At 48.0% G+C, this 57,671-nt stretch carries 57 protein-coding genes and 1 pseudogene (2 of these 58 only partly in view); 30 read left to right on the top strand and 28 right to left on the bottom strand.

What is annotated here, in order from left to right; translation table 11 throughout:
• The 12 genes from ACJJI4_RS03875 to ACJJI4_RS03820 form a co-directional block, all read right to left on the bottom strand.
• Positions 1–502 carry the 5' portion of a peptidoglycan DD-metalloendopeptidase family protein gene (locus ACJJI4_RS03875; RefSeq protein ID WP_444927129.1) on the bottom strand. It extends 341 nt beyond the left edge of the window, so only the first 502 of its 843 coding nucleotides appear in the window; it begins with the start codon at positions 500–502; the stop codon falls past the left edge of the window.
• Positions 503–615: 113 nt separating this feature from the next.
• Entirely contained in the window at positions 616–1,578 is a 963-nt protein-coding gene (locus ACJJI4_RS03870) for a DUF368 domain-containing protein (protein ID WP_444927128.1), read from the bottom strand.
• A complete protein-coding gene (locus tag ACJJI4_RS03865; RefSeq protein ID WP_444927127.1) occupies positions 1,575–2,246 on the bottom strand; it encodes a protein-L-isoaspartate(D-aspartate) O-methyltransferase in 672 nt (223 codons plus the stop codon). Before ACJJI4_RS03865 ends, ACJJI4_RS03870 begins: the two co-directional genes overlap by 4 nt.
• Positions 2,247–2,300: 54 nt before the next feature.
• Positions 2,301–3,263 carry a tRNA pseudouridine(13) synthase TruD gene (gene truD, locus ACJJI4_RS03860; RefSeq protein WP_444927126.1) on the bottom strand — a complete coding sequence of 321 codons (963 nt, stop codon included), beginning with the start codon at positions 3,261–3,263 and terminating at the stop codon, positions 2,301–2,303.
• Positions 3,256–3,741 carry a 2-C-methyl-D-erythritol 2,4-cyclodiphosphate synthase gene (ispF, locus tag ACJJI4_RS03855; RefSeq protein ID WP_444927125.1) on the bottom strand — a complete coding sequence of 162 codons (486 nt, stop codon included), beginning with the start codon at positions 3,739–3,741 and terminating at the stop codon, positions 3,256–3,258. Before ispF ends, truD begins: the two co-directional genes overlap by 8 nt.
• Positions 3,741–4,460: a 2-C-methyl-D-erythritol 4-phosphate cytidylyltransferase gene (ispD, locus tag ACJJI4_RS03850; protein WP_444927124.1), complete on the bottom strand. Its 720-nt coding sequence runs from the start codon at positions 4,458–4,460 to the stop codon at positions 3,741–3,743. The genes ispF and ispD overlap by 1 nt, the downstream gene beginning before the upstream one ends.
• Positions 4,457–4,744, bottom strand: coding sequence for a septum formation initiator family protein (locus ACJJI4_RS03845; protein ID WP_282931806.1), 288 nt, complete (start codon positions 4,742–4,744; stop codon positions 4,457–4,459). Before ACJJI4_RS03845 ends, ispD begins: the two co-directional genes overlap by 4 nt.
• A 95-nt stretch (positions 4,745–4,839) precedes the next feature.
• Positions 4,840–6,126, bottom strand: coding sequence for a phosphopyruvate hydratase (eno, locus tag ACJJI4_RS03840; protein ID WP_282931805.1), 1,287 nt, complete (start codon positions 6,124–6,126; stop codon positions 4,840–4,842).
• Between the two features lie 129 nt (positions 6,127–6,255).
• On the bottom strand, positions 6,256–7,101 hold the full coding sequence (gene kdsA / locus ACJJI4_RS03835; RefSeq protein ID WP_413664888.1) for a 3-deoxy-8-phosphooctulonate synthase: 846 nt from the start codon (positions 7,099–7,101) through the stop codon (positions 6,256–6,258).
• A 55-nt stretch (positions 7,102–7,156) separates the two neighbouring features.
• Positions 7,157–8,791 carry a CTP synthase gene (gene pyrG / locus ACJJI4_RS03830; protein ID WP_252085084.1) on the bottom strand — a complete coding sequence of 545 codons (1,635 nt, stop codon included), beginning with the start codon at positions 8,789–8,791 and terminating at the stop codon, positions 7,157–7,159.
• A 125-nt stretch (positions 8,792–8,916) separates the two neighbouring features.
• Positions 8,917–10,227, bottom strand: coding sequence for a tRNA lysidine(34) synthetase TilS (tilS, locus tag ACJJI4_RS03825; protein ID WP_444927123.1), 1,311 nt, complete (start codon positions 10,225–10,227; stop codon positions 8,917–8,919).
• 68 nt (positions 10,228–10,295) lie between these two features.
• Complete coding sequence (locus ACJJI4_RS03820) at positions 10,296–11,525, bottom strand: helix-turn-helix domain-containing protein (RefSeq protein ID WP_444927122.1); 1,230 nt, start codon at positions 11,523–11,525, stop codon at positions 10,296–10,298.
• A 224-nt stretch (positions 11,526–11,749) separates the two neighbouring features.
• On the opposite strand from ACJJI4_RS03820, the gene ACJJI4_RS03815 reads away from it, so the two are divergent.
• The 4 genes from ACJJI4_RS03815 to ACJJI4_RS03800 all read left to right on the top strand — a co-directional run bounded on the left by ACJJI4_RS03815 (position 11,750) and on the right by ACJJI4_RS03800 (position 15,937).
• A complete protein-coding gene (locus ACJJI4_RS03815) occupies positions 11,750–12,343 on the top strand; it encodes a gluconate 2-dehydrogenase subunit 3 family protein (RefSeq protein WP_444927121.1) in 594 nt (197 codons plus the stop codon).
• A gap of 11 nt (positions 12,344–12,354) precedes the next feature.
• Positions 12,355–14,091 (top strand): GMC oxidoreductase, encoded by a 1,737-nt coding sequence (locus ACJJI4_RS03810; protein ID WP_444927120.1) that lies wholly within the window; start codon positions 12,355–12,357, stop codon positions 14,089–14,091.
• Between the two features lie 95 nt (positions 14,092–14,186).
• Positions 14,187–15,269: a sugar phosphate isomerase/epimerase family protein gene (locus ACJJI4_RS03805; RefSeq protein ID WP_444927119.1), complete on the top strand. Its 1,083-nt coding sequence runs from the start codon at positions 14,187–14,189 to the stop codon at positions 15,267–15,269.
• On the top strand, positions 15,266–15,937 hold the full coding sequence (locus ACJJI4_RS03800; RefSeq protein ID WP_444927118.1) for a DUF1349 domain-containing protein: 672 nt from the start codon (positions 15,266–15,268) through the stop codon (positions 15,935–15,937). The genes ACJJI4_RS03805 and ACJJI4_RS03800 overlap by 4 nt, the downstream gene beginning before the upstream one ends.
• Positions 15,938–16,066: 129 nt before the next feature.
• Here the strand turns inward: ACJJI4_RS03800 and ACJJI4_RS03795 are convergent, their stop codons facing one another.
• From ACJJI4_RS03795 to ACJJI4_RS03785, 3 genes are all read right to left on the bottom strand, one after another.
• The gene (locus ACJJI4_RS03795; protein ID WP_444927117.1) at positions 16,067–16,816 is read right to left on the bottom strand and encodes an alpha/beta fold hydrolase; all 750 of its coding nucleotides are present in this window, start codon (positions 16,814–16,816) and stop codon (positions 16,067–16,069) included.
• A gap of 813 nt (positions 16,817–17,629) precedes the next feature.
• Positions 17,630–20,221, bottom strand: a complete 2,592-nt coding sequence (locus tag ACJJI4_RS03790; protein WP_444927116.1) for a glycoside hydrolase family 3 protein — start codon at positions 20,219–20,221, stop codon at positions 17,630–17,632.
• Between the two features lie 385 nt (positions 20,222–20,606).
• Positions 20,607–21,938 (bottom strand): sugar MFS transporter, encoded by a 1,332-nt coding sequence (locus tag ACJJI4_RS03785; RefSeq protein ID WP_413664879.1) that lies wholly within the window; start codon positions 21,936–21,938, stop codon positions 20,607–20,609.
• Between the two features lie 524 nt (positions 21,939–22,462).
• On the opposite strand from ACJJI4_RS03785, the gene ACJJI4_RS03780 reads away from it, so the two are divergent.
• Together ACJJI4_RS03780 and ACJJI4_RS03775 are read left to right on the top strand one after the other, a co-directional pair.
• Positions 22,463–23,635, top strand: coding sequence for a sensor histidine kinase (locus ACJJI4_RS03780; RefSeq protein ID WP_282931795.1), 1,173 nt, complete (start codon positions 22,463–22,465; stop codon positions 23,633–23,635).
• A complete protein-coding gene (locus ACJJI4_RS03775) occupies positions 23,632–24,474 on the top strand; it encodes a LytR/AlgR family response regulator transcription factor (protein ID WP_444927115.1) in 843 nt (280 codons plus the stop codon). The genes ACJJI4_RS03780 and ACJJI4_RS03775 overlap by 4 nt, the downstream gene beginning before the upstream one ends.
• Positions 24,475–24,620: 146 nt before the next feature.
• On the opposite strand, the gene ACJJI4_RS03770 is transcribed toward ACJJI4_RS03775, so the two are convergent.
• From ACJJI4_RS03770 to ACJJI4_RS03740, 7 genes are all read right to left on the bottom strand, one after another.
• Positions 24,621–25,883 carry a sugar MFS transporter gene (locus tag ACJJI4_RS03770; RefSeq protein ID WP_444927114.1) on the bottom strand — a complete coding sequence of 421 codons (1,263 nt, stop codon included), beginning with the start codon at positions 25,881–25,883 and terminating at the stop codon, positions 24,621–24,623.
• 553 nt (positions 25,884–26,436) lie between these two features.
• A complete protein-coding gene (locus tag ACJJI4_RS03765; protein WP_282931792.1) occupies positions 26,437–27,393 on the bottom strand; it encodes an acetyl-CoA carboxylase carboxyltransferase subunit alpha in 957 nt (318 codons plus the stop codon).
• Between the two features lie 93 nt (positions 27,394–27,486).
• Entirely contained in the window at positions 27,487–31,005 is a 3,519-nt protein-coding gene (dnaE, locus tag ACJJI4_RS03760) for a DNA polymerase III subunit alpha (RefSeq protein ID WP_444927113.1), read from the bottom strand.
• A 58-nt stretch (positions 31,006–31,063) separates the two neighbouring features.
• Complete coding sequence (locus ACJJI4_RS03755) at positions 31,064–31,279, bottom strand: DUF1289 domain-containing protein (protein WP_108732299.1); 216 nt, start codon at positions 31,277–31,279, stop codon at positions 31,064–31,066.
• The gene (locus ACJJI4_RS03750) at positions 31,272–31,808 is read right to left on the bottom strand and encodes a gamma carbonic anhydrase family protein (protein WP_252085074.1); all 537 of its coding nucleotides are present in this window, start codon (positions 31,806–31,808) and stop codon (positions 31,272–31,274) included. Before ACJJI4_RS03750 ends, ACJJI4_RS03755 begins: the two co-directional genes overlap by 8 nt.
• A 98-nt stretch (positions 31,809–31,906) precedes the next feature.
• A complete protein-coding gene (locus tag ACJJI4_RS03745) occupies positions 31,907–32,428 on the bottom strand; it encodes a methylated-DNA--[protein]-cysteine S-methyltransferase (protein WP_444916473.1) in 522 nt (173 codons plus the stop codon).
• Positions 32,425–33,891, bottom strand: coding sequence for an AlkA N-terminal domain-containing protein (locus ACJJI4_RS03740; protein WP_444927112.1), 1,467 nt, complete (start codon positions 33,889–33,891; stop codon positions 32,425–32,427). Before ACJJI4_RS03740 ends, ACJJI4_RS03745 begins: the two co-directional genes overlap by 4 nt.
• Before the next feature lie 824 nt (positions 33,892–34,715).
• Here ACJJI4_RS03740 and ACJJI4_RS03735 point away from each other — a divergent pair.
• Positions 34,716–35,159, top strand: coding sequence for a hypothetical protein (locus tag ACJJI4_RS03735; RefSeq protein WP_444927111.1), 444 nt, complete (start codon positions 34,716–34,718; stop codon positions 35,157–35,159).
• A 72-nt stretch (positions 35,160–35,231) separates the two neighbouring features.
• Here ACJJI4_RS03735 and ltrA read toward each other — a convergent pair whose 3' ends face one another.
• Positions 35,232–36,503: a group II intron reverse transcriptase/maturase gene (ltrA, locus tag ACJJI4_RS03730; protein WP_444926033.1), complete on the bottom strand. Its 1,272-nt coding sequence runs from the start codon at positions 36,501–36,503 to the stop codon at positions 35,232–35,234.
• Positions 36,504–37,159: 656 nt separating this feature from the next.
• Here ltrA and ACJJI4_RS03725 point away from each other — a divergent pair.
• Positions 37,160–37,537: a contact-dependent growth inhibition system immunity protein gene (locus ACJJI4_RS03725; RefSeq protein WP_444927110.1), complete on the top strand. Its 378-nt coding sequence runs from the start codon at positions 37,160–37,162 to the stop codon at positions 37,535–37,537.
• Positions 37,538–38,054: 517 nt separating this feature from the next.
• Here ACJJI4_RS03725 and ACJJI4_RS03720 read toward each other — a convergent pair.
• The 3 genes from ACJJI4_RS03720 to ACJJI4_RS03710 all read right to left on the bottom strand — a co-directional run bounded on the left by ACJJI4_RS03720 (position 38,055) and on the right by ACJJI4_RS03710 (position 39,918).
• On the bottom strand, positions 38,055–38,747 hold the full coding sequence (locus ACJJI4_RS03720; protein WP_444927109.1) for an ArsR/SmtB family transcription factor: 693 nt from the start codon (positions 38,745–38,747) through the stop codon (positions 38,055–38,057).
• A gap of 147 nt (positions 38,748–38,894) precedes the next feature.
• The gene (locus ACJJI4_RS03715) at positions 38,895–39,278 is read right to left on the bottom strand and encodes a hypothetical protein (protein ID WP_444927108.1); all 384 of its coding nucleotides are present in this window, start codon (positions 39,276–39,278) and stop codon (positions 38,895–38,897) included.
• A 478-nt stretch (positions 39,279–39,756) separates the two neighbouring features.
• Positions 39,757–39,918, bottom strand: a complete 162-nt coding sequence (locus ACJJI4_RS03710) for a transposase (protein WP_444927107.1) — start codon at positions 39,916–39,918, stop codon at positions 39,757–39,759.
• 148 nt (positions 39,919–40,066) lie between these two features.
• Between ACJJI4_RS03710 and ACJJI4_RS03705 the strand changes: the two genes are divergently transcribed.
• From ACJJI4_RS03705 to ACJJI4_RS03690, 4 genes are all read left to right on the top strand, one after another.
• Complete coding sequence (locus ACJJI4_RS03705; RefSeq protein WP_444927106.1) at positions 40,067–40,399, top strand: NIPSNAP family protein; 333 nt, start codon at positions 40,067–40,069, stop codon at positions 40,397–40,399.
• Positions 40,400–40,401: 2 nt separating this feature from the next.
• Positions 40,402–40,701 (top strand): antibiotic biosynthesis monooxygenase family protein, encoded by a 300-nt coding sequence (locus ACJJI4_RS03700; protein ID WP_444927105.1) that lies wholly within the window; start codon positions 40,402–40,404, stop codon positions 40,699–40,701.
• A gap of 28 nt (positions 40,702–40,729) precedes the next feature.
• Entirely contained in the window at positions 40,730–41,362 is a 633-nt protein-coding gene (locus tag ACJJI4_RS03695) for a LysE family translocator (protein ID WP_444927104.1), read from the top strand.
• A gap of 1,064 nt (positions 41,363–42,426) precedes the next feature.
• Positions 42,427–43,488 (top strand): serine hydrolase domain-containing protein, encoded by a 1,062-nt coding sequence (locus tag ACJJI4_RS03690; protein ID WP_444927103.1) that lies wholly within the window; start codon positions 42,427–42,429, stop codon positions 43,486–43,488.
• Between the two features lie 33 nt (positions 43,489–43,521).
• Here the strand turns inward: ACJJI4_RS03690 and ACJJI4_RS03685 are convergent, their stop codons facing one another.
• Both ACJJI4_RS03685 and ACJJI4_RS03680 read right to left on the bottom strand, forming a co-directional pair.
• Positions 43,522–43,770 (bottom strand): hypothetical protein, encoded by a 249-nt coding sequence (locus ACJJI4_RS03685; protein WP_444927102.1) that lies wholly within the window; start codon positions 43,768–43,770, stop codon positions 43,522–43,524.
• A gap of 29 nt (positions 43,771–43,799) precedes the next feature.
• Positions 43,800–44,727 (bottom strand): annotated as a pseudogene (locus ACJJI4_RS03680) (IS110 family RNA-guided transposase).
• A 174-nt stretch (positions 44,728–44,901) separates the two neighbouring features.
• Here ACJJI4_RS03680 and ACJJI4_RS03675 point away from each other — a divergent pair.
• The 18 genes from ACJJI4_RS03675 to ACJJI4_RS03590 all read left to right on the top strand — a co-directional run.
• Complete coding sequence (locus ACJJI4_RS03675) at positions 44,902–45,690, top strand: DUF1294 domain-containing protein (protein WP_444927101.1); 789 nt, start codon at positions 44,902–44,904, stop codon at positions 45,688–45,690.
• 530 nt (positions 45,691–46,220) lie between these two features.
• Positions 46,221–46,586 carry a hypothetical protein gene (locus tag ACJJI4_RS03670; RefSeq protein ID WP_444927100.1) on the top strand — a complete coding sequence of 122 codons (366 nt, stop codon included), beginning with the start codon at positions 46,221–46,223 and terminating at the stop codon, positions 46,584–46,586.
• A gap of 208 nt (positions 46,587–46,794) precedes the next feature.
• Positions 46,795–47,073, top strand: coding sequence for a hypothetical protein (locus ACJJI4_RS03665; protein WP_444927099.1), 279 nt, complete (start codon positions 46,795–46,797; stop codon positions 47,071–47,073).
• 103 nt (positions 47,074–47,176) lie between these two features.
• Positions 47,177–47,476 carry a hypothetical protein gene (locus ACJJI4_RS03660; RefSeq protein ID WP_444927098.1) on the top strand — a complete coding sequence of 100 codons (300 nt, stop codon included), beginning with the start codon at positions 47,177–47,179 and terminating at the stop codon, positions 47,474–47,476.
• A 101-nt stretch (positions 47,477–47,577) separates the two neighbouring features.
• On the top strand, positions 47,578–47,892 hold the full coding sequence (locus ACJJI4_RS03655) for a hypothetical protein (RefSeq protein WP_444927097.1): 315 nt from the start codon (positions 47,578–47,580) through the stop codon (positions 47,890–47,892).
• Between the two features lie 505 nt (positions 47,893–48,397).
• Positions 48,398–48,721 carry a hypothetical protein gene (locus tag ACJJI4_RS03650; RefSeq protein WP_444927096.1) on the top strand — a complete coding sequence of 108 codons (324 nt, stop codon included), beginning with the start codon at positions 48,398–48,400 and terminating at the stop codon, positions 48,719–48,721.
• Between the two features lie 152 nt (positions 48,722–48,873).
• Positions 48,874–49,233 carry a VOC family protein gene (locus tag ACJJI4_RS03645; protein WP_444927095.1) on the top strand — a complete coding sequence of 120 codons (360 nt, stop codon included), beginning with the start codon at positions 48,874–48,876 and terminating at the stop codon, positions 49,231–49,233.
• A gap of 110 nt (positions 49,234–49,343) precedes the next feature.
• The gene (locus ACJJI4_RS03640) at positions 49,344–49,757 is read left to right on the top strand and encodes a hypothetical protein (RefSeq protein ID WP_444927094.1); all 414 of its coding nucleotides are present in this window, start codon (positions 49,344–49,346) and stop codon (positions 49,755–49,757) included.
• Positions 49,758–49,874: 117 nt separating this feature from the next.
• Positions 49,875–50,306: an MAPEG family protein gene (locus tag ACJJI4_RS03635; RefSeq protein ID WP_444927093.1), complete on the top strand. Its 432-nt coding sequence runs from the start codon at positions 49,875–49,877 to the stop codon at positions 50,304–50,306.
• Positions 50,307–50,394: 88 nt separating this feature from the next.
• On the top strand, positions 50,395–50,775 hold the full coding sequence (locus ACJJI4_RS03630) for a hypothetical protein (protein ID WP_444927092.1): 381 nt from the start codon (positions 50,395–50,397) through the stop codon (positions 50,773–50,775).
• A 543-nt stretch (positions 50,776–51,318) separates the two neighbouring features.
• The gene (locus ACJJI4_RS03625) at positions 51,319–51,645 is read left to right on the top strand and encodes a hypothetical protein (protein WP_444927091.1); all 327 of its coding nucleotides are present in this window, start codon (positions 51,319–51,321) and stop codon (positions 51,643–51,645) included.
• A 127-nt stretch (positions 51,646–51,772) separates the two neighbouring features.
• On the top strand, positions 51,773–52,018 hold the full coding sequence (locus ACJJI4_RS03620) for a VF530 family protein (protein WP_444927090.1): 246 nt from the start codon (positions 51,773–51,775) through the stop codon (positions 52,016–52,018).
• Positions 52,019–52,732: 714 nt separating this feature from the next.
• Positions 52,733–53,023 (top strand): hypothetical protein, encoded by a 291-nt coding sequence (locus tag ACJJI4_RS03615; RefSeq protein ID WP_444927089.1) that lies wholly within the window; start codon positions 52,733–52,735, stop codon positions 53,021–53,023.
• Positions 53,020–53,325 carry a hypothetical protein gene (locus tag ACJJI4_RS03610; RefSeq protein ID WP_444927088.1) on the top strand — a complete coding sequence of 102 codons (306 nt, stop codon included), beginning with the start codon at positions 53,020–53,022 and terminating at the stop codon, positions 53,323–53,325. Before ACJJI4_RS03615 ends, ACJJI4_RS03610 begins: the two co-directional genes overlap by 4 nt.
• Before the next feature lie 809 nt (positions 53,326–54,134).
• Positions 54,135–54,905, top strand: a complete 771-nt coding sequence (locus ACJJI4_RS03605; protein ID WP_444927087.1) for an alpha/beta hydrolase — start codon at positions 54,135–54,137, stop codon at positions 54,903–54,905.
• A gap of 1,139 nt (positions 54,906–56,044) precedes the next feature.
• Positions 56,045–56,470, top strand: a complete 426-nt coding sequence (locus ACJJI4_RS03600) for a hypothetical protein (RefSeq protein WP_444927086.1) — start codon at positions 56,045–56,047, stop codon at positions 56,468–56,470.
• A 75-nt stretch (positions 56,471–56,545) separates the two neighbouring features.
• Positions 56,546–57,325, top strand: coding sequence for a hypothetical protein (locus tag ACJJI4_RS03595; RefSeq protein ID WP_444927085.1), 780 nt, complete (start codon positions 56,546–56,548; stop codon positions 57,323–57,325).
• 100 nt (positions 57,326–57,425) lie between these two features.
• Positions 57,426–57,671, top strand: the 5' portion of a protein-coding gene (locus tag ACJJI4_RS03590; RefSeq protein WP_444927084.1) for an FxsA family protein. It continues 177 nt past the right edge of the window; the window shows 246 of its 423 coding nt (coding positions 1–246); the start codon lies at positions 57,426–57,428; its stop codon lies beyond the right edge, outside the window.

The raw sequence follows: 57,671 nt of genomic DNA, 5'->3' as shown, positions 1-57,671 counted from the left end.
TGGCGGGCCAGCGCCAGTTGACCGATCCGCTCCGGCGAGATGCTGTTGATTGGCGCTTTGGGCTTGGTGTTAAAGATTTTTTAGCAGTGGTCGTTTGTGTTGTTTTCGGTTTAGCTTTTGCGGCTGGCGCTTTTTGCTTCTTCTGTGTACTGACAGTGCTCTTGGTTTGCACTGAGCCAGCCAGTCTGATTCTCTGCCCTGGGTATATCTGGTAAGGGGAGCGGATGCCATTTATCGCAGCCAATTGACGAAAATCCTTGCCGTATCGCCAAGCAATTGAGTAAAGGGTATCCCCTTTACTGACCGTGTGATGGGTAATTTTGATACTGGGAGGCTGGCGCAGGGAGCTTGAGGGAGCCTTGTGGCTGGAACAGGAGAAAGTAGCCTGCAGTAGAGCCAGCAAGCCTAATATTTTAAACACCCCCCACAAATAATGACCAATAGTGGGGAGTTTGTTCCGCCAACATCGGCGCTCAAAAGGTTGCAAAAGATGACATTCCATTATTCTCTTTTTACATCAGACCACGGCATTTATGGAAAAAGTGTCTAAAGAAAAGCTCCAAAAATCTCTGGAAAAGCTTGATAAAACGCTGCCATACCGAGATTTTCCAGATCTTATTGCGGAGTGGCGCAAGACTTCACTCCGCGCCCTCTGCCAAAGAAGTCTACAGCGAGAACCAAGAGCATCGCTACTAGGGCCGCGCTGATCGCCCCTCCTAAATGGGCACCGTCGCCAGTTTGTTCGGCATAAGTTAGCGGAGAAGTATTGGATAACAAAGGGGCCAGTTTGCTGGAGGCTTCAATTTCTCCGGACATTGGCAGTTTCCAGGGCCAAATAATCTTCAAACTACCCAACAAAACCCCGGCAAGAAATGCCAGTGTCCTGGCAACGTATTTGTGCATCAGCCAAGACAACAAGCGGCTGAAGAGCATCAGCCCGATTGCTGCTCCTGCGGCAAAGCACAATAGGTTTGCAATTTGGAGTTCATGAACTGCAGCTAAAACCTTGGGGTATATCCCGATTAATAGCAGCAGGAAGGCACCTGAAATTCCCGGCAGTGCCATCGCACATATCGCCAAAGCACCTGATAAAAACAGGGTAAGCGGAGTTACCGGTACCTCCGAAGGCCGCATCTCACTCACTGTTACTGCAAGCGCAATGCCCAGTGCGAGAAAAACCAAAACAGATGGCGACCACCGGGGAATGTTTCTCACAATGGGAACAATTGAGGCGAGAACCAGACCGAAAAAGAAAGACCAAACAATAATTGGATAATTTTGCAGTAAGCCGCTAATGAGGTGGGCCAAGCTAAAAACGCTCAACAATACCCCAAGGAAAAGAGAAAGAAGAAAGCCCCCATTGATATAGCGCCAAGTAGATAGAAACCCCTCCTTCCGCCACACTGTAATACAATGCGGGCCGATTCGACTGAGGGAGTCCAAAAGCTCCTGGTAGATGCCGGTAATAAAGGCAATAGTTCCCCCGGAAACACCGGGCACCACATCGGCAGCCCCCATTGCCATTCCCCGCAGAACCACTCCAGGGTAGCGACTTTTTAGAACCTCAGTAAATCTCATCGAACCACGCCACCGAGTAAAGGCACGAAACGTACCGCTTCCAACTTTTCCACATCAAACTTATTACTATCCTCACGACGAGTCACCATCGTCAGGTATTGCTGCTCAGCCCCCACCGGAATTACCAAAACCCCATTGGGAGCCAACTGTTCTCGCAGCTCATCGGGAATCATTGCAGGTGCTGCTGCAGCCAGGATAGCATCGTAAGGACCCTCTTCTTTCCAACCAAAGCCCCCATTGCTGAGCTTGTACTCTACATTGCTATAACCCAGCTCCCCCAACCGATGGCGAGCAGTTTCCAATAGGGGTTCGACACGCTCGACGGAATAAAGTTGTTCAACCAAGCGAGCAAGAATGGCCGTTTGGTAGCCAGAGCCCGTACCTACTTCCAGAACCCGGTGTAGAGACTTGGCTCTACTCAGCAAGAGTTCAGTCATACGGGCGACAATGTATGGCTGGGAAATAGTTTGGCCATACCCTATCGGCAAAGCAGTATCTTCATAAGCCCGAATAGCCAGGGCCTCATCCAAAAAGAGGTGTCGAGGTGTAGATGCCATTACATCCAGTACCTCCTCGTTGGATATCCCCTCTTCCCGCAATCGCTGGATCAAGCGATTACGGGTTCGCTGGGAAGTCATTCCCAGACCTTCTTGTCTCAAGCGATCCATATTCTTTTCTTGTCCATGATTTGTGCAACAGTGCCAGTCGCCTAAATACAAATTCTATGTGCACTGTTTAACATTGACCAGCTGAGCTATCTCCCGTAGCAAAGCCGTAGCAAAAGTACCCGGTGGCAAGGCGAATTCGACGATTAAATGATCACCTTCCCACTCATAGCGAAATGCCTCCGGGGATAAAATCATGGCCCGACGTTCCTGGCTAAGACCACAGTGCTCCAGCCAGTTGCACCAAGGCTGCCACGGGGACAACACTTGCTCTTCCAACTGCCCCAGGGCATCCGTTGACAGGTTTCTGCCACGCCCCCAAAGAGGCCCGGTTGGGTAATCTTCAGGTTCCCCAACGAGAGGGCTCTGCCAGGTTCCGGCGTTGACTCGCTCAGCCAAAACCTGGTTGAACAGCCAGCTACGGGCAGCAGACATGGCGAAGGCCTTTTCGCTTTTGCGGCAGCGACCGTCCTCTTCAGCTAAGTTTTTTGCCAAACTAAGGTTATTGCCATCAATCCCAAAGCGCTGTTCACCGAAGTAATTGGGCACCCCTTTGGGAATTAGCTGAAGTACTTCTTCTACTTTGTCCCGATCACCTTCGACATTGCGCAGACGAATTTTGAAGCGATTCCCCATATGCTCGCCGCGACGCAACTTGCGTGGTCCCCGGAAGGCCTGGAGCAATGAAATCTCATCGCTGTTAATTTGCGACCAGTCTGCTTCTGGCTTTTGTCCGAGCCATACACTGAACCATTGAGTGGTAACAGCATGTCGGTCTTTCAAGCCATAAAAGCTGACATCCCGGGTTTGTACCCCGGCTAACTTCGCCAATTCCTTGGCAACCCAGGCGGTATTTGCCCCGCGCTTTTTAACCTGCAAGTAAACATGCTCGCCATCTTTATCAGCCGGCGGCATAGCCAGTTCATCGACAATAAAATCTTCTGGTTCTGTGCGAAAATCGCCAGAAATTACCGCACCCCCAAGCGCTCGGGGCCAATCCAGATTCCAAACTTCAGACATCTTTGCGCTCTAATAAAACAGTAGCTTGCGCGGCGATACCCTCACCGCGACCAGTAAATCCAAGCTTTTCTGTAGTGGTTGCTTTGACACTGATCGCATCGCAATCAACACCACAGTCAGCGGCAATATTGACTCGCATTCCATCGATATGCGGAGCCATTTTGGGGGCCTGGGCAATCAACGTCATATCCGCATTAACCAAGCGATACCCTTTACTATCGATTAATCCAACAACATGTCGAAGCAGGTTTCTGCTATCCGCTCCGGCAAATTGTTCATCGTTATCGGGAAAGTGTTTACCGATATCTCCCAGGGCCAGAGCACCCAGTAAGGCATCCGAGAGGGCGTGCAGTAAAACATCCCCGTCAGAATGAGCTACCAATCCATTCCCATAGGGGATTTGTACTCCTCCGAGCACTACATGATCACCGGGGCCAAATGCGTGAACATCAAAGCCCTGGCCTATTCGAAAACTCACTATCGCTTATCCTCAGTCGGGGAGTAGCGCAGACGTAAAATAGTTTCTGCAATTATGATATCGGCGGGGTGCGTCACTTTAATATTGTCACTATCACCCGCAACCAATTGCGGTGAATGGCCAAAAAACTCCAGTGCACTGGCTTCATCGGTTACAGCAACCCCCTGTTCCAGGGCTTTGCCAAGGCATGAGTGCAGAGTACTGAGAGGGGCCCGTTGCGGGGTTTGCGCCAGCCAAATACTTTCGCGCTCAACCGTTTCTTCCACACAGGCTACACCGCCAGTCACATGACTGCGCTTTAATGTGTCGCTTGCAGGGCGCGCCAAAAGTGCCATCGGTGAGACTTCGTCACTGAGTAAAGCGCAAATATCGCGCTCAGACACACAGGGTCGTGCAGCATCGTGGACTAAAACCGGAGTATCGCCGCTTTCTCGCTCCGCCAGGAAATCCAGGGCGGACTGAACAGAGTCTGCTCTCTCAGCTCCACCAATGACGGTGTGTACCAAGGGGTGGTTTGCTTCTTTCAGGTGAGGGAAGTAGGTATCCTGCTCCGATAGCGATACTACAACGCCGGCCAATCCTGGCCACCCAAGAATATTTTTTAAAGTCAGGGATAGCAGTGGTCGCCCGAGCAACGGCAGGTACTGTTTCGGGCGATCGGCCCCCATACGTTTGCCAACGCCGGCAGCGGGTACAATGACCCAATAATCCTTAATCAATTTTCAGCCTCTTCCTTATCCAGGAAGATAAACAGTGTTTCCCCTTCCTTGATCAGTCCCAGGTCATAACGGGCTTTCGCTTCCACACCATCAGTGCCAACTTTCAAACTGCGGACTTCCCTGAACAGTTGACGGTTTTCCCGCACCAGCGCGATATTTTTTTCTTGCTGTTGGGCTAATTGACGCTTGAGACGGGTAACTTCGGCGAGACTACCTTCACCAACCCAAAGTCGGTACTGGGTGGCGAGGAGCATAATGGTGAGTATTGCCAGCAGCCATTTCATACGAGATTACGATATTTCGCTTGTTCGTATTTATAGTACTACAAAGAGGGGCTAGCCCCTCTTTGTAGTACTTGCACGCTAATTCAAATAATGGATTACTTGAATTCAGCGCGGCCGCGATAAGGAGCGGAGCCATTCAGCTCAGCTTCGATGCGCAACAGACGGTTGTACTTGGCTACGCGGTCTGAACGGCAAAGGGAACCGGTCTTGATTTGACCAGCAGCAGTCGCAACCGCCAGATCCGCAATAGTAGTATCTTCGGTCTCACCGGAGCGGTGGGAGATCACAGCGGTGTAGCCCGCATCTTTAGCCATTTTGATCGCATCCAGAGTCTCGGACAGGGAGCCGATCTGGTTGAACTTGATCAAGATAGAGTTACCGACACCTTTCTCGATACCTTCCTTCAGGATCTTGGTGTTGGTTACGAACAGGTCGTCGCCTACCAGCTGTACTTTTTCACCAATTTTATCGGTGAGTACTTTCCAACCGTCCCAATCACTCTCGTCCATACCGTCTTCGATAGACAGGATCGGATAGTTGGCGGACAGATCGGCCAGGTAGCTGGCAAAACCTTCGCTATCGAACTGCTTGCCTTCGCCAGCCAGATCGTACTTGCCATCTTTGTAGAACTCGGAAGAAGCGCAGTCCAGAGCCAGGGTAATGTCATCGCCCAGGGTGTAACCGGCCTTTTCTACTGCTTCAGCAATCACTTTCAGCGCTGCTTCGTTGGAAGGCAGGTTCGGAGCAAAGCCACCTTCATCGCCAACTGCAGTATTCAGGCTGTTGCTGGACAGTACTTTTTTCAGGGAGTGGAAGATCTCAGCACCTTGGCGCAGAGCTTCGGCAAAAGATTCAGCCTTAACCGGCTGAACCATAAATTCCTGAATATCCACATTGTTGTCAGCGTGTTCGCCGCCATTGAGGATATTCATCATCGGTACCGGCATGGAGTACTCGCCCGGGGTGCCGTTTACCTCAGCAATGTGCTGGTACAAGGGGATTTTTTTGGAAGCGGCAGCTGCTTTAGCGGCAGCCAGGGAAACCGCCAAAATAGCGTTGGCGCCGAAGTTCGCCTTATTTTCAGTGCCGTCGGCATCAATCATCGCCTTGTCCAGGGCGCGCTGATCGGAAGCATCCATACCCTTGAGCAGGTCGGCGATAGTAGTGTTGATATTTTCAACCGCTTTCAGGACACCCTTGCCCAAGTAACGGCTTTTATCGCCATCGCGAAGTTCCAGCGCTTCACGGGAGCCAGTGGAGGCACCGGAGGGAGCGCAGGCGGAGCCAATAGAACCATCCTCCAGGATTACATCGGCTTCAACGGTAGGGTTACCGCGAGAATCCATTACTTCAAAGGCTTTAACAGCGACAATCTTGCTCATTTACAATGGGCTCCGTATTGGTACTTACTGAAAATAGGTTTTCGTAAATCAGACTTTACGCACTTTTTGCTAAATAGCAGAGGGGAAAGTGCCGCGCGCCCAATCAGGGCGCGCAAAAGTATCTCTTTTTTATTTCGTATCCAGCGGCTCGAAACCCTTGATCAGGTCATCTACCGCTTTCATCTGCGCCAGGAATGGCTCCAGCTTTTCCAGTGGCAATGCACTGGGGCCATCACACAATGCTTTGTCTGGATTCGGGTGTGCTTCCAGGAACAGGCCGGCAATACCGATAGCCAAACCTGCGCGGCCCAGCTCAGTGACCTGCGCACGGCGACCACCAGAGGCAGCACCGGAAGGATCGCGCATTTGCAGTGAGTGGGTGACGTCAAAAATCAGCGGTGCACCGCCGGAGGCATTGATCATGGTGCTAAAGCCCAGCATATCGACAACCAGATTGTCGTAGCCAAAGCAGGCACCGCGCTCACACAAAAGAATGTTTTCGTTGCCGCACTCAGCAAATTTCTCCACCACATTTTTAACTTGCGGCGGGCTCATAAACTGGGGCTTTTTGACGTTGATCACTGCACCAGTCGCTGCCATAGCGGCGACCAGATCAGTCTGGCGGGCCAGGAAGGCCGGCAGCTGGATAATATCCACGACTTCGGCAACCGGAGCAGCCTGGTGTACTTCGTGGACATCGGTAATCAAGGGAACCTTAAAGGTATCTTTGATTTCCTGAAAAATCTTCAGGCCTTCTTCCATTCCCGGTCCGCGATAGGAATTGATGGAAGAGCGATTGGCCTTGTCAAAAGACGCTTTAAAAACATAGGGAATACCCAGTTTTTCAGTGACTTTTACATAGTGCTCAGCCACCTGCATCGCCAGGTCGCGGGATTCCAGTACATTCATACCGCCGAACAGCGCAAAGGGCTTATCGTTGGCGACCTGAATATTTCCGACTTCAATTGTTTTCACTGTCAGCTCCCTGTCATCTCACCCCCAGTCACAGAGACCGGGGGCGGATTACTGATTAACCCTGGTTTTCACGCTGCTTCATTGCGGCGGCAACAAAGCTTTCGAACAGCGGATGGCCGTCGCGCGGGGTTGAAGTAAATTCCGGGTGGAACTGGCAAGCAACGAACCAGGGATGGTTCGGCAATTCAACCATTTCTACCAGGGTATCGTCTGCAGACCAGCCGCCAATTTTCAAACCAGCTTGCTGCAGGCGATCAACGTAGTTGTTGTTCACTTCATAGCGGTGGCGGTGGCGCTCTACAATGACGTCGGCGCCGTAGATATCGCGAGCCTTGGTGTCTTTAGCCAAGCGACATTCCTGGCCACCCAAGCGCATGGTGCCACCCAGGTCGGACTGCTCGTCGCGCTTCTCGATATTGCCTTCGCTATCGATCCACTCTGTGATCAGGCCAATAACAGGGTGCGGGGTTTTAGTATTGAATTCAGTACTGTTGGCACCTTCGAGGCCGAGCACATTGCGCGCGAACTCGATAACCACAGACTGTAAACCGAGGCAGATGCCCAGGTAAGGAATATTGTTTTCACGAGCGTAGCGAACAGATTCAAGCTTGCCCTCTAAACCGCGCTCACCAAACCCACCTGGAACCAGGATTGCATCGGCATCCTTGATCAGGTCAATGCCGTTCTCACCCTCAACGTCTTCAGCGTTGATAAAGTCGATATCCACTTTGCAGCGATGCTTGATACCCGCATGGGTCAGGGACTCGATCAGGGACTTATAGGCATCCAGCAACTCCATGTATTTGCCAACCATGGCAATTTTCACTTCGTGCTGCGGGTTCAGCTTGCCATCGACCACTTCGTCCCACTCGGAAAGGTCTGGTGCCTGGCATTCCAGCTGCAGTTTTTCCACAACGATATCGTCGAGGCCGTAACTGTGCAGAAGACGCGGTACGCCGTAGATGGTCTTGGCATCGGGCAGCGGTACAACAGCGCGCTCTTCCACATTGGTGAACAGTGCGATCTTGCGGCGGGAGTCCTCATCGATCTCGCGCTCGGAACGGCACAGCAGAATATCCGGCTGCAAGCCGATAGAACGCAACTCTTTAACAGAGTGCTGGGTCGGCTTGGTCTTGGTTTCACCAGCAGTGGCAAGGAAAGGCACATAGCTCAGGTGGATCAACAGGGCGCGATTGGTGCCCATTTCCACACGCAGCTGACGCACAGATTCCAGGAACGGTTGGGATTCGATATCACCTACGGTGCCACCGATTTCAACAATTGCGACATCGACATCGCGGCCACCTTCTACAACGCGGCGCTTGATCTCGTCGGTAATATGGGGGATCACCTGTACGGTGCCACCCAAGTAGTCACCACGGCGCTCTTTGCGCAGTACGGTTTCGTACACGCGGCCGGTGGTGAAGTTGTTACGCTTGGACATCCGGGTACGGATAAAGCGTTCGTAGTGACCCAGGTCCAGGTCAGTCTCGGCACCATCCTCGGTGACATACACCTCGCCGTGCTGGAAGGGACTCATGGTACCCGGGTCTACGTTGATGTAGGGGTCCAGTTTGAGGATGGTAACCTTGAGGCCACGGGCCTCGAGAATGGCGGCCAAAGAGGCGGAGGCGATACCTTTCCCCAACGAGGAAACCACGCCACCAGTTACAAAAATATAGCGCGTCATGCAAAACCTTGGTCAGTTGAGCGCTCGATGAATGTCGAGCTTACAGGGCTGGCCCGGGCGGATAATCCAGCTTCTCCCGGTGCCTTTTAGACGGGGCGCCAGGGTAGCAGAAACCCCCTTAACACTCAATCGAAAAACCGCCAGCCGGGTGGTTCATCCGGGATGGCGCAGCCTGCTTTGCATGAAAAGAGCCCCGCGACAGCCACCAGATCATCCCCCAAAAATACCAATGGGACACGATCCCTGAGCCAGGGCTCAAGGGCCCACTCCTGCAAGAGCTTCTTAAGCGTTTGTGACCTGGAGCGATTTACCGGGTGCGCACGCTCCCCCCCCCTGCGATAACACACTCTATAGTCGTCCACTGGCCAATCCGAAGAGGGCCGAAGAATGCCACCCGCTGGCAGAGCCAGATTAGAGCGGCCATCCCAGTGCCAACCTTTATCGGAGTTATTGGCAATTGGCGCCAGCTCAGGGGTCAGGTAAAGGCGATTCCGAAAACGCCGCACCACTTGCCCACCCAAATTAACTTCAAGCTGTGCATCCTCTGCCGCATGAGTCACCTGGGAAAGCGCCTGATTTAATAGGGCCGACTCTGGCGGCTGCCCCCCTTGGCGCAACACCCAATGCCGCATAAGGTTTTTACGGCGCCCCTCGCTAAGGCTGAAGAAGCGAGGCAGGGCCAGGCTTTCGCCAAATCGCTCCACCTTTAAATCAACCTCCTCCAGGTCAGCAAGTGCCAACTCAGACAGCAAGTCCGCAGACTCCCTCAGGTTCTCCGCTGCCCGAGCGATCTGGCGACTCACTCCCCAACGCTGGTTGAGCAGTGGCACAACTCGATGCCGTAAAAAATTCCGCTCCAGGGCCTCATCCGCATTGCTGTCATCTTCAATCCAGCTCAATCCGTGAGCCTCAGCCCACTGCTCTAGTTCTTTTCGCCCCGCCCTGAGTAGAGGGCGCAGTAAGTACTTATTATCTCCGATCGTTCGACTCTCGGACATGCTGGCCAATCCCAACACGCCCGCGCCCCGCATTAAGCGCAGCAGGAAAGTCTCAGCTTGGTCGTCCGCGTGGTGGCCGAGCAGAATTTGATCACCTTCAGACATCACCTGATTGAAGGCCGCATATCTCGCCCGGCGAGCCCCCTGCTCCAATCCGCCATCTTTGTAATCAACAGTAACCTGGATGGCTGTAAAGGGTACCGCCAGACTTTCAGCAAACTCTTTACAGTGAGCGAGCCAAATGTCCGCATTTGTATTTAGGCCATGGTGAATATGAAGCGCACGCACGGGAATCTGGCAAGTTACCAGAAGGTGCAGGAGAACACTGGAGTCCAGACCACCAGAAAACCCCACCCACAACTGGCCGCTGGCAGGGTGGGATTTTAGTAACCCCTTTATCAGAGTTGGGAGTTTTTCAGGGGGGTCTACGGGTTTCACAAGGGGTCGAGCCAGAATCAAATTTTCAAAAGTATACTGCCAAACCCAGCAAAGGCGACTAGAGCCCTTTAGCTGGGCTCTATAGCACCCTTCTCACTGCCAGCCCTGGCTTCGCAATTAAGCCGGCGGTACTCGGTCGGCGTCATACCAACCATTTTCTTAAAAAACGAGTTAAATGTAGCCTTGGTATTAAAGCCCGAGGACAACATTACCTCCATCACGGTGAACCCCGCTTTTTGCGGCTCCCGCAACATCCGTTTTGCCTCATCTATACGGTAACGGTTTACAAACTCGAAGAAGTTGCACTGAAAATGACGATTAATCGTCTGTGAAAGCAACCTGCGTGATACCTGTAACTGCCCGGACAACTGCTCTAGGGTAAGGGCTGGAACCAAGTAAGGCTTTTCTTCCCGCATATAATTTTCAATTTGGGCTGCCAACTCCAGATCAATCTCAGGCTCCCCATTAGCATCCTGTTCCTGGTCAGAACCTACATCTTCCCCGGACTTCTCCACTTTATGCCCATCGCCCTCAAACATTGAGGAGTAACTGAGACTAAAGAAGATCATGGCACTAACCAAAACAAATACGGCGTAGTTACTAAACAGCCCCATCGCTCCAATATCCAACTGGAGCTGCCACTCCTGCGCCAACCCTACCGCCAGGTTAATCATCAGAGCCCAAATACGAACCAGCAAGAAGCCCCAGATCAACACCAGCAGCCAAGTCAGGTCAATTTTCTCAATACTGGAATGATTATCTCGAATCTGCCTGCGGCATCGACGCACCTCAAAAAGACACAAAACACCGAAAAGTACCCGAAGCGATTCACGAGCCAATCCCAACAAGTGATCGAACATTGAGCCAGTAGTTAAATTCTCCCCACGCAGCATGGCTGTCTTGGTTTCGCTATCAAATTGCCAGTAGGAGAAATATTCAAACACGACTGCCAGAAAAAAAGGCAGCAAGTACCAAAGGTCCCGCCTGGAAATCCTAAACCCCTCGCGAGTTAAGGAGCGGGTATACCAAAGTAACAGGGGGCCTTCTAACCAGTAGGCTGCGCCAAATACAAAAAACAAGTTCGGGGAAGTCTCAATGGACCAACTGCGGAAACCCTCACCAAAATTAATCAGGATATCCAGGGGAATAGCGGCTTGTGAGAACAGAAATAGCGCCAACAAGGTGTTGCTGAAACGCCGCTCACGACGAATCACTAACAACAACAGTGCAAAAAGAGCGCACTGATAACTGGTCATTATCAGAACAATATCGTGGAAATTGAATAGTAAAGCGTCCATTGATACTCAAATAGCCCTTCTACCTTGAAGGATATTACCACTAAACCACCATCGGCCCGCCCAAATAAGGGGTAAAGCTTTAGGTAATACCTGAATTTGTACGTCCAGATTTGGGTATTACCACAAATCAAGACGACGAGTTTAAGCCCCAAAGACAAAATCTCCCTACCAGTATCGATTCACTAGAAAAGAACTAACTCTTCAAGCAACAAGAGGAGACCGGGATGATAAACCGTCGGAAATTTATTCAAGGACTGGCCACTGTGGGCGGGACCTCTCTGGCCCTAACCTGCACAGAGCAGCAAGCTCTTGCGGCAGCAGATAATTTTTTCAAATCGCGAAGAACTGACGCCTACCGGGCACGGCTTTTCTCTATTGAACAACTCACCACCCTGCACAAAATCTGCTCCCACCTGATACCCGCAACGGATACTCCCGGCGCAGCTGAAACAGAGTGCCATTTATTTGTCGATCACTATTTAACCGACTGCATAGAAGAGCAGACCCAGCTAAAAACCAAAAAGCTCTTACATGAGTTGGATGAGCGTGCCACCACCCGGTATGGACACCCCTTTATTCATCTTGCCCCAGAACAATCGGTTGCTCTACTCGAATCACTCGACACCGGAATAGCCCCCTTTAACCCAGACTTACAGCAAGATTTCAGGAATCTTAAATTCCTGGTGTGCCTTGGCTACTACACCAGCTTTACCGGAGCCACCCGTGAGCTTGCTTACCAAGCAATTCCCGGTGGATTCAAAGGTTCAGTTCCATTGGATCAAACCGGGAAGGCCTGGGGTTCACTGCCACGTATTTAAAGGAAAGCACTATGCAAAATGATGAATTATTGATCCAAAAAGAAAGCCAGATATTTGACGCGATTGTTATAGGATCAGGTATTAGCGGCGGCTGGGCAGCAAAAGAACTAACCGAACGGGGATTAAATACCCTGATGATAGATCGGGGCCGGATGGTAAAACACGGTCAGGACTACCCCACAGAAAACAAGGGACCTTGGGAATTCCCGCTCCGTACTAAAATGAACCTGAAAGAGAAAAAAGAAATCTATCCGATACAAAGTCGTAGTATTTTTCTCAATGAAAGCACCAAGCATTTTTTCTGCAATGACAACGAACAACCCTACTCCACAGAGCCCGGCTCAGACTTTACCTGGATTCGCGGCAATCAAGTAGGAGGCAAAAGCCTTCTCTGGTTCCGGCAGTCATATCGATTTAGTAACCACGACTTTCTCGCAAACAAACGTGATGGCGTAGGAGTTGATTGGCCCATTCGCTACAAGGATATTGCACCCTGGTACAGCAAAGTCGAACGCTTTGCCGGAATCAGTGGCAATACGGACAATATTGAGCAACTGCCAGACTCCGAATACCAACCACCATTTGAGATGTACCAGTGTGAACAAGACATCAAGTCCAGGTTTGAAAAGCAGTATCGTGATAAGCATTTCATTATTGGAAGAGCTGCTCACCTGACCAAGCCAAACCGGGAACAGGTTGCCCTAGGCCGATACAACTGCCAGGCTCGTAACCAGTGCCAACGAGGCTGCTCATTCGGCGGCTACTTTTCTACACAAAGCGCCACCATGCCAGCCGCAATGAGAACCGGCAAACTACAAATTGCCAGTAATAGCGTGGTACACAGCCTTATTTACAACTCGCAAAAGAACCGAGTAGCTGGCGTAAGGGTAATCGACAGCGAAACCCTACAACAACGAGAGTATTTTGGCCGAATCGTTTTCCTCTGCGCATCCACATTGGGCTCAACCCAAATACTCCTCAACTCAGCCAACAAGCATTTCCCCAAGGGGCTCGCCAACAGCTCTGGTGTACTGGGCCACTACCTTATGGACCACAATTACAATACCTCAGCCCACGGCTTTATTGATGGTTATGAAGATGAGTACTTCTCCGGGTGGAGACCAACCGGCATCCTGATTCCCAATTTCCAATATCGCCCCGAACTTTACCGAAAGCACTACAAGCGCGGCTACCAGATTTCAGGAAGCGCCTATCGGCAGGACTGGCGAACAATGGCTGCTTCCGAGGGGATTGGAAAATCTTTCAAAGAAAAACTGCAACAACCTGGGCGCTGGGGATTTTGGATCGGTGCACAGGGAGAGATGTTACCGAGGCACGAAAACCAGGTCAGCCTCCACTCCACCAAAAAAGATAAGTGGGGAATCCCGCAACTACATATCAATTGCCAATGGTCTGAAAATGAGCGCCTAATGATGGAGGATGCCTGTGAGACCATGCAAGCTATGCTTAAGAATTTGGGACTAAGTGAAGTTAGTGGACAAGTCACTAGTGATAAATACCCCCCTGGAAGTGCCATCCATGAGGTAGGCACAGCACGAATGGGTAGTGATAAAACCAACTCAGTTTTAAATGGGCACAACCAATCGCACGATATACCCAACCTTTTTGTAACCGATGGCTCCTGCTTCGCCTCTTCAGCAGTTCAAAACCCCTCTCTAACTTTTATGGCATTAACTGCTCGAGCCGCAAACTATGCAGCCAGCGAACTTTCTGCGGGGAGATTATAAAAGTGATAAGCCTACGAAATTTATCTCGCAATCTGTTTACAGCTCTTCTCTTGACAACTTTACCCACCTTAAAATCAGTCGCAATAGAAGTGAATATGACTACTGAGAAAATTGAACCCCAACTCGGGGTTCAACTATGGTCTGTTCGCCATGAGTTAAACCGGGACTTTTCAGGCACCCTAAAAAGACTAAAAGCAGCAGGTTTTAATGCGATAGAACTGGCTACGGAACTAGGTCCGTACAAGGAAAAGCCAAAGGAACTCCGCTCTCTACTAGAGCAATTAAAGCTAAAAGTGAGCGGTGCACACGTTTCTATTACCCAGCTGCTCCCGGAATCAATTGATGCAACGGCCACTTATTACCAGACCCTGGGTGCCGAATACCTAATTGTTGGCTGGGACCCGAGAAGCTGGGACCCTAACGGGGTAGACAAGTTAATATCGCAGCTTCGCAGTGCGCAATCCGTTCTTTCCAAGTACGGTTTGAAAACGGGATTTCATAATCACGATAAAGAATTTTCCACCTATCAAAACACAACTTTCTGGGACTATATATCCCAGTCTACTGATGACAATTTCATTTTGCAGTTAGACATCGGCTGGGTTTCTGCGGCAGGCAAAGATCCTATCAACTATCTAAAACGATATCCGGGGCGAACCTATACCACTCACTTTAAATCCTGGGTTCCTGATGAGAATATTAACAATAAAGCTAGGGAGCCTCTGAATAACTCCATGATGCCTCTGGCATGCAGAGCGGTTCACAATCAAGGCGCGGCTTCGCAGGAATGTCTAGACCTTTCAAGAAGTCGCAACGCGGAGTGTGAATCGCTCTGCAAGCCCCGAAGGGCGGGCCTTGAAGGCCGCATCTGCTGCGTTGCAACTCTTGCAAAGGGCTACGGCCATTCGCGGCGAGCTGCGCCTAACATCTGCAGCCTTCAAGACCCGCAGAGGCATTACGGAGTTAATCAGAGGCTCCCTATAATCGGCATGGATCTAATAGATTGGCCTTCAATTATTGAGGCCAGTATCGAAGTCGGCGGCAGCCAGTGGATTATTCTTGAGCAGGAGACTGCGCCAAAGGGTATGGAAACAATAGAGGCACTTATAAAATCAAAAGCAAATCTTCAGCAATACCTTTCATCGTATATGTCCACTAGAAAGGATATAAAATCATGAAATACCTATTCCCCGCCCTATTGACTTTGATACTTCAAACCAGCAATTGCATAGCAATGACAGCCGCCCCAGAAACTTACAACTATTTAAGAATTCCCTATCCGCTGGAAAGACAGCACACCATTCAAGAACCAAGCATCGCACCTTCAAAAGTCACCATCACCGCCACAAAAGGCAGCGATTTATTCACCAATGCCGACAGCTCTTATCAAATAGACAATGCCCCAAGATTAATTTTCGCACCGAAATCTGACTTTATTTTTTCCGCAAAACTCCCTGTAGACCTTGAGAAAAAATTTGATGGAGCCGCTTTAATTGTTTATGCAGACGAGGGAAACTGGGCAAAACTTCTACTTGAGAGGTTTAACTCTGGCAAAAATGGCATAGCGTCTACCGTCGCTTATAAAGGTGGTGACGATGCCTATCATATAGAAACCCAGAGGGAATACAGATATCTAAAAATTGCGAGGAAAGGGACTACATACTTCTTTTATCACTCAGAGGATAGCAGACACTGGTCATACCTTCGATCATTTTCCCTGCAGACCTCCAAGTCCACCAGGATTGGTTTTCTTGCCCAATCACCTACAGGCCCCGAAGTACAAGCTTTGTTTTCTGACATTAACTTTGAGGAAAAAACAATTACAGACTATATGCAGGGAACCTAACGACCCGACTATCATCTCGAAGAAAAAACTTCGAGAGAACACTAATAACAGCCTTCGAGATACATAGCTATGACAAGCGCAACTTCTGTCATAGCTATGCATCTCGAGCCACCCGGGAAATGCTTGTCATCAAGCAGTCCGCGCCAAGGGCCTGTTTATACCAAGAAGATACCCAGAGAGAAGCTGATAAAATTCTTCAGGCTTTTCCAGCATAGGGCTGTGGCCGCAATCATACACTTCACAATAATCCAAATTATCATTCTGGGAGGCCAGCGATCGCCAGGATTCAGCCGGTGTTATTTGATCGAACTCTCCCCATATTAACTTGATCGGGCATCTCACTTTCTTCAGACTGCCATAAACATCATACTTCCTACTTATATTCAGCCATTTAACCACTGATTTAAACGTTTCGTTAGTGGAGAAAATAGTATTGATATCGGCGACGCCCTTTTCGTAGTCCGGTTTCGGCAGGCGGTTAATATCTCGGAAGACCCGCTCACAAAGTATATTTGCTGCTCCAGGTACCGACCCGCGTAAATCAGAAAGGGAAACTCCTGCCTCCAATTCCTCAAGCCCCGGGGCTCCACTGATAACCACCCCAGCCACCAATTCAGGATATTTTGCGGCAAAATCTAACGTAATAAGCCCACTCATCGAGTTGCCGACCAAAATATTATTATCCATATCTCCATTTAACTGGAGACACTCTCTAATCATTTCGTGCGCCGAATCCAACTTACCCATAAAAACCTCGGGGATAGATGGCTCGATAACAGTTATTTTATGCCCCTGCTGCCGACAAGCGTCTGCAACCTGGTTCCAAATCCACCCACGCGCGAAAAGTCCTGGTAAAAAAACGATATGACAAGGTGCCATTAGTTCCTCCAATTCCATTTCAAGTTAATTTATCCGCACCATCCCCGGCACCACCATGACCGAGGACCTCAAAATGCATAAAAATCAAACAGGGAACCAACCCACCATAACCGCCATAATTCAATGGAAGGCCAGGTCTGAAAAGTAAACACTCGAAAAATAACCAGCAATAAGAATGCCAACTATCCAAGAGCCCTAATTTTGAGAGCGAAGCCATACTAACCAGAGTGGAATGGCAGCTTCATTTCAAATCAATTACCTTTCTGTTCCCGAGAAAATGGAATCTGCGCAAAGCCTACCCCACTCCAAAATTTAAATAAGATTAGAAAATAAAATTTATTGAATTATTTATTCGCTTGCACGTTTGCAGTGCCTGACAACTCAATACAGCACCAATAGCGGCAATAATTTTGTGACAATTAATACTATGAAGGCGTGAAATAACAAAAATCAGGAGAGGTAGATTTATCGTGGGACTACGCTATCCAATATACTAAAAAGGGAGAAGGAAATAATACACTGCGCTCGAGACCCTATGAGGCATGGATGCCGATTAGGAGCTTACAGGGATGTATTCACAGCGTGTCTCGAGTGAAGTGTATTCTTTCCTTCCACCCCAGTAGTAAATCTATGGGATAAAAGAAATAGTAATATCTGGAAAGAAGAGATTGGTGGGCAAAGAAGTGCCAACGGGATAGAACATCACACTGGCACCGTTCCTGTGAGAACAAATTATTTCAGCCGCTAACCGAAACCAAAAAAACAGGCTCCGGTTAGAACTGAGGGTAATTAGTCCCTTAAGTGTGTTGTAACTTAACCGTCACAACGAATATCAGCAGATACTCCAGCTTCCGGGGTCAACTTAACGTTGGCAACCGCAATAGCCATCGGAGCTTCACTCTCCAAGCCAAAGGCACTAAACACCTTGCCGAAATCCGCACCGGCTTTTACAAAACACTGCAGATCTACAGAAACCCGGGTCCAGCTTTTCTGCTCCATGGATTTCAGCGCAGACTCCAGCGGCACCTTGGCAGAACAGCCATCACCACAGCTCATGGTAGCCACCACCGGCTTTTCAATTGGCTGATCAACACGGATATTCAGTGTCAGAGCAGATTTCTCTTCCAGGTAGACATTCAGGTCCTGCATATATTCAGCAGACAACTGAACTGCACCAGGGCGCAGGCCTTTCCAGGTAATCAGTCGAGCATCTTCCTGGGAAGACATATCGATGGAGCTGACAGTAATATTTTTATCGTCTCCGCTAACCGCGAAGTTACCGTGTACAGGTACAACCTCTGCCCCAGCTTCAGCGATATTCAACACCCAGGGAGCTTGCGGGCGGGATACCAACAGCCAGGCTTCTTCCAACCCGCCACCGGCACTGGATTCACTGGTCTCCGGCAATTCGTTACTCACCAGGGATTCCTGTTCCGCAGCCAGGCCATAGCCCAACTCAAACAATGGCTCGTAATTCTCGTGGTAAGGGTTCAGGACATTCTGATAGCTGTGCATTGGCCAGCTGAATGGCAGCTTGCCGGTAAAGTCGTAACGGGCTTCCCCATCGGCGCCTTTAATCAGCACATCCGCAACACCAGCACCTTCAGAGCCAGGCAGCCAGGCAGCAACAAAGGCATCGGATGCATTCAATTCACTGTTAATCCAGAGAGGACGGCCTGAAAGGAAAACGCTCACTACCTGAACACCCTGCTCGCGCAGTTTTTTCAGCAGCGCCAAATCCTTCTTGTTACCGCGCTGGTATTCCAGGTTGGTAATATCGCCGTGCCACTCTGCATAGGGCTCTTCGCCAAATACAACAACAGCAACCTTGGGTGCCTTACCATTGGCAAAAGTAGCATCTGAGAAGCTGCCATCCGCACTCAATACCGCTTCACCGCCAGCGGCTTTAACCGCCGATGAAATACCTTCAAAGATTGAAGTCGCACCAGGGAAGTCTGCGCGCGTGTTGCCGGTACCCTGCCAGGAGATCGTCCAACCACCACTCTGCTTGGACAGGTTATCCGCACCATCGCCGGCAACCAGAATATTCTGGTCCGCAGCCAATGGCAGCAGCTGGTCGTTGTTTTTCAGCAACACCAGGGATTTGCGTACCGCTTCACGAGCGATTGCCCGATGCTCCGGGTTGCCCAGGATGCCGTCTTTGCCTGCCAGCGGCATATTGCGGTCAAACAGACCTGCGCGGATCTTCACTCGCAGGATACGGCGAACAGCATCATCGATGCGCTCTGCACCGATTTCACCGCTCTTGGCCTGGGCCAGGGTGTTGTTGTACAGGGCTTTCCAGTCCGCCGGCACCATAAACATATCGAGGCCGGCATTAATCGCCGCTGCACAGCTCTCTACAGTGCAACCGGGCACGAAACCGTGGCCATTCCAGTCGCCCACAACAAAGCCATCAAAACCGAGGCGCTCTTTCAGAACGGTGGTCAGAAGGTATTTGTGGCCGTGGAGTTTTTCACCGTTCCAGCTATTGAATGAAGCCATCACGGTCTGTACGCCAGCCGGCAGAGACGTCAGGTAACCCGCCGCATGGACCTCTGCCAGTTCTTTTTCCGGAACCGCGTTATCACCTCGGTCAATTCCTCGATTCGTACCACCGTCACCGACAAAGTGCTTGGCAGTGGCAACCAGGTTTTCGCCGCGCAGGAATTCAGCGCTGGATTTTTCGCCCTGGAGCCCCTTCACCATTGCCTCGGCATAATCCGCAACAATCTTGGGATCTTCGGAATAGCTCTCGTAAGTTCTGCCCCAGCGGTCATCGCGGACTACCGCGACGGTAGGAGCGAAAGTCCAATCGATACCGGTCACTGCTACTTCGCGGGCGGTGGCGCTGCCAATACGCTCAATCAGCTCCGGGTCTTGGGCGGCACCCAGACCAATATTATGCGGGAACAGGGTCGCACCGATCACATTGTTGTGGCCGTGAACCGCATCGGAACCCCAGATCAGGGGAATCGCAACACCGCCATCGGAAGTGTCCATAGAAGCCTTAAAGAAGGCGTCAGAAAGGGCCAACCAGTCTTGCGGCGTGGCAAACTTATCGTTGTTCGGGAAGGCGCCACCACCATTCAATACGGAACCCAGGTGATAGGTTTTCACATCTTCAGGAGTAACGCTGCGGATTTCCGCCTGGATCATCTGACCCACTTTCTCTTCCAGAGACATGCGGGACATAATTTCAGTGATTTGGGCTTCCAGCTTTTCATCGCGTGGTAAGGCTGGCTTGAGTTCAGGCCAGTTGTCGATGCCCTCGGCGGCACTGGTGCCAGTATCGGCCTGCGCTTTATCGGCTTTTGGCTCAGTTTGTTGGCTCTCGGAATGACACCCGGCGAGCACAGAAGCACAGAGCACAAAGCCCAGCGAAAATCGCTTACTAAAATTCACGAATAACTCCCAAAATTATTCCACGCTTGTTAACTGGCTCTACGAGTTGCGCTCAGACAAACTTCAGAGGAAATATCTCCAAAGCCTTACGCACAGCGCGACCTACTATCGCCATATTTATTATGCCGCACATCACCTGCCCCGGCAGTTGTGCACGGTCTGCCTCCACCGAGCTGAAATATTAGAGATAACTCCAGATCCAGCTCTCGTCGGAATCTAGTTCTGCGAATGCCGTATGCACCGAACGGCCATAAAACTAAGTCATGGCTACCCTGTGGGCATAGTTCGCAATGACAACAAATTGCAGTACTTGTCTCTACAGGCCAATAGAAATCCGATGGGCTGGTCCAAATTGCAGACAAGGCGGAAAGGATAAATGAAGGTTCTACTCCACCGCGCTACCGCGCAGGGTTCGTGAAAAAGCCCCGTAATAAACGATGTAGCAGTAACAAACCAGAGGCACCAAAAATGAATACTGTATACCGGCGCTATCAGCCAGCATTCCCTGGAAAAGAGGAATAATTGCACCACCTACAATTGCCATGCATAAGATACCGCTACCCTGGCTGGTATGTTTACCCAGCCCGCGCAAGGCCAGGCTGAATATAGTCGGGAACATAATCGAGTTACACAGACCCACCGCAACTATGGACCAGACCGCGATCGGGCCAGACGTCATCATCGCGATTGCTATAAGTACCACCGAACCCAGGCCACAAACCGCCAGGGTTTTTCCAGCAGAGACAAAGCGCAGCAAAAAGGCCCCGGCAAAGCGCCCAATCATCGCTCCGCCCCAGTAATAAGAGACATACTTTGACGCTTCAAAAGGAGCCATCTTTGCCACTGATGGTTCACCAAAGAAACTCACTAGAAAACTGCCAATAGCCACCTCCGCACCCACATAGGCAAAAATACCTACAGCCCCCAGGGTCAAGCGGGGGAAACGCCACAGAGAAAACACATCGTGACCATCCGCTCCTCCACCCTGTTGGTGCTCGGGAATAGCCGGCAACCTGATCCAGGAAAAGAAAGCGACCATCACCAGTAGAAGCACTGCTAACCAGAAATAAGGCGTCTCAACCAAAGCCGCTTCGCGGGCCCTGAACTCGATAATACTCGCCGCGGTATCCGGGTCAGCGGTAATAGTGAGTCCCGCAAAGAAAACTGCGCCGCCAATCACCGGTGCCAAGGTAGTTCCCAGGGAGTTAAAAGCCTGGGTAAGATTCAGTCGACTGGGCGCCGTGCGAGCACTGCCCAGCGCGATAACATAGGGGTTTGCAGAAACCTGCAGCAGGGTAATCCCGGAAGCCAGAACAAACAGCCCCAGCAAAAACACTTCGTAGATTTGTAGGCGGGCAGCGGGGATAAAGACCAGACAGCCCGCACAAGCCACCAAAAGCCCGAGCACCAGACCAAGCTGATAACCAACCCGCCTCAACAACATGCCTGCCGGCACAGATACCAGGAAATAGGCGGCAAAAAAGTAAAACTGCACCAAGACAGCCTTGGTGTAACTCAACTCAAAAACATTTTTTAAGTGCGGCACCAGCACATCGTTCAGGCCGGTAATAAATCCCCAAATCAGAAATAGGGACGTAAGTGCAATTAAATTGATATAGCGCGGGGCAACGCCGGCCGCTACTCCGGCACGGGCATCAGTGTCATATTTAGCCATCTCGCTCGAGGAGAACCCCGATTCGGGCAACATCTGGCTCATCGGAAACCGATCCCCAAATCTAAACTATTTCTTTCTAGCGGTTGGTCCATTCACCCGGAATTTTTTCCGCCACCACATTATTTTGCGCAAAAGTTAGTATCACCTCTGCGACTGTGGATTCATTCAAGCCGTTAAAGGCCCTGCACATTTTTACCACAATTATTGGCAACTACCTATCTACTCAACCAAATTTCAAATTACCGTTTTTGACCAGATAGACAATCTAATAGTGTCGAGCTGGATAAACAGAAGTACCACTGAACTTTAGCCTCAAAGAAGTCCGGGCTGATTAACTCGCATTTAAAAATAGAGAGGAGTTGTCTTCTGAATCGAGATTGCCGAAAATTACTCGACTATTCACCCCAAAATCAGATAAAAAGGACTTTCTCGGGGACAAGCCGGAAGCGTGGCGCTATCCCCTCTGGCGGGTCACGTTTCTGCAAGGTAATATTCTGCGGATAATAATGAACGCGACGATGAGCGTCTATCCCGTCCTTTTCACAATACTAAATATGCGGGAAATCATGCAGTACTCGACCCGTCTAGATACGAGACCAAACACTGATATTCAGTCGACCCGCTGGTTTTGGAAGCTGCAGCTGGTCAGCTGGGTTGGCATACTACTGGTCACTTTTCTTTCACTGACCCTGTGGCACTCCCCTACTGAGTGGCCACACTTCGAGCCGGTCAATACAGTATTCCAGTGCGCTATTGCATTTTTATTATCCCTGTTTCTAAAACCGATTTTTGATGTCGCCTGGGAATCAGAACTCGCTTTCCGCACCGTGATCTACCTTCTGGCTGTCGCTGTTATTTCCGGAATATGGACCCTGGTTCGTATGGAGGCCTATATACGCCTCAGTGGTGAACACTCTATCTGGTCTGAGTTCGGCGGCTGGTATTACGCTTCTTTATTTGTATTTTTATTCTGGAGCGCCCTCTACTGCGGGGTAAAATATCACTTCCTACTCAATGAAGAGCACAAAAAAATGCTGGAGGTCGCAGCAGTACATGAACGGGAGCAACTCCGCAGACTCCAAGCAGAGGCCATCGCCAATGAAGCGCAACTAAAAATGTTGCGCTACCAGCTCAACCCCCACTTTCTCTTCAATACGCTCAATTCCATTAACGCCCTAATTCGATTCCAGCAAGCTGATGAAGCGAGGGAAATGGTTGTACGCCTCAGTGATTTTTTAAGGCTCTCCCTAAAAGAAGACCCCATGCAGAAAGTTGAGCTTGAACGAGAGATCGAGGCGGTATTGCTTTATTTGGAGATTGAAAAAACCCGCTTTGCCGACAGGTTGTCCGTAGACCTGTCGATCGATGAAACCGTACGCCGCGCACAAGTGCCCAGCATGTTGCTGCAACCACTGGTAGAAAACTCGGTGAAATATGCCATAGCCCCCAACGAAATGGGGGGCACTATCGGCATCCACGCTCACAACACCGATGATCGCCTGGTACTGGAAGTCTATGACACCGGCTGCCCAGATCACTTTGCCAGCGAATGTGACCCGGAGTCCTCCTCAACGGGAGTGGGCCTCAAAAACGTACGCGAACGCCTGTCGACGCTCTACCCACAAGATTTCAAAATAGAACAAAACAAAAACTCTGATGGCGGTATGCAAGTACTCATCAATATTCCACTGGAAATTTCCAACCCATCAACCCACCTGACACAGGGAGAAGTTCAATGAGCAAGCTCAGCGTCGTACTGGTGGACGACGAGCCCCTGGCTTTACGGCTACTTAAAAGTATGCTCGAAGAACGCAAGGACCTGGATATTCTCGCCTGTTGTCGCAATGGCCGGGAAGCTGTCCAAGCAGTTTCAGAGCACAACCCGGACCTACTCATTCTCGATGTGCAGATGCCCGGAATGAACGGTTTTGATGTGGTGCGCAACCTGCAGGCTGACACCATGCCCTTAGTAATCTTTGCCACAGCCTACGACCAATACGCCCTTAAGGCTTTTGAAGTCCACGCGGTTGACTATGTGCTCAAGCCACTGGACCCGCGCCGACTGGAAACCGCCCTCGACCGCGCCCGACAGCGCCAGGCACAGATGTTATCCAAAGGAGAGGATGGTCATCAGGAAGAGAAAAATCGCCTGATGCGATCTTTTGAAAGCAGTGCCAGCAAAGTCTCAAGTGGAGAGAGTACCGCTGCGGCAGCAACCCAGCGTCTCGCCATTAAAGACCGAGGCAGTATCACAATGGTTAACCAACCGGATATAGAGTGGATCGATGCGGCGGGTGACTATATGTGTGTGCATGCCAAAGGGGAAACCCATGTAATGCGCAGCACTATTAAAGACCTGCAAAAACAACTCTGCCCAGACACTTTTAAACGCATTCACAGATCCACGCTGGTTAACCTGAACTTTATTGTGCATATCAAGGTTTTAACCAAAGGCGAGTACTTTCTCACCCTGAGCAGCGGTGCAAAACTGAAAGTAAGTCGCAACTATCGCTTACCGATTAAAGAATTTCTCGATTCCAACAAACAGTCTGATCTAACTGCCCCCCAAGCTTCCTAACCCCCAACCTCTCTAAAACTGGCAGGGATCGCCGGTACCCCCTCCCCCCACAATCAAATACATTTCAAATTGGCCATTTATTCCGGACACAAAAAAGCCGGCATAAAAATGCCGGCAAACGAGCTCAGAAGAGAAGAAAAGAAAACTTAAGCGCGTTTATCTGTACGGTGTCCTGAGAGACCGTAGTAGAGAATATAGAGGTAACAGAAGATCGGCAGAACGAACGCCAATTGGATACCAATTTGGTCAGCCAGAAGCCCCTGTAACAACGGCACAATGGCACCGCCTACAATGGCCAGGCATAAGATTCCGGAGCCCTGACTGGTCGATGGGCCCAGCTTGGCCAGCGCCAAACTAAAGATAGTCGGGAACATAATAGAGTTGCACAGACCCACAGCCAGTACCGCCCACATCGCCAGATAGCCGCTACCCGTAACAGTAATCAACAACAATACACAGGAGCCGATAGAGCAGATTGCGAGCACTTTGCCAGCAGAGATAAAGCGCATAATTAAAGCGCCGGCAAAGCGACCAACCATAGCGCCACCCCAATACAGGGAGATATAGAAGGCGGCTTCAGATTCTTCCAAACCGGCGATGGAATCCTCAGCGATAAAGTTCACCAGGAAGCTGCCGATAGAGACTTCAGCACCCACGTAGACAAAAATAGCGATCGCACCCAACACCAAGTGACGGTAGCTCCAGGCGGAAGCGGCTTCAGTATTGGAAACAGACTCAGAAGTTGCACTACTGACAATCGCCGGCAAATTCAAAAATGCGAAGACGATAGCCAGGATCGCCAGTGCCGAAGCCAGGATCAGGTAAGGCACTTCAATAACAGCAGCGCTGGCAGCACCCGCTGCAACACCGGCAGCGGGTAAAATCAGCAGTGCACCAAATTGAGGGGCGATAGTGGTACCCAAGGAGTTAAAACCTTGGGTCAGGGTCAGGCGGCTGGGCGCCGTGCGCTCATCGCCCAGTGCTGTCACATAAGGGTTGGCGGAAACCTGTAAAATAGTAATACCGGAAGCCAGAATAAACAGAGCACCGAGGAACAGTGCATAGACTTCCATTCTTTCGGCGGGGATAAACAGCAAACAGCCAATCACCGAAATACTTAAGCCGGTCACAATCCCTTTTTGATAACCAATTTTACTGACCAGAGCACCGGCAGGCAGGGAAACGAGGAAATAAGCACCAAAAAAGCAGAACTGCACCAGCATTGCCTGGGCATAGTTCAACTCGAAAATTCCTTTCAAGTAGGGAATCAAAATATCATTCAGGCAGGTGATAAAGCCCCACATAAAAAATAGTGAGGTCAGCGCCACCAGGGCAAACCTGTGCCCCGACTGGTCACCCATCGGTATCTGCGCAGCATCCGTTGCTGTATTACTCTGCATTATTGCCATAATTATTAATCCTGAGACTTCAGCTCACAGGCCTCTCCGGTCGATATTTTTATCCGGGCAAACCTGTGCCTATTGCACCAATCTTTATTGTTGGTACTTTCTATCATGGAGGTAGCGCCGCCTCAGAGGGCTTTTCGATAAGGGGGTTCAAAATGGAGGCAGCGTGGACATACAGCGGCCGTCAAGCTCCAAACTGTCTGCTATCGGGCCAGCTGAACCGCTTTCTCAACGGCCTCGCTCGAAAGAGTAGATCAACCTGTTTGAGCACTTTATTTCCCTCTAAGACTTCCCGGGAGTCCAATAACCTAGCTACATTGACAAGCCTGGCCGCAAGGCGGCCCTGTAAACAATGGGATTTTCAGGCAGAGAAGCAGCGAAAAGTAAAACTCAATCGCGCGGGAAATGGCACACAAGCGCAAGTATCTATGAGTAGGGAAAGAAGGGACTAGGAAGGAAACACCAACCGCGCACAAGGGCAATATTTTTATACACTTGGCGCGGCAGGAAAGGATCTAGGGAGCCTCCGAACAACTCCCTAAAGAAAAAAAGCAGCTTAGGAAACGATATTGCCGTAGCTCATCAAGCGCTGATAGCGCTTCTCCAGCAGCTCATCAATGGGGATGCTGCTCAGCTGGTCCAGCTGCTCACTGAGACGGTCTTTGAGGTTATTGGCCATTGCATCCGGGTCACGGTGAGCGCCACCGAGAGGTTCGGGGATGGTTTCATCCACAATACCCAACTCTTCCAACACGCTGGAGGTCACCCCCATCGCCTCAGCGGCCAAAGGCGCTTTCTCGACCGTTTTCCAGATAATGTTGGCGCAACCTTCAGGGGAAATCACAAAGTAGGTGGAGTACTGCAGCATGTTCAGCTGGTCACCCACACCGATCGCCAGTGCACCACCGGAGGAACCTTCACCAATCACGGTACAAATAATCGGCGTGCGCAGGCGGGACATCACTGCCAGATTCTGGGCGATGGCTTCACTGATACCGCGCTCTTCACTGTCGATACCCGGATAGGCTCCCGGGGTGTCGATCAGGGTTAGCACCGGCATTTTAAAGCGCTCGGCCATTTCCATAACACGCAGGGCTTTGCGGTAACCTTCCGGCTTCGGCATACCAAAGTTGCGTGCAACCTTCTCGTTTACAGAGCGGCCTTTCTCTTCACCAATCACCGCTACCGGCTTGCCATTTAAGCGCGCGATACCGGCGATAATCGCCTTGTCATCACCAAAGTGACGGTCGCCGTGCAGCTCATCCCAATCGGTAAACAAGCGCTCGATATAGTCCTTTGAATAGGGACGTTGCGGATGGCGGGCTACCTGTACCACCTGCCATGGGCTCAGGTCGGAGTAGATCGACTCGGTCAGGGTTCTACTCTTCTCCCGCAACCGGGTAACTTCATCGGCGATATTCAGCTCGTTGTCATCACCCACAAGCTGCAGCTCTTTTATCTTGCCTTCCAGCTCTGCAATTGGCTGCTCAAACTCGAGAAAATTAAAATTCATGAAATCTGCGCCTTTAACTCTTTTTGTTACCACCGGGCTATCACAGCGGCATAGCTTAACTGTACAGAACCAGCCAGTCGAGCCCGGTAGATTTTAACGCCGTTGTGCGTATTGAAGCGCCACCTGCTCACGTCCCAACAGTTCCCTGAGGGACTGGACCATCTGGTCGTTTGGTTCTACGTTCCACTGCGGCGGCAGTCGGTACAAGCCCCGGGCATCGTGGCGGGAAACCTCAAGGCTAACCCCGCACTGACCACCGGTATAGGGTTGCAGGCAAGCGGCCAGCCGCTTGGCCAGCCCCGGTGCCACACTGCCGCTATCCACTCGCAAACGCACCCCGGTCACCCGGCTCTGGCGCAGCTCATCGAGCGTGGAAACGCTGTTTACTGTCATCTTCAGGCCGCCGCTGTAATCGTCAGTGGCAACCGGTCCATCCAATACCAGCAATGCATCTTTGGCCAACTTGTCTCTATGTTCGCCAAAGGCCTCGCTGAACATGGCCGCTTCAATACGGCCACTGCGGTCATCCAGGGTAACAATAGCCATGGAATCACCGCGTTTTGTTTTCATTACCCGCATCGCCACCACCAGGCCCGCAACTTTTTGCGATTCCCGGCCGGGTTTCAAATCGGCGATTCGCGCCTTCACCAGGTGTTGTAACTCACCGGCATACTCATCAATCGGGTGCCCGGTGAGATACAGGCCCAGGGTATTCTTTTCGCCTTCCAGGCGCTCGCGAATACTCCAGCAGCGTGTGCGGCGGAAATCCTCGTACACATCACCTTCGGATGCCTGGGGCACCACTTCGCCAAACAGGTCCATCATGCCCGCATTGGCATTGGCCTTTTGCTGTTCCGCCGCTTTTACCGCTTCATCCAGCGCGTTAAACAGCACAGCGCGGGAGTAATCCAATCCGTCGGCACCATTGGTATCCGGGCCTATGCTGTCCAGTGCCCCTGAGCGCACCAGCGCCTCCAGCGCGCGCTTGTTCACCTTGCGTGGGTCAACCCGCGAGCAGAAGTCGAACAGGTCGGTAAAGGGACCGCCCTCTTCCCGCGCCGCAATAATATTTTCGATCGGACCTTCACCCAGGCCCTTAATCGCACCGAGACCGTAGATAATGCGATTGTCGATATCCACCGAGAACTGGAAGCTGCCCAGATTCACATCCGGCGGCACCAGCACCAGCTCCATGGCTCGGCACTCTTCGATAAAGGTCACTACCTTATCGGTCTTATCCATATCCGAAGACATGGTCGCCGCCATAAACTGGGCGGGATAGTGCGCTTTCAGCCAAGCGGTCTGGTATGACACCAGTGCGTAAGCCGCAGAGTGCGATTTGTTAAAACCATAGCCTGCGAACTTCTCTACCAGGTCGAAGATCTTAATCGCAAGTTCGGGGTCAATTCCTTGCTCTTTTGCCCCATTTTCAAAAGTGGCCCTCTGTTTGGCCATTTCCTCCGGTTTCTTTTTGCCCATCGCCCGGCGCAACAGGTCGGCGCCACCGAGGGTATAGCCCGCCAACTCCTGGGCAATCTGCATAACCTGTTCCTGGTAAACAATAACCCCGTAAGTGGGCTCCAGGATCGGTTGCAGTTTCTCGTGCTGGTATTTGGCATCCGGGTAGGCCACCTGGGCGCGACCGTGCTTACGGTTAATAAAGTCATCAACCATGCCCGATTGCAGCGGACCCGGACGGAACAGGGCCACCAGGGCGATCATATCTTCCAGGTTGTCCGGCTGCAGGCGCTTGATCAGGTCCTTCATACCCCGGGATTCCAGCTGGAATACCGCCGTGGTCTCTGCCCGTTTGAGCATTTTGAAGGTTTCTTCATCGTCCAGCGGCAGCGCGGCAATATCCAGGGGTTCCTCACCCACGCGCGCACGGGTCTCGTCCACCATGCGCTTGGCCCAGTCGATGATGGTCAGCGTCCGCAGACCGAGGAAGTCGAACTTCACCAGGCCCGCATCTTCCACATCGTTTTTATCGAACTGGGTTACCAGACCCGCGCCAGTCTCGTCACAGTAGAGCGGCGCAAAGTCGGTGAGCTTGGTGGGGGCGATAACCACACCACCGGCGTGCTTACCCACGTTACGGGAGACCCCTTCGAGTTGCAGGGCCATCTCCCAGATTTCCTGGCCCTCATCGTCGTGGTCGAGGAATTCCCGCAGGATCTCTTCCTGGTCGAAGGCCTTTTGCAGGGTCATGCCCACATCGGGGGGAATCATTTTGGACAGCTTGTCGGCGAGGCCGTAGGACTTGCCCTGCACCCGCGCCACGTCCCGCACCACCGCCTTCGCGGCCATGGTTCCGAAGGTAATAATCTGGCTCACCGCCTGGCGGCCATAGTTATCCGCAACGTAGCCAATTACCCGGTCGCGCTTCTCCATACAGAAGTCGATATCGAAGTCGGGCATCGACACCCGCTCCGGGTTCAGGAATCGTTCGAACAGCAGATCGTATTGCAGCGGGTCCAGATCGGTAATGTCCAGCGAGTAGGCCACCAGGGAACCGGCACCGGAACCCCGCCCCGGGCCCACCGGGATATCGTGGTCTTTGGCCCACTGGATAAAGTCCATTACGATCAGGAAGTAACCGGGGAATCCCATCTGGATAATGATATCCAGCTCAAAGCGCAGGCGGTCTTCGTAGATCTGGCGGCGCTCGGCATAGTCCGCAGCGGACTTGTCGAGGATGGTGGCGAGGCGCCGCTCCATACCTTCATAGGAGACCTTTTCGAAGAACTGGTCTTCGGTCATGCCCTCGGGAATCGGATATTCCGGCAGGAAGTACTTACCCAGCTGGATCGGTGCGGAGCAGCGCTTGGCAATCTCCACGGTGTTTTCCAGGGCTTCGGGGATATCGCCAAACAGCTCCCACATCTCTTCCGGTGTGCGGAAATATTGCTGCGCGGAATAGCGGCGTTCGCGGCGGGGATCGTCGAGAGCGCGGCCTTCGTGGATACAAACGCGCACCTCGTGGGCCTCGAACTCGCTCTCGTCCATAAAGCGCACGTCGTTAGTGGCAACCACTGGCAAGTTCAGGTTCTGGGCCAACTTCACCGCTGAGTGCAGATAGTCCTCATCGCCGGCGCGACCGGTGCGCTGTAACTCCAGGTAATAGCGGCCGGGGAATAACTCCGCCCACTCCCGTGCCAGCTCCTCTGCCTGGGCGCGGCGCCCCGCTACCAATGCACGGCCCACATCGCCGTACTTGGCACCGGACAGCATCAGCACCCCTTCGCTGTACTCCTTAACCCATTCGCGCTTGATATAGGCGTTACCGTGGTACTGCCCCTCCATCCAGGCGCGGGAAATCAGCTCGGTAATATTGCGGTAGCCATCGGCGTTCATCGCATAGAGCGTGATCAGCGTGGGCTTGCCCTCGCCGCCTTCGCTGAGCCAAAAATCCGCTGCGGTAATCGGCTTGATACCGGAGCCCAAACAGGCCCGGTAGAATTTAATCTGCCCGTAGAGGTTGCACTGGTCGGTAATCGCCAGGGCTGGCATTTCCAGCTCCTGGGCGCGGGCGATGGCCGGCTTGATTCTTACCAGGCCATCGATCAGGGAAAATTCTGAGTGAATTCTTAGGTGGACAAAGGGTTGGGTCATAGTCGCATTTAGTTCCGGGCCCTGCGAGGCCCGGCCCCGACAAAGCGCTATCGATTGTTTACCAGATTCGGCCCATTTGCCGCGCGCGCTCAGTGCAGAGCTTTAACACTGCACGGCGCTCATCATTGTTCATGGAGCCCCAGCGGCTGATTTCGTTACCACTGCGAAAACAGCCCTCGCACAGGTCCTGCTCATTCAGGGCACATACGGAGATACAGGGGGATTTCACCGGGCGCTCTTTCGGCTCCACGGTTTTTACCGGTTGTTCAGACATCTTTAGCCTCAAGCGGGACCAGTTCACTGGCGAAATGTTTGCCGTTGGCCGCATAGTGATCGCTACTGGCTTTGAGCAGCTCGTAGGTGGCGGGATCGAGAGATTTTACTACCTTGCCGGGAGAGCCCAGCACCATAGAGTAATCGGGGATTTCTGTGCCCTCGGTCACCAGCGCATTGGCGCCAATGATACAGCACTTGCCGATTTTGGCCCGGTTTAAGATCACGGCATTGATACCAATCAGGCTGTAATCACCAATGTCACAGCCATGCAGCATCACTTTATGGCCTACGGTGACACCGGTACCGATGGTTAATGGCACACCCACATCGGCATGCAGTACCGAGCCATCCTGTACGTTGCTGTATTCACCGATAGTGATCGGCGCACAGTCGCCGCGCACCACCGCGTTAAACCATACGGAGCTATGCGCAAGCATACGCACATCTCCAATCACATGGGCACCGGGCGCAATATAGTGGCCCTCACCTTCCAGTTGTGGCTGTTTATCACCCAATCTGTACAGCATTTGGCCTCCGGCTCTATATGATTATGAACCGCTCATTATCTCGCGCCAAAGAGGCCGTGGCTAGGGAGAGATGATTGCGCTTTTCCCGATATGACCAGCTAGAGCAGCTCGCCCTGCTGGACAAAGTTGGCGCCCTCAAGGGTGAGCAAGCGCGCTTTCAAAGACAGGCCGCCGGCGTAGCCGGTAAGGCTGCCATTGGCTCCGATTACACGGTGGCAGGGAATAACGATGGCAATCGGATTCGCACCATTGGCCCGCGCTACCGCGCGAATAGCCCGTGGCTGATCTAACCACTGGGCTTGCTGGCTGTAACTGCGGGTTTCGCCAAAGGGAATTTGCAACAGCGCATCCCAAACCCGGCGCTGGAATTCAGTGCCCTTTGGCGCCAGAGGCAGATCAAAGCTTTTGCGCTGGCCGGCGATATATTCCCGCAACTGCTGAGCGGCCAAATCCGTCAGCTCCGAGGCGCCCCGCTGCCAACCGGCCCCCAAACGCAGTGGCCGTTCATCGTCATAAAACTGGAGTGCAACTATACCTCGGGAGAGACCCTCTCCCTCTTGCTCGCAGGCCGCGATGGCAACATCCCCCAATTCCGTGGTGTAACTCTCATAGACAATCATTTTTTCTCTCCAGATTTCAGGGACTGCCACAACAAAATGGCTCCATATGCCCGCCAGGGCCGCCACTGCTCTGCCCGCTCCAGGGCCTGCTTGGGTTTTGCCTTTTCACCATCACTGCCCAGGGCTTGCAGAATACCCAAATCCGACGCGGGGAAAGCATCCGGCATCGACAGGCCCCGCATAGCAATATAATGCGCTGTCCAATCGCCAATACCCGGCAATGCCGTGGCTTGGCTGCACCAATCCTCCAGGGACTGATCGGCAAAACTCACACGACCATCCAAAGTTGCGGCGACAAACTCCTGTAGGGTTTTCACCCGAGCGCGGGTCAAGCCCAGATCGGCAAAGTCCGCCTCAGCGAGACGCTCCGCCGTTGGGAATAAAAACCGCTCTCTGCCTGCATCATCCACAAACGACTCCCCGTAGCGGGCCACGATACGCCCAGCAATAGTGGTCGCCGCTGCGACACTGATCTGCTGACCGAGAATCGCCCGCAGTGCATATTCGAATGGGTCCCAGGCACCAGGCAAGCGCAGGCCCGGATTCTTCTCCAACTGATCCGCTAGCAGTGGATCTTCATTTAATACCGTCTGGATCTCCTCAATATCCGCATCCAGATCAAACAACCGGCGCAGGCGCTGGTTCAGTAGATATAACCCTGCCCCACCTTCCTGACCAAAAACTTCCACCACCAGGCGATTTCGTTCCGGATCGTGGGAAACCTCCATCACGCCGCGACAGGCATCCAGTTCGAAACTGCGTGAATAGACCTCCCCCTCCACCTGTTCTACCCCGGTCAAAGCGCGAGCTCCCAAGAAAGCCAGGAGTTGTTGCCAATCTAACGGCGGGCGGTAATCCAGGTACAACCGCACCCGTGTGGCACTCGCCTTCTCCGAGCGCACTGCATGTCCCTCCCTGCGCACCTCGGATGGAGTGCGTTTGTAGATCTGTTTGAATACGCCGTTAAAGCGTCTCAAACTGTTAAAACCAGACTCATACGCAATTTCAGCAATAGGCAGGTCCGTATCTCGCAGTAAACGAAAAGCAAACAGTGCCCGCTCGGTTTGCCAAACCGCTAAGGGACTTACCCCCAGGTGTTCAGAGAACAGACGGCGTAAATAGCGGCTGCTGACCCCGAGACGCTCTGCCAGTTGCTCCACAGATTGAGGCTCGCGCTCACTGCGCATCAGTTTTAAAGCGCGCTGTACGGTAGTCGAAACCAATCCCCAAGCTGGACTGCCCGGCGCAGAATCGGGGCGACAGCGCAGGCAAGGCCTAAAGCCCGCATTGGCCGCCTCCGCCGCAGTCTCAAAATAAGTGACATTGCGCTCCAGCGGTGGCCGAGCGGGGCAGATCGGGCGGCAGAAAATGCCGGTTGTTTTCACTGCGGTATAGAACCGCCCATCAAAGCGACGGTCTCTAGCCAATCGCGCACTGGAGCAAACTACTGCATCAATCTTCATAAGTCTCTCTCGTTTCTGACTACCAGTGTATGGATTCGACGGTATCGGAACCAGTCAAAAACGGAACTGACCATTTTTGGGCTGTAGACTTATAAGTCAGCCAGCCGCGGCCTGAAAGAGGGAAGCCAATTAGATACTCTTGAATACCTTACGCAAAAAGCCCCTCGGCCGATAAATCTCAACTAAGGATTATTCTTTAAGTAAATTGATAAAACGGAGGCTTTTGACCATTCCAGGGAGGTATTCGTAAGTGGATTAAAAAGCCGCGGACCTTGAAAACTACAAATAGTAAGAGCAATGGACCTAATCCTTTCCAAGCCCCGTAATGCAGCAACTATAACCTTCAAGACACCGCCTTCGACGCTTGTAGAGTTATTAGCAACCTGCACCACGACGTTGTAATGGTCCAGACATTTCCATCGAACCGCGTCTTGATTGTGAAACGCCCGGTTAGCCAGAAGTATCATGAAATTATTCAGCAGCACTATACATTTGAAATACCCAGGCCATAGCTGTTGCTCAATTCCAGCCCTATTTGCACTAACGGTCGCTAACAATTAATGGGCATACAGAGATATTTTTGATCATCTTGACTGTTATTTTTGAAGAATAGCTTTATCAGGAAAAAACTTGATGAAATACAACGAGTTACAAAGGTAGTCTTTTTTGGGGATAGCAGTCAAAGTGATCATTTTTACATTTGGTACGACTGACATAAAAGCAAATAATCTTTTGATTTGAATAACATTTTTTAGCCAAGGCGTAAGATTGATTCCAGGATAGTAGTGATCATAATGATTACTATATAGCTGTTAAATGCTTCTATGAATAAAGTTGAGAGTACATTCAAACTTACAAAGGAAGGTAAGCTTCCTTCCCGAAGCAATATGGAATGTGAGAAGCACGGTATTTACGCATTCCTACACAAGGGTTCGGTTATACGCTTCGGGGAGAGTGCGTCAGGGTTTGATCGGATTAGAAAAGGTTTCAATCATCAGCTTCGCAAGGCCAACGGAAAGAAGAATTACCTAGCCTACCATTTCAGAGAAGGGTTCAAAGATGAAGAAATTGAAGTTCGTTATTATTCTGTAAATCGGTTATTGGATTTACCTGAAGAACGAAGAGCAATAGAAGCCGAGCTAGCTTACCAATTTAGGGTGAAAACCGGCGCATGGCCAAGAGTAATGGTTGAAATTCATTTTTCTAATAACATGTGTAAGAACAGCACTATTTTTGTAAACCGTGTGCTGGAAGACTTATGCATTTAAATCGGGTAGCCGGTAGTTTCTAACTACCGGCCCCCACACCACCCATCGTGCGGGTCCGCAATGGGCGGTTCCCTATCCGTAATGAATCTCTACCCAACGATCTCGCAATGAGATCAAGCCCATCTCTTCGAAGAACTCATTATTAAGCGCAATATGAATACCCTCAGTTTTTGCGCTTCGCCAGTAACTTTTAGCAGACGAGCCGCAGGTAACTGCCAGCGATTCACTCACACCCATGCGTAGCAAATTTCGAACTTTCGTTCTTACCCTACGCCAATTCTTCCAATAGCTCATTCTTAATCGCCGCCGTATCCAGCAGTCTAGATCAATACATTTTTGGTAGCCTTGTGCTATACCAAAATAATTAATCCAGCCACGGAGGAATACGGTAAGCTCTTTCATTCTCTTCTCCATCGAAATACCACGGGATCGCCCTGTAATCTGACGGACGTGATATTTAAATTGGCGCAGCGACTTATCATGCCAGACAAGCTTTGCTCCACGGAAAGAAAACCCCAGAAACTTACACCGGCTAACGGGGACTACTTGGCTTTTAGCATCGTTAACTTTGAGTTTAAGCTTGCGCTCAACAAAGCGTTTGATGCTGGCCATAACCCGTTCACCTGAGCGTTTAGAGGAAACGACAATCACGAAATCGTCCGCATAGCGGACGAAATTGTGTCGGCGTTTTTCCAGCTCTTTGTCGAGCAGATCGAGTACAATATTGGATAGCAGCGGCGATAAAGGGCCACCTTGCGGCACCCCCTCATAACACGCTTGCCAACATCCATCTTCTACCCAGCCTACGCGCAAGTAGCTTGCGATCAGTTTGAGTAAACGCTTATCGTTAATTCTTTGGCCGAGTAAGCTCATGAGAAAGTCATGATTCACTCGATCGAAGAACTTGGATAGATCGACATCCACCGCTATTCGCTTGCCACCCTCGATATACTTTTGTAGTTTTTTCACCGCGTGATGCTGTGATCGCTTTGGCCGGAAGCCATAGCTAAACTCTGAAAAAGTCACATCGAAAATAGGGTTGATGATTTGCGCGATAGCTTGCTGAATAACACGATCAAAAATCGTAGGTATCCCTAGCCCTCGCTGACCACCATCTGACTTGCGAATGTAGACGCGTCTAACAGGCAACGGCTGGTAATGACCTTGCCGAATGGCTTCGATAATTTCATTCCCAACTACCTTGAAGTGCTGCACAAAATCATCAACGGTGACCCCATCAATGCCTGCTGCACCTTTGTTGCTTCGCACGTGTTTCCATGCAGCATTAAGATTTTCTTTGCTGAGGATGACTTCAAGCAGATTTTCATTTGAGTTGAGTGTCATGGCAGTGCGCTACGTCAATTTTATATCCGGCTGGCAACACATCGGTAGGCTAGCCCTGTCTTTTAACTCGTGGATTTTGGGTTCAAGCCTTCACCGTATCCAAGGTATTAATCTTGGCATTAGGCTACTATGCCGTCGGCTGACTTCTGTTCAATCACCTTGGCCATTACTGGCCGAGGCGCCGCTGTGTTCCACCAATTTTGTTTACCCCCTCGATGGTGGCTAGCGGGCTGGGCCTACTTATGAGTCAGCGGCCACGCTGACAGCTTTACAGCAGCAGGTTGAACAGATCTCCCCAGATAAGAACGTGAACTTTCACTACACAACTGCATCATTTACTTTACCCGTTAGATCACATGGCTTCGGTGTTCTTGGCCACCTCGCCTCCAGGCTAAGCCTTATATGATGTTTCTGTCCGTCAGCTCGTAGCTTTGCTAGCGGCTTCCTCTCCACAAGACCTCACGGTGTTGCAGTTGCCATTCGCTAGTAGTTAGCATTTAATGGAATCCATTAAACGGTGATCCTCCTACAGAGGACTTTCACCCCATTAGTTCACGCCCATGCTGGGCGTACCAAGCAAAGGCAGCATTGCCCTGCGGGCTGGACGCGCTAACGCGCGCCGCTGCTTTGGGCGTTATGGCCCTTAAAGGATTATCGTGGATCTATCAAAATCTCTCGAAGAACTACACAAAGAAAAATGGGGCAGGCCTGACTTTGGCTCAAGTCTAGCCGCTGAATGTCGCCGTTTATGGTCAGTTCCTTTAGCGGAACTTTCGGTCGAAAACCTACGCATACTAATTGGTCAAAAAATTGGTTTAAGGTTTCTGGTTCCCGTTGCTCTTGATATTCTTGCTGTAAACCCATTGGCCGAAGGTAACATGTACAAAGGAGATTTACTGGCAAATATTGCTGTTGTGCCTGATAACTTTTGGCAGCAGTATCCAGAGTTCAACAACCAACTCGTAGAAATCAAAAGCGAATTAGAAATAATAATGGGTACAATCACAGAAGAGCTTTCACAAACCCAATGTTAACTATGAGAAATAACGCATTGGGATCGATCCAGGATTGTGATCGTAGATCTATTAGCCAAATTTTGTTCTCTGAAGCTATAGAGTCTGAGTTAGAAACCACTGCCTAACAATCGGTTGCTTAGGACAGTCTAAAGCTCCGCTGAACTCCACTTTAGCCTGCCTAAGAATCGGGCGTTATAGCTACACAGTAGCCAAGTAAGGAGATATAAATGGCTTATATAGAGCAACACTTCGGACACTTTTATGCCGCGATTGCTCCGTAATCACTGTAGCGATCATAAATATAGCTGACTTTTTCACAATTTCGGTCCGGGCCTAAGCTTTATGGGATCTAGATGCCAACCACTCCAATCCACCAACTCCAAATAGTGGCCCATCTGAAAGGTAAACCTTTTGGCATATTTAAGCGCTCATATCCCACAAACGGCAGCAAGCTATTGGGCTGCTCAGCGGTGATTGCAGAGCGAATACGCAGTTGAATAGAGGTGAGTCGTGCAAACCGCGTAAATGCATAGGATCAAAATTCATATTGTTTTCTAAACTTTTTTAGCCCCTGTGGCGTAAATTGAATAGCTCTGGAATCTAGATCCTGTTTAGCCCATCCTGTCTTTATTGCACTTTCTAACACCCACTGCCCTAAATGCCCTGCTAGGTGACTCCGTCTTTCACTCCAATCTAAACAAGATTTGCACAAAGGTCTTTTTCCATTACTGAACAAATTAAAATCTACTCCCAACCTACTGAAGCTAGATTGCCCTCTGTCCGTTAATTCGACATACTCGTCAACTTCTTTTACCCAGCTATTATTAATTAGAGCATCAAATAATTCTACACCAAGCTCACCTGCCAAATGATCGTAACAAATTCGAGACTTTCTCAATCTATTATTAGACGGCCCTGTAACAACACTAATATCAGAAACAAGAGGGCTAAGATTTAGCAATTGTTCAATCAGATCTGCAACTTGTTTATTCTTGAGCTGGAAGTATTTGTGTCTACCTTGCTTCCTAACTTGTAGCAATTCCCCTTCAAGTAATTTGGTAAGGTGGCTGCTAGCCGTTTGAGGCGTGACGTCAGCTACAACAGAGAGTTCAGTTGCAGTAAGGGCTTTACCACTCATTAACCCAATGAGCATTTTAGAGCGAGCTACATCTCCAATTAAACTTCCTATGTATGCAATGTTGGGTTCCATGTTTTCGGTATTTTTCAAGATAGTTGTCGCCTTTCTTTGTTATGCAGCGGCCTAAATTTTCGGTTCTATTCTCTGTGGACTTACGGCCACTGATTCTACCGGCCTCCAGTTCCTTATATTTCCCGACCAGCGTGACGGATTTCTCTCACGCCCTAGCAGGTAGACCTAATCGCGATTCAACAGTAGATCTGCATCCTTGCCTGCATGTCGGTCTGCCGGAGTGACATAGCGGATGCCATTGTGCAAATGCTCATGGTTGTACCAGCGCAATCGGGACACAACTATCAGAGTGCAGTACTGGAGGGCTAGTAAAGCACTGCTCTCGGAGTACGGCCCTTTCGCTGTATGTTCACCAGATTCACACTCATGCATCTCCCAGGCCACTCCCTTGCCGCTATAGATATCCCTCACCAGATACAAGTAGTAATATTGCCCCTTAACTGTCGATGACAGATAAGTTATATCCCACGACCAAACTTGGTTAGGTACTTCTGCTACATCAGCGGCGACAGTTTGCCGATCTTCTTCCGCCAGCCTATTTTTCGGCATTGGGCGTTGCGCACTGGGGCGAAAATCTTCCTCTGATGTCCCTTCGCCTCTCCAGCGCGGTAAAGTGCGCAGACTGATGCCGGCCTAATTACAAGCTGGGGCTTTACGGGCACCGGCTGCCACAGCTTCTTCGATCCAGCCCATAAGTTGACGCCGCTCTGGGGCCGGGGTCAATCGTCCCCGCTGTCTACCTCTCCCCTGAGGGCATTCAACTATTTTCTAAGTGCCAGCAGCGCCGCTGTCTCAGCTAACCCTTTCTCCTTGCGCCTGAGATCCCGCTCCAACCCCTTCGCCTCTTCCTGCTCCCCCTTGCGGCTATCTGCATCAGATAGCGTCCGCCTGTTATCCAGGCCTGTGCCAGTTCAGGGTACAACCCCTTGCTACGACAGTAGTCACTTAGCTCAGCCTCACTGAGCCTTGCAGTTTCAACGACGAGAGCAAACTTGGCTTCTACCGACAAATTTCACCCTGCTTACCACTACCCGGCACAGCCCCCCTTTTCTTTGGCTTCATGCCGCCAATTCCACAAGGTGGCTTCACTAATGCCTTCCTCCCTAGCAACTTCTGGAATAGACCGGTTATCCGGTGGCAGTAGTTTCTTAAGTACTGAAGCTTTGCGCTCTATTAAGTAACGTGGCATCTGCTCCTCTTACCATCCCCTCACTTACTTTTCCATTTTAAAGAAGCGATAGCTATCCTGACACAGAGGACTTCTTCCACGCTACGACCACCGTCGAAGTATTATCCTTTAATTAGAAATAGACTTCAAAAAACATAGGAGATCAACATTGAAAATCACTTGCTTTATTGAATACCAGATCGATCCATTCAGCCTAGATAAATTTGAAGAATATGCTGATAGGTGGGGAACAATTATCCCTGAATGTGGCGGTGAACTCTTGGGCTACTTTTTACCTCACGAAGGCACTAATGATACAGCTTATGGATTAATTAGCTTTGATTCATTAGCTCAATATGAAGCTTATAGAGTGAGATTGCGTCAGTCTGCCCTTGGTAAGGGTAATTTTGAATACGCTCAAAGGGAGGCATTTATCCTAAAAGAAAAACGTACGTTTTTGCGTGCAGTGCCGTCTACCTACATGCAACAAGCGAAGAGGTAACAATGATAGCAGTGATTTTTGAGGTCATACCAAATCCAGAAGGTAGAAATAGCTACTTTGATATTGCTGGGCTACTAAAACCAGCGCTTTCTGAGATTGAAGGGTTTATTTCAGTGGAGAGGTTCCAGAGTCTATCTAATAAGGATAAATATTTATCGCTTTCATTTTGGGAGGATGAAGCCGCAGTTACTCAATGGAAGATGAATACAGAGCATCAGTTGGCGCAAAGTAAAGGTAAGCATGAACTATTCAATAAATTCAGAATTCGCGTTGGTAGCATCCTCAGAGATTATGGAACCTAAACTGATTACATAGTGGTAATAATATAAAATGAATATTGAACTTGTTCTTGGCTATTGCGCGATCATTGCTGTATTACTGATCTCTCCCGGCCCATCAGCACTTCTATCAATTAATAATGGCATCAATTACGGAAAGAAAATCGCTGCTATTGGTGTTTTGGGCAATGTATTTGCTTTTCAGATATTAACTTTAATTGGTGCCAGCGGTCTAGGAATCGCCCTAACAACATTCACAGGCACATTGATAGCAATTCAATTAATTGGTGCCGGCTATCTTTGTTATTTGGGTTTAAAAATACTCTCATCCCCTGCGACCAAGCTGAGTGCGAAAGGGGTTAAATCTACTTTTAAGCCATCCCCTTGGAAAATATTTAGGCAGGCTTTTCTAGTCACATCATTAAACCCAAAAGCACTTATCTTCATTATTGCACTACTACCTCAATTTATAACGGATTCAGAAAAGCTCACACCACAAATTGCAATACTATGCATTATTAGTGCTTCGATTCATTTTACAATTTATTTTGGTTATGCCCTTCTTGCCGAGAATGTTGCACAAATATCGAGCAGCGATTTAGGGAGAAAAGTATTTGATAGATTAAGTGGTATTACTTTTTTGATTTTCGGTATTGGTCTAGCATCAACCAATATTGCAAATTAAAAACATTGTAGATTTTCACTCTGCAATCAGAATGCGTGAAACTTAAATAGGCAAGCAACAAAAGGTCAGACATTCCATCTGGCCTTCACACAAGAAATAATGGGCAATCCCATACATTATGCTAAAAAGTCAATGATGTATTGAAATAATCACAAATAGGACACCCATGTATCATGTGCCCATGAATCATGTGGGAGAGGGAGAAATCGGAAAAATAAAAAGCCATGCTCACCAGAGGAACATCGAGGCACAATTGTGCAGAGTATTTTGTCTATTTTTGGTGTCCAGGGCTTTCAGCACACAGGGCGAACGGGGATCGATCAACGGGATTAAAAATGATTCAATTTAGTTGAGATGAAGGGTAAGAGAGAAACTTCTGGCAATCATGCACACCTCGGGCCCAGCACTTATTCAATAAGTCACACGCTTTCCGTACTGCTTCAACCGACCCCACCAAACCTTTAAATCGATTTTTAAAATTTCGATTGAGGTAAAGCCAGTGCTCAGATGAAATACGCAGGCGTTCAAGTATAGGAGGGGTATTCTCAGCGATAGTGCCGCGCTTTCTGGGATCTAGATGCCGACCACTCCAATCCACCAACTCCACATAGTGGCCCAGCTGAAAAGGTAAACCTTTTTGGCATATTTAAGCGCTCATATCGCACTAACAACAGTAAATTTTTAGGTTGCTCAGCGGTGATTTCAGAGCGAATACGCAGTTGAATAAGGTGTAATCAGAGTCTTCAGGCGTTTTGGCAATATTAGCGCGGTTAAGGTTTAGGTCTACATAGGCCATACCGGATGTCATAGGACTAATATTTTTGCAGAACAGCTTCATCAGAAAAAAATTAATGAAATACAACAAGTTACAAAGGTAGCCTTTATTTGGGATAATAGTCAAATTGACTATTTTTATATTCGGTACAGTCGACCCAATATTAGATAATTTTTTGACTTAAGTAATGCTTTCTGATCACGATGTCGGATTGATTCCAGAGTAGTAATCAGGATAATAGTGATCACGATGATTACTATATATCTGTTAAGTCTCACGAGGTAGCCTAGTGTATAAATTAATTTTAATAGTACTTTTGCTCATCTCCTCTAGCGTACTTGCCAATAAAGCAAGTGTTCATGATGAGCTGACGCTTACCCTAGAAAATATTCGGGTGAAAAATGATATCCCATCTATGTCTGTAGCAGTAATCACATCTGGCGAAGTAACTTATATCAAAGGTTTCGGCTTTATTGATGAAGAGCAGAAAAAACCTACAGACTCAGAGTCATTGTTTCGTACAGCTTCAATTTCCAAGCTATTTACTGCTCAAGCTACAATGCAATTAGTAGAGAATAACAAGATAGATCTAAATGAAAAAGTGGGACGATATTTGCCTAGCTTTACAGAAAGCAATATTACTATTAAGCAGCTACTTACTCATTCTTCAGGGTTAGAAGACTCAATAAAACCGGTGAGCTTTGAAAAGCAAAGAACAATAAGTTCATACTTAAACACAGTCAAACAATCTTTACCAAAAAATATTAAAAGTCAGGATTTTGAATATAGCGACACCAATTATAATATTTTAGGTGCGATCATAAGTGCTGTTTCTGGGGAGAGTTATGAAAAGTACCTACATGCTAATATTTTGACACCTGCAAGAATGAACAAAAGTGGTTACTTTAATGGTGAGAATGCTTATTTTTCTGAAGCCGAACCAACGTATAAGGGAAAATTAATAGACAAATTAAATCAGAGACCTTATGACTTATCATTTAACCCAAGTGAAGGACTAATTTCAAATATACACGATCTAAGTATGTGGCTTACATTAACACTTACTGGCAATTCGTCTCTTTTGAACAAGCAAACATACAAAGATATGCTGGAGCCTCAAGTGAAAACTTCTTGGGGCGAAATATATATGGGATTAGGGTGGCAAGTATATAAAAGTTCAAATGATAAAATTGCCAGACACCCAGGTAGCATTAGAGGATATAAATCACTTATCCTTGCCTATCCTGATAGTCAAAATGCGTTAATTCTCCTTACCAACTCTAGCAATACTCCACGATGGGAAATTGCACAATCCATTACAAAACTTTTAAAGCAGAATGCTGAGTGGTAGTGCAACTTAAACCGGGTAGCCGGTAATTTCTAATTACCGCCCCACACTACTAAAGAACAAATAATAGGATAAATAGTACATCCAGAAGCAGATAGCCCCCAAATAGGACATCTGTAAATCATGGGAGAGGGGGGAATTGGCGAAATAAAAGTCCATACTCACCAAAGGGGCATCGATGCATGATATTCCAGAGCGAATACGCAATTGAATAGAGGTGTAATCAAAGTCTCCAAGCATTTTGACAATATTAGCGCGGATAGGATTTAGGTCTACATAGGCCATGCAAGTGACTATGGTTGCTCGTCAAGTTATTAAGCCATACTTTCAACCCAGTAGGTGTTATTTTTCACCATAGTATTGAAGATCGTAATCTGCTTTCTCATACAGGCAATCAGAGCGACCTTTTTAGATTTGCCAGCGTCGACTAATCGCTTGTACATCGGCTTTAGTTTGGGATGATGCTGTATGGCCGACATGATGGAAACAAACAAAACCGTTCGTACACGATGCCTTCCACCCCGAACATATCTCTTTCCCTGGAAGCTGCCGCTATCACGGTTCATCGGGGCGATACCGACAAGTGCAGCGATTTCTTTAAGGTTCAATTTTCCTAGCTCGGGAAGTTCACTCATCAATGTATAAGCCAATACATTTCCAACCCCTTTAGCGCTCAACAATAAGTCCCGCCTTTGCCGCCACTCAGACACACTGTTAACCAATTTATCCAGTTGCTTGTCGATACCTTGTAACTCTTTCTTGATGGTGCTTAGAATGGTCTGAATAGGTTTGTGTACCGATTTTGGCATCCTCTGAAGCCGGTTCTTTTGCATTGTGCTCACCTCTAAACACTGACTTCTTACCGCCAGTAAGTCACTGATCTCCCTAAGCTTTTCTGGCTTTAGCTCCGATAGGCTTGGCTTCATGGCCTCACCAAAATGTGCAATATCCATTGCATCTAGCTTGTCTAGTTTTGGCGAGTCGCCCTGTGGATTTAGCGAAGCTTCTTATCTGTGAAGGGTTGCAAACAACAACAGGTAATCCTGCTTTGTCAGCGGCGCAAACAAACTCTAATTCGAGTCTTCCTGTAGACTCTATTAATACTCTTTGAGGTTTAAGAGGTTGTAATTGTTTAATGGCCTCCTTGATGCCATTTTTATCATTGGCAACACTAAAGAATTGGCCAGTAGGTCTCACATAAATATCGAGTTGTTTACTGCTGGCATCGATACCGACATTGATCTCTTAATGTTCCATAAGGTAAGCTATCTCCGCCTTGCTATTCGGGCTCGAGGCCCACATGACTATTCGAGTTATGCCTAGTGAGTGCTTATCACGTTCATACTTGTTATCGGTCTTTTACGAACCGGCTAGGCAGCGAACTGTGATAAACAAGGCCTTCGGCGGCCGCCGAAGGTGGGTCTCAATTTACCCGTTAGCGAAAAGGATTTTCAGCATCAAAATCAGGCAAGAACAACCATACAAGTACAAGCAGGTTGCTACGGGCCTTTGGCCCTTCGCGGGACGGCCTACGCCACGCTCCAGCCGCCCATAGCTGTAATGAGTAAAATTCGAATGAAAGGAAAAATTATAAAGTGCAATGAAGCCAAGGGTTTTGGATTCATTGGAGGTGGTAACGGCAAAGATATCTTTTTTCATACTACTGATTGTAAATTCAGACTTTCACCGTCTTTAGTTGGTGAAGAGGTTGAGTATAAAGCCTCCAAAGACTCAAAAGGGCGAGTTTATGCCGTCAATGTAAAACTATTAAATCAAAAGAAGAGTAAGCCCTCTTCAATTATTAACATTACATTGGCACTCGGCTTTACTGGTTTCCTCTGCTATGCCGTATCTATCAGTAGATATCCCATAGAGATGATATATTTGATTGCTGGATTATCTGTTATCTCAGTTATGGCTTATGGAAGAGATAAATCAGCCGCCCTAAAAGGAAGGTGGCGTGTTAGTGAGAATACACTACACACATTCTCCTTGTTCGGTGGCTGGCCTGGAGCAGCCCTTGCCCAAACACTTTTCAATCATAAAACATCTAAACAGCCTTTCCGTACAATATTCTGGCTAACAGTCTTTATCAATGCTAGTTTCATTGGTTGGACCTTTACTCACAATGGTGAGTATTTTCTATACACGAATCTCTTAGATTTAAAGCAAGCCATAAGAGAGATCGTGGGTAATATCCGCTAAAAGCACAAAGAGTAAGGTGCGGCTAACAAGGCAATGCGTGCGGACAAGTTACGCTTGCCGGTGATTTCGGGCGTTATGTGTGTGCACGTATGACAATCTCTGTTTACATCAAAGAAACTAATATAGATAAGATTCAGAGCTGGATCTCCTCAGTCTTCGAATCTGTAAAGCAAGTAGACCACGAAGACGATTTGTATATCTATCACGGCAAATTTCACCATGACCGTGTTTCTGTAACCGTTACCACTGACCTAGATGATTTCACGGAATTTTCTTGCCTTTTTTTCGTGTTTGAAGGTGGTGCCAAATGGGGAAATGATCGAGAATGTGCGCTCGACCTACATGAATACTTTCATTGCAAAGTTGTTTGTTCCCACGGAACAAACCAGTACAATCCATATACGTGGCTTCATATCTCCGATAAAGGTGAAGAAATTAGTGATAAAGCTTGGTAAAACACATAACAAGCATAGGCAAGGGGCGGACAATCCGCTGGTTTGTCCGCCCCTAATACGGTCGTTAGCCATCTAATGAGAGTAATCGCACTTTTTATAGTTTTATTTTCATCACTAACAATGGCCACGGAATATGAGCCCCCTAAGTGGTATCCACATAAAGACTATACACTGTCAGATAAAGTAATCCTGGCCTTCGATGTCGCTCAGGAATATTATGTAAAGAATGTAGCAAGCACAAATCAACCTATTGATTATGAGTTTCATGCTTATGCAACGGATGGTGGCTATATCGTTTCAATTATGGTGCTTTATCGTGAGAAAGATGGTAAGCATAGCGTGGCGATGGATGGCGAGCACTGTATCTTTTTGAATCAGCAATACATAATAAAAGGATCAAGGCCGTGCATGGCAGCAGGCCCAAGTCCTTTAAAGCAGTGACACCTAACAATCAGCAGCAATCGCTCCCGTTGGTCGCTAGGACAGTCAAAACGCTACGCTTATTTGCCTGCCCCAGTGCGGATCGTTAAGAGTTAGCTCTGAGGAAATTACGATTATAGGATCTATCTTCTATTCACTCTTAGTGTTTGTAGTCGTGGGGCCGCTTATCGGCACTATACTATTTTCCATCCAAGGTGGGGCATCTCCATTGAAAATATTAGAGCTTGGTTATGTCATGGGTTTGCTGCCCGCTTTAATCGCTTGGGCATTTAATTTGGCGTTTACGTTGTTAATCAAACGTCACAACCTGCCGGGTTACACATCTGGTGTGCTAAGCGGTGTTGCTTTGCTGCTTCTTGCATTAGTTATAAAGGATTTTCCATCTGATCCTAAAGCTGGTTTGTTTTTGTTGTTTATGTTAATTATTCCATCATGCATTTGTGGCTGGTTGGTTAATCAAAAGTTGGGGAGTTTTCAAAGTTCATAACAAGGCAATTAACTATGCCACTTGCTGCGCAAGCGGCCGGACCTCCACAAACTGCACTTGGGCCAGCCCGGTATTGCGGCGTCATGACAAAGGAAGTTGAAATATGTGGGATGAAACTGTTGTAAAGATCTTGCCTTATCTTAAAGGCTTTACTCTCTGGGAGGTAAACGAAAGAAGAGAATATGAAAAAATTGATCCAACAGATATTAAATCGATAAGTGAAAATGTGTGCTATTTGGCTATATCGTGCGCAAAAGAAAGAGAGTTACTTCCCTATAACACAGGTGGCCCAATAGAAGAGTTACTTGATTCCTTGTCGGGTGTGGTGGGAAACGATATTTTTAGGCAAATAAATAGAGGTGGACCATTTTTTGGTGAGTACCTTCGGATTGAAAAAGCATAACAACTCGGTGTCGTCGCCCCGTTGTGGCTGGGGCCTCAATTCCGGAGCTTCACTCCTACGCTGAGGCCCAAACCTCAGCATTATGCATAGAGGCAATATTAGTGCTATCAGAAATAGAACAAATTGTATTAGGTGGTGATGTAGCTCATGATCTTTTGTCGCTAGAAAAAAACGGCAAAACCTGGATTATCACTATTTCTCCTGCATATAATCATAAAGAAAGAAAATCCTTTAAATTTGCTAATGTTCAAGAACGATATGAGCAGGATTTAACTGATGGAGAAGATTTGCTTGAATATCCATTGCCTATTATTGGCTTTGATTCCAAAAGACTACCGAGAGGTAATTCGAGTTTTTGCCTAAATGCAGCAGATATTGAATGGGGCTTCTTTTCTGATTGGCCGGAAAATGCATAGCAAAGCACTCTTGCTCGCCAATACCGTGGCTGGGGCCGCTGATACGCATCCGCTTCACAGCAACCTCGAAGCTTGGCTTTGTAAGCCATGATAAGAAAGTGCCCACAATGTGGAAAGCAAGCGGTAAAAGTCAGAATGCTGTCTTTTTCAAACCGCATGCACTGTGAAAAGTGCTTCTTTCAGTACGAGTACACTTCGTTGTCAAAATGGGTACTCGCATTTATAGGCGCCACTATTCCAATGCTGGCTATTATATTGAGTTTGGCCAGTAAGAATTGGGTTGTGTTCGGTATAGTACTGATGTTAGTCCCATTTCTGGGCGAGTTACTGTTTGCAAAGTACTGTGCTTTAAAGCCTGTAGGTTTACGAGGGTTAAGGGCAAAGTTACGTGGTAAAAGATGATAACAAGTTTCTCAATTTCGTTCCGACCGCGAAAAGCGCGGCCTCCACAGGATAGCCTGCGCGTTACTTCGGCTACCCATTAGCAAAGCGTTGGACTTATTTGATGATTCACAATATATTTAAAGTAATGTTGCTGGCTATCCTCTTAGCAGAGATCTCCACTGCTACAGCTACTTCGATCGGTATTTGCACGCCTCATGTGGAGTATTTAGGAGAGCGAAATATTGAAGGCAGCTTTGTAATAGTTCTCACTATTGCGAAGAATGGCACATTGATTGATGCTAAACCAGAGGACATTATTCCTGAAGAATTACGCGCTTATGCAGAATGCTTGGCAAAGCATTCAAATTATTACCTATCTACATGGCTACCAAATCCAAGTGAAGGGCTGCATAGAATTCCAGTTTTATTTAAAGTAGAGACGTAACTTTTTCTGATTCGTTTAGAGCGCATCAGTCTAGCAAGCACAAGCCGTTATGTGCGGGTCGCTGCGATCTCATTTTTGCACAAAACGTAGCCAGTATTGGTCGCCACTGTTGTGGCCGTCATTTCTCATAAATCAATAAAAGAGGATATATTTTGATAAAGCTCTCTGTAAGTATTGATGTTTCTAATATTAAACAAGCTGAGAATTTTTATATAGAAGCTCTTGGTTGTAAAAAACTAAGAGATCAAGGTGGAATGTCAGTGATTTCAGTAGAGAACTGTGATATTTATCTACAAGAGAAAGAGGCTAGATCAGTAGCAGTCCCCACCGAGACAGTTGAGCGAAATTATTCTCGTCATTGGACCCCCGTTCATATTGACTTTCTAGCTGAAAACGTAGATGAAATAGTTAAGCGAATTGTTAAACTAGGGGAAAGCATGAAGGCGGAGAAAGAGGTGACTGGGGTACTATTGCACATTGCTCAGATCCTTTTGGTAATGGGTTTTGTGTAATTAATGAGTAAAACACATACAAAGCACATTAAAAGTCGCTCCACCACGTTGCGCCTAACGTCATTGACGCTCCGCCTTTTATATGGTTGCTAGCTTCCTATAGGAGTTTTATGAAAAATATAGATTTAAAAGGAATTTTCGTCGGTGGATTTCTTGGGCTACTCGGTGTTTTCGTTATCGCCGTAATCTCGACATTTATTAAAATTATGCTGTTTGGCTCTCAACCATACAATGCTCCATACACTACCGAAGAGCTTGTTATCTTGGTTTTTGCATGTGCCTTTAGCTATCTCTGGTCAGGCTTTATAATCTCCAAAATATCCCGAAAAGGCAAATTACTTAATCCGATTATCGTCTCTTTAATAATATTAGTATTAGCTCTCTTTCCTGCTCGTGAAGTACCGTTTTGGTATATTTTACTATATGGTTTTCTAGCGCCACCACTTTTCTACTATGGTGTTAATTTCCATCTTAGAAGGCTAGCCAGGTGCTCAAGCAAAGAGGTCGTAAACGGCGCTGCTTAGCTTGGCATTGGGCCTGCAGCCTTACACGGGACGACCAACGCTCCAGCTGCTCCTGTTGTGGTCATTATGCTCTGTTCAGCTCTCTAACATCAGTAACTAATAAAAAGGAATCAACGGATGATTGAAAGTGCTCAAATAATTCAGCCTGTAATTGCCTTGATAGCTTGGTCTATGGTTATGTGGCTGTGGATGTACGCAACACGATTGCCTGCCGTGAAGAAAGCTAAATTAAAGCTTGATCCGAATGCTCCTCGCGGAGAGCAAATGTCAACCCTTCCTCCCCATGTTCGTTGGAAAGCTGATAATTATAATCATCTCATGGAGCAACCAACTATTTTCTATGCTTTGGCAATATCACTTGCCGTCCTTGGTGCAGGAGATGGCATAAATTATATTCTGGCATGGGCATATGTCGCTATTCGAGTAATTCATAGCATTGTGCAAGTAACTTTTAACAAAATTGAAATCAGGTTTTTAATATTTGCTCTATCAAACATTCCATTATTGGCCTTAACAGTGAACGGTATGCGAACCACATTTATGCAATAAAACCGGTAGGCGTAACAAAACGTCGGCGTTCGGCAGCAAGCTGCCCGGGACGCCTACGGCACCCCACAACTTCGTGTTAGCACAATATATGAAAGCACATATACCTTATGAAGAAAGATCTGGAAGAAAGCCGGATTTTGTAGTCAGGTACAAGATAGACTTATCTGAAGAGAATAAAAATGCCAAGCCGGGACAAGGAATGAGAGTAGATTTTCTTTATGATGGGGATGATCCGCAAGTTGAAGGTATACACATGATCTGGCCAGAGATTCTTGATGAAGATGGCAGAGTCATAAGAGATACTACTCCGGTCAATATTCCCAATGAAGGCTTTGCCAATATGTGGATATTAAATGAAGAGCGCCGTGAGTATCACCATAAAAGGCTTAAAATTGGTACAAAAGGGACTTGGTGGCGCGGTGGTCGCATTGCAAATGTCACGGTAGTTCAGATCAATGCTGTTAAATAGCACTTACAAAGTGTGGCACAATCGCCCATAAAGGATACAGACTGGACTCGCTGCACGTCGTTCCACTCGCCTGTGTATAAGGCATTAAAATAATTGAAGCATTAATTTTGACTGTTCTATCTTCTAGTGCCTTATCATATCGGGCACTTTCAACGGCCATCAGATCTCTATTAGAGTCAGGGAGTACTGATAGCTTTGTTCACGTCGGAAACAGCACAAAGTCAGAATTCAACAAGCGGCAAAGCATTAGCTCGTTATGCACCCTCAACATCCTCGAAGGTGATGCCAAACAACCAATAGGTGATGGTAGCGCTAGCAATCATGCTCTCATTACCTGCCCTGGCTTTATAGCTCTCGGCATTCGTTTAAAAACTGAAGAGTCTGGCAAATACCATATATTGGGTTACTGGTCCCAGTGAGCTTTTAACAAGTTGCTGAATCCCACCACCTATACTCCGTTCGCTTTGTGCTGTACGCTACGCTAGCGCAAAGCGGCTCCATTCCAGCGGCACCTGTGCAAGGCGTTATACGTAAGGAAGAATCGTGGATGTAACTACACTGAGAGAAAAGCAGGAAGAGTTTTTTCAGTCAGGCAAAATCAACAAGGCTGAATACAATGAGCTTTCATCGATTCACCAGTGGATATCTGAAATATCATCGAAGGCTGAAATGAGCCCAGAGGAAGCTGAAAAGATAGGTGAACTATTGCAATCTAGATCAAATATTCTATTAAAAGATACTATAGAAACAGATACCACCTTTACTCAAAGGTTAACAAAACGAAGTAATCAAAGATTCAAACAATGTATCACTATATTACTTATATCCACATTTATTAGTATATCAATTATAATTATTAAAGGGCTTTAAACACATAAGAAGTTTTGGGAACGGACTGGCAAACCTGTCACCTAATTTTATTTGCGATTACGTGCCAACTTCATCAGCCCATGTTCACGGCATTATGCGTCATTAAACATAGAGTATTAATTGAAAAATGAGTAAAGATCAACCAAATAATCCGCTACACGGTATTACTCTTGAGAAAGTTGTTACACGTTTGCAGGAACATTATGGCTGGGATGGTTTGGCAGATAGGATCAATATCAATTGCTTTAAGAGCGACCCATCAATTAAGTCTTCGCTCAAGTTTTTACGCAAAACCCAGTGGGCACGAGATAAAGTCGAGGATCTGTACATCTCAACTTTTGACAATAACTCTCCGTGGACTAATCGTAAATAAGCACTACTTGGTAACCACATAGATGTCGCTGTGATTAGGTAGGGATAGGCGCATAAATAGGGTGTGTCGGTAGTTTTAGCTACCGGCCCCCACACCACATATCGTGCCAATTCGCAATGGTCGCTAGCGGGTTGGGCCTATTTATTAATCAGCGTCCACGCTGACAGCCTCATAGCAGCAGGCTAAACTGATCTCTCCAGATAAGAACGTAAACTTTACTAAACAACTGCATCATTTACTCCACCTATTAGATCGCCCGGCTTCAGTGTTCTTGGTCGCCTCCCCTCCAGGCTAAGCCTTATAGGATACTTCTATTTGCCAGCTCGTAGTCTTGCTAGTCGTTTCCTCCCCACAAGAACTCATGGTGTTGCAGTTGCCATTCACTAGTAGTTAGCATTTAATGAAACCCATATAATGGTGACCCTCATACAGGGAGGCTATTACCCGATTAGTCCACACCTATGCTGAGCGTACCAAACACAGGTACGATCGCACACTGCGTGTACTGGGAACGTTAAGATTTTAGACATGGAATGTGAATATGGAACAGTTTCGGATAATTCAAGATATTCGAGAGTACATTAAAAGTTATGATGCTTTTTTTGCACGACCAACACAAAGAGGTGAGCATCCGACTCTGTATATGGATGATAAACAAGGTAAAACATACAACAATATTCGAGAGAAAGATTACCTTTTTTCACAATGTAAGCAATGGGTTATACCGCACTCTCAAATGGGACTATCGTTTCAGCTCATTGGCAGCACTTAAAGGATCAGTACAAACTTAAAAAGAAACATGCCAAAGGTAGTCAAGTCGATGTATTTTGGGTAATTGAAAAATGTGATCTACCAGAAGGACTTGAATTTGTCGCTGACGAGAGGGATAAACAGCATTATTTCTTGACGGTCACTCGCAAAATGACCACAGCCCAATTACATCAAAAGCTGATTTGGCTTGCTGACAGAATGTCGGTTATTAGGGAGGCACAAGACGCTCTATGATCAAATATAGATTCGAAGAAGAAAAAGATATTATTCTTCACTACGCAAACTTACTCGACGATCAAAAAACAAGCCTTATAATTTCTAAAGGTGTGGTTTCTGATAGAGACGAGGCGTTTCATTTAGCAAAATTCTTCTGGTCTATGGTTGACTTATCTGTAGAGGATATAGAGGAAGAAAGATTAGTTTGTGGCCATAAAGATCTTGAGGCTTGGAACGAATACATAATGAACTCCCTACGTTCATATCTACGCTCAAGTGGCTATGCAGATGAATGGGAAAGAGCTACGGACCAATCTTAAATCGGATAACCGGTAGCTTTTTGCTACCGGTTCCCACACCACCCATCATGCGGGTCCGCAATGAGTGGTTCCCTATCCGTAATGAATCTCTACCCAACGATAGTGTCGAGCAGCTCTTCATTTGAGCTAAGTATCATGGCAGCTCCCTACCTCAACTTTATCCGACTGGAAAGGCTAGCCCACTCTTTCAACTCGTAGAGTTTGGGTTCAGGCCTTAACTCTGTCCAAGGTATTAATCTTGGCACTTAGCTACTATGCCGTCAGCTAACTTCTATTTAATCATCGTGGTCAATGCTGATTGAGGAGCTGCCGTGTTTCACTGCTCTTTGTCTATACCCTCGATGGTGGCTAGCGGGTTGGGTCTACTTATGAACCAGCGGCCACACTGACAGCTTCACAGCAGCAGGATTAACATATCTCTCCAGATAAGAACGTGAACTTCACTAAACAACTGCATCATTTACTCTACACATTAGATCACAATGCTTCGGTGTTCTTGGTCACCTCGCCTCCAGGCTAAGCCTTATAGGATGCTTTTGTTCTTCAGTCCGTAGTCTTACTAGCGGCTTCCTCCCCACAAAACCTCATGGTGTTGCAGTTGCCATTCGCTAGTAGTTAGCATTTAATAAAGCCCATTAAATGGTGATCTTCCTATATGGGGCTTTCACTCCATTAGTTCACGTCCATACTGGGCGGGCGTACCAAGTCAAGGCTATCGGAAGCTTCGCTCTGCAGCTTGAGGCGTTAACTGCTTTATTAGCAATTTTACTTGCAAGTAGAAAATCAAGAATACAAAAAGAGGGATTTCATTGAAAACTATATTCTCATTAGTAATATTCTTAATATTTACGACATTTGAAACTGTTGCTGAAGAAGTTGATACAAAAAAAGATTATCACACCTTTGTCTTGGTACATGGTGCTACAGGCGGTGGATGGGACTGGAAAGAGGTTGGTAAATACCTTAGCGCTAAAGGTCATACCGTCTACAGGCCAACACTGACGGGGTTAGGTGAGAGGCACCATCTTTCCTCTCCTGATATTAACTTAACCACACATATCAACGATATCGTTAACCTGATTATTTTTGAAAAATTGAAAAATGTGGTACTTGTAGGTCATAGCTATGGTGGCATGGTAATCACCGGAGTTATCGATCGTATTCCAGAACGAATTCATCATGTTACATTTTTAGACGCGAAAGTACCTGAGGATGGCATGTCAATGATGGAAGGGCAGCCAATATCTGCGGAACATAAAGTGGTAAATGGTCAAGTTCACTTCTCATGGATTGATGTTAATTCCGAATTTCCACGAGATGTTACGCAGCCATTAAAAACACTTACGGAACCTGTATCGTATAAGAATCCTCTGGCAAAAAAACTCAATGTCACTTATGTAGCTTTTATTCCTGAGGGGGTGTCGCAAGCCGATAGAGCTAAAGATCCTTCTTGGCATCGGGCAGTAGAGCGGAAATGGACAATTCGTACATTTAATGGTGATCATGTGATTTATCGGGCCAAGCCCAAAGAATTTTCAGAGATGCTTGAAGAAACCGTAAACGATACAAATAATATTTAAATATTTTGTGGCATGCAGTTAAATCGGGTAGCCGGTAGTTTCTAGCTACCTGCCCCACGCCACCCATCGTATAGGTCCGCAGTGGGCGGTTCCCTATCCGCTGAATCTCTACCCAATGATCGCGTCGAGCAGATACTCATCTAAGTTGAGTACCATGACAGTGCTCAACTTCATCTGACTGGAAACATATCGGTAGGCAAATCCGGTCTTTTAATTCGTGGAGTTTAGGTCCAGGCCTTCACTCTGTTCAAGGTATTAATCTTGGCACTTGGCTACTATGCCGTCAGCTGACTTCTATTTAATCACGCTGTTCATTTCTGACCGAGACACTGCCGTGTTCCACCACTTTTGGCGGCTAGCGAGCTGGGCCTACATATTAGTCAGCGGCCACACTGACAGGTTCACAGCAGCAAGCTAAACAGATTTCCCCAGATAAGAACGTAAACTTTATATACTCAACTGTATCATTGACTTTGCCCGCTAGATCATCCGGCTTCGGTGTCTTTTATCCCCCCACCTCCAGGCTCAGCCTTTTAGGATCTTTCTGTTTGTCAGCTCGTAGATTTGATTTCAACTTCCGCCTACAAAACCTCACGGTCCCCAGTTGCCATTCGCTAGTAGTTAGCATTTAATGGAACCCATTAAACGGTGATCCTCATACAGGAGGCTTCCACCTCATTAGTTCACGCCCATGCTGGGCGTACCAAGTAAAGGTACCCGAGATCAAAAACGCCACTTAACTTTGGTTTTGACGCAGGGCTCTAGGCGTTCCCTATAACCCGAGGCAACATGAGTAAAAGAGACAGCCGCATCTGTGTTTCGATATATATTGTTCTGGGCACTGTTAGTATTCATTTGCTAGGCGAAATATATGCTGCAAAAATGATGGAAGAACTGGCTAGGAATCCGTCTCCAGATTTGTATTCAAATAATCACGGATTCCAATACATAGCGTTCTGGGTTACATGGGGCATAGTTTTGTCATTCGTCCTCGCGCTATCAACAATAATACTCAATAAGGTTCTGAGCAGGGGATATGTCAAAAACACATAAGACAACGTTGTTATCGCCATGCTTGACATCTCTAGGACAGCCTGTATTGCAATCCGGCTGTCCAAACGCAGGTCATTAAATATCATATGGATAAGCTTAAAAAATATTCAATACTTGTGGTTGTTATGGGTGCGACCATGCTGTGGTCGGCATTTTATATAGCCCCTCCAAAAGTATTTGATCTGCCTCTCTATTTAGATATTTTTCTAAACCTCAAAAGCTACTTTGCTCAAGGATTTCTTTCTGGGATTCTGAGCTTGATTCTCGCAAAAAAAGTTGGCATTTCCAAATACGCCGTCTTTAATATTGGTATAATTATTTCCGCCCTGATTTTGACTCTAAATTGTATTAGAGTACAAGCTATAGACCTGTACTATGCACAGTACTCAGTATTACCATTAATTATTGGTATTGCAGCCGGAATTACCGCAGCTGAATATATGCAATATTTAACAAAGCAAGGCAAAATTGCTCTGTGGGCTGGACGTGTTAAAGCGTACTTTTGCTCGTAATTAAATTAGCTGATGTAGCGTTTTTTGGCTAGCAATATTTCAGGGGAGTCGTGTAAACACATAATAAGTTTGCCAATGTTCGCCAACCAGGATTGGCAGCGTTATGCGTGGCTTAACCACAAGGCAGCCCATTACAAATGGCGTAAGGTGAACATGCGAATAGTACTACTCATATTTCTAGCATCAACTATCTTTGGATGTGCCGCACAGAAAGAGACTATTTTTATTCCCGCTTCTCCGCTAACAAAGAAAGAGGTTGAAGAGGAAAAAGAGCGACTCAAAAACGATCCAGAATGGGCTGATTTCGATGTGGAAGAAATCATCGGTGACGGAATGGGTATATTCACATATAGGGAAGAAGATATTCGATCAGCCCTGACCGAGATTAATAAGTCCGACAAAAGGCTATCATTGTGCTCGAACTCTATCATGAGTGGAGCCACGTCTATTGTATTCGTGGCTGAAACTGATGAACCTCATCAGGTAAAAATAAAGTCTGCTTCATGTAGTCCTGTAGGTGATGGCCTTTCTTGCCAACCCGTAGAAACGGATTGGAAGTACCAATACAAGGAAATCTATTTCAGTGCTGGCATGCTTGGCTATGAGAAAGCCATCGAAGTAATATCAGCTTTTAAAAGACTTGGTATTGAAGGTCTCCCTGATTGGTATCGAAAAGTATTTGGTGTAGGCTCCATAAATTCAGTCGAGCAAACTATGAATGGCTACCTTATAGGGGTTGGCGAGTTATTTTGTGGTGGGTGTGTATCAAAAATACTCGTCACCGCCTCTCATGATTCAGAGTCTAAAATTCAGAAACTAACTTTTGTAGACGCAATAGGCAGCATATGTATATAGCAGAGGAATCACCTAACAAAGCCAACCAGTGGGGCCAAAAACCTCCTATTCACTATAGCTCTTTAGCTCCTGTTCACGGCGTTAAGGTAGCAGCAAAATTATGAAGTGGTTTTTGTTTCTGATAATTCTTGGTGTCAGTGAGGTTGCAGTTATTGGGTGGCTTCATTCATTACTTGGGCTTAACACGTTAATTGGTCTTTATGTTGTTACTACTGCTATTGGTGCGGTGTTTCTATATGTACAGTATCCAGAATTCAAACAGTCCAAGAAGGTCAGCAAAAGCATCGGCAAGAAATTAAGCAAGCAATTTGAAGGTAAAGGGCATAACTTATCACCAGAGCAATTA

It is taken from the genome of Microbulbifer maximicatervae (SeqCode), from assembly GCF_052467305.1.
The sequence above is the reverse complement of the archived record's forward strand: the minus strand, read 5'-3'. Positions and strand labels throughout refer to the sequence as shown.

Excerpts from the sequence above, each read along its gene's own strand:
- ACJJI4_RS03870 (WP_444927128.1), bottom strand. The coding sequence starts at position 1,578 with ATGAGATTTACTGAGGTTCTAAAAAGTCGCTACCCTGGAGTGGTTCTG.
- ACJJI4_RS03865 (WP_444927127.1), bottom strand. The coding sequence starts at position 2,246 with ATGGATCGCTTGAGACAAGAAGGTCTGGGAATGACTTCCCAGCGAACC.
- truD (WP_444927126.1), bottom strand. The coding sequence starts at position 3,263 with ATGTCTGAAGTTTGGAATCTGGATTGGCCCCGAGCGCTTGGGGGTGCG.
- ACJJI4_RS03845 (WP_282931806.1), bottom strand. The coding sequence starts at position 4,744 with ATGAAATGGCTGCTGGCAATACTCACCATTATGCTCCTCGCCACCCAG.
- eno (WP_282931805.1), bottom strand. The coding sequence starts at position 6,126 with ATGAGCAAGATTGTCGCTGTTAAAGCCTTTGAAGTAATGGATTCTCGC.
- pyrG (WP_252085084.1), bottom strand. The coding sequence starts at position 8,791 with ATGACGCGCTATATTTTTGTAACTGGTGGCGTGGTTTCCTCGTTGGGG.
- ACJJI4_RS03820 (WP_444927122.1), bottom strand. The coding sequence starts at position 11,525 with ATGGACGCTTTACTATTCAATTTCCACGATATTGTTCTGATAATGACC.
- ACJJI4_RS03815 (WP_444927121.1), top strand. The coding sequence starts at position 11,750 with ATGATAAACCGTCGGAAATTTATTCAAGGACTGGCCACTGTGGGCGGG.
- ACJJI4_RS03810 (WP_444927120.1), top strand. The coding sequence starts at position 12,355 with ATGCAAAATGATGAATTATTGATCCAAAAAGAAAGCCAGATATTTGAC.
- ACJJI4_RS03805 (WP_444927119.1), top strand. The coding sequence starts at position 14,187 with ATGACTACTGAGAAAATTGAACCCCAACTCGGGGTTCAACTATGGTCT.
- ACJJI4_RS03800 (WP_444927118.1), top strand. The coding sequence starts at position 15,266 with ATGAAATACCTATTCCCCGCCCTATTGACTTTGATACTTCAAACCAGC.
- ACJJI4_RS03795 (WP_444927117.1), bottom strand. The coding sequence starts at position 16,816 with ATGGCACCTTGTCATATCGTTTTTTTACCAGGACTTTTCGCGCGTGGG.
- ACJJI4_RS03785 (WP_413664879.1), bottom strand. The coding sequence starts at position 21,938 with ATGAGCCAGATGTTGCCCGAATCGGGGTTCTCCTCGAGCGAGATGGCT.
- ACJJI4_RS03780 (WP_282931795.1), top strand. The coding sequence starts at position 22,463 with ATGCAGTACTCGACCCGTCTAGATACGAGACCAAACACTGATATTCAG.
- ACJJI4_RS03775 (WP_444927115.1), top strand. The coding sequence starts at position 23,632 with ATGAGCAAGCTCAGCGTCGTACTGGTGGACGACGAGCCCCTGGCTTTA.
- ACJJI4_RS03770 (WP_444927114.1), bottom strand. The coding sequence starts at position 25,883 with ATGGCAATAATGCAGAGTAATACAGCAACGGATGCTGCGCAGATACCG.
- ACJJI4_RS03765 (WP_282931792.1), bottom strand. The coding sequence starts at position 27,393 with ATGAATTTTAATTTTCTCGAGTTTGAGCAGCCAATTGCAGAGCTGGAA.
- dnaE (WP_444927113.1), bottom strand. The coding sequence starts at position 31,005 with ATGACCCAACCCTTTGTCCACCTAAGAATTCACTCAGAATTTTCCCTG.
- ACJJI4_RS03755 (WP_108732299.1), bottom strand. The coding sequence starts at position 31,279 with ATGTCTGAACAACCGGTAAAAACCGTGGAGCCGAAAGAGCGCCCGGTG.
- ACJJI4_RS03750 (WP_252085074.1), bottom strand. The coding sequence starts at position 31,808 with ATGCTGTACAGATTGGGTGATAAACAGCCACAACTGGAAGGTGAGGGC.
- ACJJI4_RS03745 (WP_444916473.1), bottom strand. The coding sequence starts at position 32,428 with ATGATTGTCTATGAGAGTTACACCACGGAATTGGGGGATGTTGCCATC.
- ACJJI4_RS03740 (WP_444927112.1), bottom strand. The coding sequence starts at position 33,891 with ATGAAGATTGATGCAGTAGTTTGCTCCAGTGCGCGATTGGCTAGAGAC.
- ACJJI4_RS03735 (WP_444927111.1), top strand. The coding sequence starts at position 34,716 with ATGAATAAAGTTGAGAGTACATTCAAACTTACAAAGGAAGGTAAGCTT.
- ltrA (WP_444926033.1), bottom strand. The coding sequence starts at position 36,503 with ATGACACTCAACTCAAATGAAAATCTGCTTGAAGTCATCCTCAGCAAA.
- ACJJI4_RS03715 (WP_444927108.1), bottom strand. The coding sequence starts at position 39,278 with ATGCCGAAAAATAGGCTGGCGGAAGAAGATCGGCAAACTGTCGCCGCT.
- ACJJI4_RS03710 (WP_444927107.1), bottom strand. The coding sequence starts at position 39,918 with ATGCCACGTTACTTAATAGAGCGCAAAGCTTCAGTACTTAAGAAACTA.
- ACJJI4_RS03700 (WP_444927105.1), top strand. The coding sequence starts at position 40,402 with ATGATAGCAGTGATTTTTGAGGTCATACCAAATCCAGAAGGTAGAAAT.
- ACJJI4_RS03695 (WP_444927104.1), top strand. The coding sequence starts at position 40,730 with ATGAATATTGAACTTGTTCTTGGCTATTGCGCGATCATTGCTGTATTA.
- ACJJI4_RS03685 (WP_444927102.1), bottom strand. The coding sequence starts at position 43,770 with ATGGCCTATGTAGACCTAAATCCTATCCGCGCTAATATTGTCAAAATG.
- ACJJI4_RS03670 (WP_444927100.1), top strand. The coding sequence starts at position 46,221 with ATGAGAGTAATCGCACTTTTTATAGTTTTATTTTCATCACTAACAATG.
- ACJJI4_RS03660 (WP_444927098.1), top strand. The coding sequence starts at position 47,177 with ATGTGGGATGAAACTGTTGTAAAGATCTTGCCTTATCTTAAAGGCTTT.
- ACJJI4_RS03650 (WP_444927096.1), top strand. The coding sequence starts at position 48,398 with ATGATTCACAATATATTTAAAGTAATGTTGCTGGCTATCCTCTTAGCA.
- ACJJI4_RS03640 (WP_444927094.1), top strand. The coding sequence starts at position 49,344 with ATGAAAAATATAGATTTAAAAGGAATTTTCGTCGGTGGATTTCTTGGG.
- ACJJI4_RS03635 (WP_444927093.1), top strand. The coding sequence starts at position 49,875 with ATGATTGAAAGTGCTCAAATAATTCAGCCTGTAATTGCCTTGATAGCT.
- ACJJI4_RS03630 (WP_444927092.1), top strand. The coding sequence starts at position 50,395 with ATGAAAGCACATATACCTTATGAAGAAAGATCTGGAAGAAAGCCGGAT.
- ACJJI4_RS03620 (WP_444927090.1), top strand. The coding sequence starts at position 51,773 with ATGAGTAAAGATCAACCAAATAATCCGCTACACGGTATTACTCTTGAG.
- ACJJI4_RS03615 (WP_444927089.1), top strand. The coding sequence starts at position 52,733 with ATGGGTTATACCGCACTCTCAAATGGGACTATCGTTTCAGCTCATTGG.
- ACJJI4_RS03610 (WP_444927088.1), top strand. The coding sequence starts at position 53,020 with ATGATCAAATATAGATTCGAAGAAGAAAAAGATATTATTCTTCACTAC.
- ACJJI4_RS03600 (WP_444927086.1), top strand. The coding sequence starts at position 56,045 with ATGGATAAGCTTAAAAAATATTCAATACTTGTGGTTGTTATGGGTGCG.
- ACJJI4_RS03595 (WP_444927085.1), top strand. The coding sequence starts at position 56,546 with ATGTTCGCCAACCAGGATTGGCAGCGTTATGCGTGGCTTAACCACAAG.